Here is a 57,671-nt window from a genome sequence, read left to right on the forward strand (position 1 = left end):
AACTTTGGTATCAGCAGTCGGTGTGACGCTCGTTTCAATGTTGGCTGATTTGTTAGCTGATTTTGCTTGCTGCGTATGTGCATCGATAGCAGCAATAAAGCAACTAATGACACCGTCATTTTTCAAACGACTTTCTGCATCTGCCAATGCTTGACGAACAAAATCACCAACGGTGCCACGAATAGTCGATGCGCTTACCACTGCAGGCTCAGATACTGGTGGTTGTTGAGTTGCTTGCACTTGCTGACTACGAACCACACGTGGATCATTACTAGCCTGACCAAACTTCTCAGCAGTCACGTAGCGTTTGGCAAACAATGCTTCGTGCGTTAACGCCAGTGCTGAGTTGTTTTTATCATTTGCGCTATGACTGTCATTGGCATTGCTAAAATCGGCGTCACTGTCGGTAGTAACGTCAACAGTGTCACTATTCGCTTTTTCTGTGGATTCTGATTCTGGCTGCTTTGGTGTTATTGCTACGCTGTCCACGTCGGTATCCACAGATTTTGAATGGTCAGCTTGGTCTTTGGTAACGCTGTTAGATGTTGGTTGCTCATCTATAGCAGGTTTCTTGACAGTAGCGTTACTGTCTGTTTTCGGGGCATTATTTTGTCCCTTGTCCTCAGTGGTGCTAACGTTAACCTCATCAACATTAACATCATGAGTCGCTACAGTGCCTTCGTCGTTACCCTTCACAGCAGCTGTTTCAGGAGCAATTTTTTTGTCATTGCTCTGCTGATTATCACTTTGCTGTGTATTAGCTTCTTTTTTACAGCTTTCTTTATCAACATCATTTACTGATTTTTGCTTTTCAGTAGATTGAGACTTTGTCTGTATAGACTTACTGTCATCTAGAGACAAGTGCACGACTTCTGGTGATTTCAGCTCAACAGGTGCTTCATTGACCTGTAGCACGACTTCATTAGGATCTTGACTTCGACGCGTGTTAGAGTGATTTTTTCGGCCGTTCGCACCTGTCGTCGCTTGCTGATTGGGTTGCTTAATGTTTTCAGCTGTTAGTGTCTCGCCGCGCTCTAACTTGCCACGTGAGCCGCGTTGACTATGCGATTTACGCTTCGCACGAGTTTGCTCATCTGCCGTATTACTGTCTTTATCAGCATCATCATTGCGCTCGTTTGCATGGTGGCTACTGTCTTGACGACTGCTGTTTTGCTGATTATTGTCTTGACGATTGTTGCGGTTGCGCTCATTCGTGCGTCTGGTATCCTGTTGACGTTTGTTTTGATTGTCAGCCTGCTTGTCATCAGCGTTATTTGCCGCATTATTTGAGGTGTTGTTCTCGGTATCGCCGCTTACTTCATTGCTCGACTCTTCTGCCTGATCTTTTCTTTGACGAGGTTTAGAAGATCTAGATTTACGTGGCTTACGTCTTCTTCTATCTTCATTACTGCTATCATCATCGGTGTCGCTGTCTGAGCTACGACGTGCTTGTTGACGATTGGCATTGTTGTCGGCCGGTTGTTCGTTATTTTTCTGACTGTTCTGCTGATTTGCTGGTACGTTGTTCGATGCACCCGTTGATGTATTACTCAGAGCACTGCTATCCACTTGTCCAAATGAGCCTAAGCTTTGTGCGCCATTATTTACTAGTGCTTCAATGGCTTCTGCTGCATCACGACTACTGACGCTAGGCGTCGTTGAGGCTTGTGGTGCTTGCGCAAATAGGTTTGATAACCACGCCACTGCTTGTGGCTGGGCCGCTGTCTCAACATGTGCAGGAGCTGTAGTTGCTGCTACTGGAGCAACAGGGGCAGGGGCTGCCACACTCTGGTTGTTGTTTGCTTGTGGCGCGCGCGCCGATGAAACGTTGGTCGTATTTTTATTGTTGCGATGGTCGTTGCTGTGTTTACTATGCTCAGCTGTACTGGTCGGTTTGTTTGATTGGCTAGTAGTATCAGTATCGTTGCTCGCTACCTGACGTGGCTGGCGCGTTGGCTGTTGCTCTGGACGCTCTTTTTCAGCCGTTTGCCAGTCAACTTCATAACCCAAATCGCTATGTTCTTGGGCTGTATCCGTAATACGCTCATAACTTGAAGGCGCAAAGCCATCACGGTTAAAGTGTAGTTTAAAGTTAGGCGACTCTAAATGCGCGTGTGGCAAAATCGTGATACGCGTGCCACTGTCTTGCTCAAGATAAACTAAGGCATCACGTTTTTCGTTTAATAAGAAGGCGGCGATATCTGTTGGAACTTCTGCTTGTACTTCGCCTTGACGCTCTTTTAGCGCGATTTGTTCGATCTGACGCATAATTGATAGTGACAATGAGCGCAAGTCACGAATCATGCCGTTACCATGGCAGCGTGGGCAGATATAGCCGGTTGATTCTTCTAGCGATGGACGTAGACGCTGACGGCTCATTTCCATCAAACCAAACTTAGAAATATCACCAAATTGCACGCGTGCACGGTCATATTTGGTGGCATCAATCAGACGTTTTTCGACTTCTTTTTGATGCTTATTGTCATTCATATCAATAAAATCAATGACAATCAAACCACCCATATCACGCAAACGTAGCTGACGGGCAATTTCATCGGCTGCTTCTAGGTTGGTATGATACGCAGTTTCGGCAACGTCTGAACCTTTGGTCGACTTGGCTGAGTTGATATCGATAGAGACTAGTGCTTCAGTTTGATCAATAACGATTGAGCCGCCTGATGGCAAACGCACTTCACGTTGATACGCGGTTTCGATCTGTTTTTCGATATTAAAGCGCGAAAACATGGGCTCATAATCGGTATATTTGCGTAGCTTTTCTGCTTGTTTTGGCATAACCGCATCGATAAATCCTGCCGCTTCAATGTAAGCGTTTTCGTTATCGATCCAAATTTCAGCGATATCATCACGTAGGTAATCACGGACAGCACGGGTTACGACGCCTGCTTCTTGATGTACCAAGCGCGGTGACGGATATTTCTGGTTTTGTTCTTGAATGGCTTGCCAGATATTCAGCAAGTGGTTTAAATCATGCTGCAAGTCCTCTTGAGTTTTACCAATACCCGCGGTACGAATGATGACACTCATACCTTTTGGCAAATCAAGATTGCTTAGCATACGCTTCATGTCTTCACGAAGTTTGCCCGAGATTTGACGTGAGATACCGCCGCCACGAGGGTTGTTTGGCATCAATACCAAATAGCGACCTGCTAAAGAGACATACGTCGATAGGGCAGCGCCTTTATTGCCGCGCTCCTCTTTTTCGACTTGGACGATTAATTCATCGCCTTCTTTGATCAGTTTTTTGATATTTTCGTCACGTGGATTACCGCTTAAGTATTCAGCAGAGATTTCACGAATGGGTAAAAAACCTTGGCGCTGTGAGCCATATTCGACAAACACCGCTTCAAGCGATGGCTCGACACGGGTCACATGACCTTTATATATATTGGATTTTTTTTGTTCACGAGTACGGTTTTCAAGATCGAAATCGTAAAGATGATTGCCTTTACATAAGGCGACACGAATTTCTTCGTTTTGAGTAGCGTTGATCAAAATGCGTTTCATATTTGTATCCTATGAGTACGCATAACAACGACGAGACGGGCTTTAGAGCGCAATGGCAAGTATGGCTAATATTTAAATTAGCATGGGCAGATGTTAATCAACGATAGAACGTAAATCATGGGTTAATAAAGCACTTGGGCTTTGTCAATGGCTTGTTTTTTACCTAAAGTGTGTTAGCAAAACTAACGTAAATATAAAATTTATAGGGTGTAAGGCTATCTATTTATATCCTATTATTGATAGGTTTGGTACAAATATTAATGCGTCAGCATGCGATTCAGTTTTACTATCAGCAAGCTTTATTGGTAGTCATGCCAGCTTACTTTGTAAGAGCAGGCGACGGGCAGTGACGAGATTCAATATACTGATATTCAAAAGGCGTTGTGCTGCTGCAATCCATCCATCAAAGTCTAGCAATAATATCGCTGTTATAAATACCATTATATGAAATGGTGATATTCAGCAATTATTTGTTTAGGTAAAGCAATTGGTCACTCTTTATTTATCGTTCTTTCTGGTATAACGTCAATAATATCTTGGGTGTTTTACGGTTAGGTGTCGCGGCTCCGGTGATCAGCGGGGCGTACTTGGCAAACAGAATAAATGACCAAACTATCGGTGTGGTGCTGTATTCATATCTTTTTTATCGTTATCTGTTTGACCACCAATACGTAGGCAGCTATCGATATACTTCTCGATCCTAATGCTAAACAACCCATACTTGCTCAACTACACTTGCGTAAAGGACCGCCAGATAACCAGTCATTAAATCATGAATAATTATCAAATAAAGTCGTTGTCATGCAGGTTGTGAGTCAATGTAGTGTCATTATCGGTCAATAAACAGGCATTTAGCCAAACTTATCAACGCTGAATTTATGAACACAAAGGTATTTAGTGTCACTATTTATTCTATGGTACTGAGTAAAGTCAGTACGATACTTTCATTTTACAATTTATGGGGACATATCTATAAATATCTACAAGTGATATTTCTAAACAGATACTGCGCCCTAAAATCCGATTAAACATACAATGTTGGCAGGGTATACCGCTAATACCTTTTCACTAAAAGTTCGTAAAAATGGTAATGCACTATTTAGAACAACAACAATGATTATTGCTCCAGTCTCTGCTTAATTGTCGCTCAACATGCTAAACTATAGCAAATCTTTCTGTAAATACCTAACTAAAAATGACGAAGCCAAAAATGACTGACGACGCACCTACCCATGAAGCCCCTGCTATTTTTAATAGTAAAACACGCCCGCAAAGCGCTGATGATGAAATCAGCAACTTTGGTAAGGTAAATTATCTTGAAGTAACCCGCCATCAACACGATCAGCGCTTGGACAATTTCTTACTGAACCGTTTAAAAGGTTTGCCAAAACCGCATATCTATAAAATGATTCGCTCAGATGAGATTCGGGTCAATAATAAACGCTGCAAAGCGCATGATAGAGTACAGCGTGAAGACGTGGTACGTATCGCGCCAGTGGTACTTGCTACCCGCGAAAAACCAATTATCAGTGCCGAGTTTGCTAAAAGCTTGTTAGCGCGCGTAGTATATGAAGACGAAGGAATGCTAGTGCTGAATAAGCCTTCTGGCATCGCCGTTCACGGTGGTAGTGGTTTGGACTTTGGTGTTATCGAAGCCATGCGTGAAGTGACAGGTAAAAAATACCTAGAGCTGATACATCGCATTGATAAAGACACCTCAGGTCTATTGATGATTTCTAAAAAACGCTCAGCGCTAAAAGCGTTGCAACAGCATCTCGTCGATAAAACTATCCAAAAGCATTACTTATGTATCGCCAAAGGTCAGCCAGCATTAAATGAGCAACGCATTGATGCCTCATTGCTACGCTATACAGTTGCTAGTGGTGAACGCCGCGTCAAAGTAGATGCGCAAGATCCGCAATCTAAAGACAGCCAGACGGATATCGTCGTTCATGGTCGTTTTATGATTGCTGATCAGCCAGTTAGTTTAATTGAAGCCAAACCACTGACCGGTCGCACTCATCAAATCCGTGTGCATTTGGCTCATATTGGTCACGCTATCTTGGGTGATGATAAATATAATGTGCATGATAAATCAGGCGTCCATCGCCTGTGTCTGCATGCGTGGCGTTTAGACATTCCAGGCTATGAAACTATTACTGCACCGCTACCAGATGACATGGCAGATTGGTTGCCAGAGCAAGTTAAATTGCCTGAATAAGTCGCCAAATAAAATTTTTAAGCATTAACTTTAAACGTCACGAACGCTTATTTTTCTTAATAAGTCGCCGTGACGTTTTCGTATCTACCATTTATTATTGATATTCGTTAAGGTCTATTTATGAGCAATCAATCTGTCGCTAGTATCTCTAGCGCTTCCAAAGGAACTCAGTTATCAGCCAGTCATCGTTTAGCGGATAAGACGCTGATTATTTTTGATTGGGATGGGACGCTGATGGATTCCATTGGATTAATCGTTGAGTCAATGCATGTGGCAGGAGAGGCGCATGGTTTTCAGACGACCGATAAAGCAGTACAAGACATCATTGGGCTGAGCTTAATGAATGGCATTGAGATTTTGTATCCGCAAGCCAATGACACGCAAAAGCTTGCGATTCAGCAAAGCTACGCAGATCACTATATTGCCAATAGTCACAGTACGCCGCTTTTTGCGCCGATAGAAGGGATGTTGCAGACCCTACAAGCCCAAGGTAAAAGCCTCGCGGTTGCAACTGGTAAAAAGCGAAAGGGCTTAGACCGCGTATTAGATGCTTCAGAGAGCCACCATTATTTTGTGATGACCCGCTGTGCCGATGAGGCAGGCTCAAAACCTGACCCGCAGATGTTGACCGATATTTTGGATTATACGCAGCAGCAAATCGCCGATGCTGTTTTCATCGGTGACAGTATCTACGATATCCAAATGGCAACGAGACTGGGCATGACCAGTATTGCGGTGACTTATGGTACAGCTAGCAGTAGCGAACTTGCCGCACAGCAACCCACCTATCAGGTTGACACGCCACAAGCGTTGGCTGAGCTACTATGTGCTTAACTAAAAGCACTTAAATAAAAATCTTTTTAGATGCTAAAATTATAATAAAAAAAGGATTTATCGATAATAACGATAAACCCTTTTTACTTGGAGACGATAATGTTTATTTTCTTTATTTTTGAGCACTATCCTTCTGAGCACTATCCTTTTCAATAGCGCCTTTTTCGATGTTGTCTTTTTCAATTGCTTCTTCCAACTCAGCGCCTTCTAGTAACGCAAAAGAGGATTCAATGATTTTGTCTGCATCGAGCTGATACTCATACCAGTTGCCCATGACACCAGCCAGCTCATCAAGACCTTCTTTTCTTAGTGCTGAAAATAGCTGAATGCTACAGTTCAATCCCAGTTCTTTTAGTCTTTTACGAGTATTAAGTAACGCATTTTTAGATGCGCCATACTTTAGCTTATCTGCTTTGGTTAACAAGATATGCACCGGTAGTTCGCCATCATTTGCCCAACGTAGCATTTGCTCATCAAAGAATTTCAATGGATGACGAATATCAGTCATGAGCACCAAACCTGCAAGGCTTGAGCGCGCCACCAAGTATTCTTCTAGCTCAACCTGCCATTCTTTTTTCATCTCAAGCGGTACCGCTGCGTAGCCATAACCTGGCAAATCCACCAAACGTCTATCAGCATCACCAATACTAAAAAAGTTAATCATCTGCGTACGACCAGGCGTTTTAGATGAGCGTGCCAGTTGGCGTTGGTTGGTTAAGGCATTAATAGCAGAGGATTTACCTGCGTTTGAGCGTCCTGCAAAGGCAACTTCTAAGCCCATATCGGGTGGGCAGAGACGAAAAGTAGGCGCTGACATCATAAACTCAGTTTGCTGAATTTTTTGACGAGATTTAGTGTTGAACAATGCATGTTCGGCGGCGACATCAGTAAACGGGGTACTCATAAATGGCTCATTAATCTTTAAGAAATTGGATACGGTTATAAAATTTTAATCAACTGGTTGTCGAGAAGACAGTGCATTAGACAAAAAATCGTTACGAATTTATTCATCATAACTTTCAATGTTTATTGGTCATAAACACAGTCATTTCAAGTTATCGACTATTCTATACTATTACTTATCTTACTTATTGAAATAACTATGATTAGCATCACATAAATAACAGAATACCATTAAAATAAGCGCTCATTAGAGCAAGTTGCCGCTTTTATTCATGCGTTACCAAAGCCAAACTATATTTATCTATATTTATACGACATACATTGTTACAATGTTTAATAAGATATACTGAACGAACGATGTTTAATAGCAAGTTTGATTAAACGAGAGAAGCATCAAAAGGAGGTGTTCTATGGTTTCAATCAATGCACTTTTTAGCCAGACCTACCGAGTTTTAATAGGTAGCGGAGCGGTATTACTGCTCAGTAGTGCCATCATGACTAGCGCTAATGCTGCTGATATTGCAGCCACCTATGATAACTCATGTGCTGCCTGTCACGATAGTGGTGCGCTGAACGCCATCAAAAAAGGTGATAGTGCCAAATGGCAACAGCTTATCAAACAAAAAAGCATGCCGACACTTATCAATTCCGTTAAAAGTGGTATGACGCAGATGCCTGCTGGTGGTCTTTGTAACAGTTGTAGCGACGATGATTATCGTAAGCTGATTGAGTACATGAGTAAGTGAGACGCTGACCGATAAAGCAACACAATACGACATACTATAAAACAACTTAAAAAAGCGCTGGGTTTTTTAGCCTGTAAGCGCTTTTTGTTTTTTGTTGGCATACTTGTCTATGTGTTAGAAAAACTGATGGATGTGACGATTAAGTAGGCAAATGCTACAAAGTCTTGCTATAATAATCGAAAATAAACCCTGATGTTAGTAAGTACTTTCAGACTGCTTGTGGCCAAGACCTTAAAACATATACCTACCTAACCAATAGTAGGGTGGTTTATATGAGGTATCTTATCAGTGCAATCACTCTAAATAATGCTTACGCCGAGCTAGTAGGATTTGTATCAATGAAAAAGTTAATCGCTGCTGCCAGCTTATGCGTTGCAAGTTTCAGCGTACAAGCTGCTATTATTGTTCCTGAGTACGACGTCAATGCTGGTAAGCAAATTGCAGAAACGGTTTGTGCTGCTTGTCATGGTGTTGATGGTGTGAGTGTTGTCCCTGCGCAGCCTAATTTGGGTGGCCAAAACGTAAAATACCTTTACAAACAGTTGGTCAACTTTAAAGCAGGTTATCGCAAGAACGGTATTATGCAATCACAAGTTGCAAATTTATCGCAGCAAGATTTAGCCAACGTGGCTGGTTATTATGCTAGCCAAGCGCCTTGGGGTGTTGGATTTGGTAATCCTGCGACCAACCAAGAAGCCACTAAGCTATTCTTAGGTGGTGATAAGTCACGCGGTGTCATCGGTTGTGCAGGCTGTCATGGTCCAGATGCTGCTGGTAATACTTGGGCGGCATTTCCACGCTTAGGTGGTCAGCATGCACAGTACATCGCAACTCAGCTAAAACTTTTCCGTGCGGCTGGCCGTGTTGATGATGTTGACAGTGATGAGCAAAAACGTGTCAATGATGCTGCGAAAGAAGGCGATATGGGCATGATGCAGACAGTCGCATCGAAACTATCGGATCGTGATATTCGTATCTTGTCAGACTATATCAGTGCTGTTCACTAATTGATTGATATCAGCTACGAGTGGCTAATGCACGTTACCTCGCTGAAATTAATAAGCACTTGACCATATATCCGCCATTGTTTCATTATTAAACCCCGATTTCGGGGTTTTTTTATAACTGTTCATCCCTTATATTATAGAGACCTTATAGTCATTCCATTATAAAAGAGTCGCTGCATTAATCTCGCTTGAAGTATTGAATATATATTTGCTTCTGGTTACCTTGTGCTTCTTTTAAATTGAATTGACTATATAAAATAAAACTGCTTACAGAGGCCTATCGTTGCTCTGTATCATGATAAATTATCGTTATTCACCTTATACCAAACCCACAGAGTATGATTGGCGGTGTCAAACTTGTTTCGTCTACAATGCGTAGTACTGACCCTCGTTTTCCCAGCTATTCTCATTTTTGTGAAAGGTATTAGATCGTTTGGATTTAGATTATGATGATCCGTTATGCTTCTTATTTTATCGCGGCACTGCTACCGCTACTGCTGTTTCGTTGGTTTGCACCAACATCCATTGGTGAGATTGACTTTTGGTTACTCTGGCTATTGGCTATGGTATTGGTATCCTTGCCCGTCGTTTATGCGGAAATTGCTTTAGCCTATCGTAGTGTCGAGGCGCCATTAGCAGGGATGCAAAAGCTTACTCGCGAAGCAGATGCCAGCCCAATATGGCGTAGTTTTGGGTGGCTCGCCGCGCTGGTCTCTATTATGATTGCGGCGTTAGTGATCTCAGGCGCGAGCACAGGTATTTTGGCGGCATTGACGGAGCTTAATAGCGCTCCTGCTATACCAGATTTTGCGATCGCTGCTGGCCTGATGGTCATTGCTGTGTTACTCAGTTTATTAGGCGTTGCACCGTTACCGATTGGCCTGGGATTAATGGTGATAGGTTTGTTGCTGGGCGTGGCAAATGGCCTACCCAATATTGACTTTGCGATGACTGATATTAGCTTAAATGAATGGGCGCGTGCAGTCGCGTTAGCGTTGGTTAGTGTGGGTGCAGGCACAGGCTTATACTGGTTTGGTCAAAACTTGGTAACGAACCAAGTGGCAACAGCAGTAGATACGGACAATATCAATGCGCAAAAACCTGCTCGCAGCCGTGCAACGAGTGAGTATCGGGCAACCAAATTGGTACTCCCGATTTGGATATTGCAATTGATCGTTGGGGTTGTGGCGTTATCTATTAGTGGCATGGCATTGCCACCGATTGGACAGCTATCATATTGGATAGGGGTGTTATTTGTCGCCAGCTATTTGCTGCATTATAGTACCCAGCAATTAGCACACAAGTTTGGATTACTGGTCAGTTTGGTATTAACCTTTGTCTTGGCGCTTTTGTTAGTCGTTATCATACCAACTGTTTGGCTGGTTGGACTTTTAGTGATTATTAGCAGCATAGCAGTATTATTGCTGTCTATCTTTGCGGGTTGGCAGATGAAAATTAGTCATCTGCGTAAGTCATTAAATTTTGGTAATGAAGCGTTTTATAACTTATGGCGAATAGCGATTCGTTTGATTGTGCCACTAGCACTGTTATTGGCACTGATAGGTTGGGTGATGCAGTGGTTGAGTTAACCGCTAATGGCGTTCAATCTGATAATAATTGTGCGCCGTCATCTGAGCAGACCATGCTAATGACTGTTTATTTGGCATACGCTGAAGATGCAAAATGTCAGCATTATTTAACCCTACAAGTTAATGATGAAACAAGTTTATATGAGGCATTGAGGCAGGCAGGATGGTTGGTGAAATTTCCAGCGTTAGCACGTTGGTGTGAGCAAGTGGCAGATATTGCAACGCCAACGGCAAAGCGTTGGCATGTGGGTATCTATGCACAAAAACAGCCGCTCAGCTATCGCTTGCAGCCTTTTGATCGTATCGAAGTATATCGCAGCTTAAGCGCTGATCCCATGTCTCAGCGCAAAAATAAATCTCGAGTTTAAGCGATGTTGCGCCATCTATCATCGAAGCCAGTTGCCGTTCTTGATTATGAGGCAGGCAGGCTTTCGATACCTTCAATACGATTGACCAAACCATTATTATCAAAGTAGATAATTAAGTGCTGACTGGCATTTTTGACATCAGCAATACCTTTGCGGCTACCTTCTGTCCCTGCTTTGTAATCGTAAATATAATCCCAACGCTTAGGTTCTAAGGTGTCTCTAATAGCTGGGCTACCAAGGATATAAAGGACTTGGTTTTGATTCATACCCACTTGCAGTTTTTGCGCTTGCGCTTGAGTGATGGCAGTGCCTTGTGGCAAATCAATCTTATAAACACTCAATAATGAGCAGCCAGACATAGCGACAGTAGCGCTAAGCATACTGGTTATGACAATCTTGCGTAATACGCTTGTAGGGCTTAACGGACGAAAAGTTAATGTCTTTATCATGGTAAGATGACTCATAAGAAATGAATTAGGCGCCGCCAGAGGTTGTTAATGCGAGTCTGGCCGACAATCTTGGACAAATGATACGTCATTTACTTGCAATTTCCTACCACTTACGACATTATTTACCAAATGCTACCTGAGTCATTTTATTATTTATATTTTAAATTCATAGACTTGCGTTAGGATTATTATAGAAAATAACAGGCTTGGAAATCAGGCCAAATCAGCCAGTCTGCTGTTATTAAAATGTTTCATATACTATAAAAAATAATCGTTAACGATTATTCATCTCATATTTTTGGTTCTTTATTTACTAAGACTGTCACAGTCAGAAGGGATATTATGGCTTCTTTTACCAATCAAGATTTACGTAAAGCAGGATTAAAAGTCACTTTACCTCGCATCAAGATTTTAGAGCTACTGGAGAGTGCAGAGTTGCATCATATGAGTGCTGAGGAGGTTTATAAGGCACTGATAGAGCAAGGTGAGGATGTGGGTTTAGCGACTGTCTACCGAGTGCTGACACAGTTTGAACAAGCTGGTATCGTCGAGCGTCATAACTTCGAAAATAATTTATCGGTGTTTGAGATTACCCAAGAAGGCCATCATGACCATTTGGTTTGTGATGTTTGTGGCAAGATTATAGAGTTTCATAACGAAGTCATCGAAGAAGAGCAACTTAAAGTCGCAGAAAAGCACGGATTTAAGTTATCAGGTCATTCATTGGTGCTATACGGTATTTGTAATGACCAAGAGTGTCGGGATAGCATCAAGTAATTTTTAATTGGTGAGCATGATCTACCTTTGATATCGTTTTTATTGCGTTATCGCTATGTATAAAATAGGAAAAGCCCTCATAATAATATGAGGGCTTTCTTATAAGTTTTTATGGTAAAAACGAATAACAACGCTCAAAAGCCACGCTTAACTGATATCTAATGATAAGTTATCCGCACCTTCATCCAGATTGGCGGTGCCATTCTTACTACTGAGTTTGATTTTTAGGCGTAAATCATTAGGAGAGTCAGCATGAAGAATCGCTTCTTTATATGTGATTTCTCCTTGCTCATATAAGTCAAAAAGTGCCTGATCAAAGGTTTGCATGCCGCTATCCCGCGATCGTGTCATGACATCTTTGATTTCATGAACCTCGCCTTTACGGATATAGTCACTAATCAGCTGTGAGTTCAATAAAATCTCAATAGCCGCACGGCGTCCTTTACCATCAGGAGTTGGGATGAGCTGCTGCGCGATAATGGCTTGCAAGTTGAGCGATAAATCCATAAATAACTGATTGTGGCGACTGGTTTCAAAAAAGTGAATGATACGGTCAATCGCTTGGTTGGCGTTGTTGGCGTGTAAGGTTGCAAACACCAAATGCCCTGTCTCAGCGTACTGGATCGCGTAGCTCATGACTTCACGGTTACGAATCTCACCAATCAAAATAACATCAGGTGCTTGGCGTAACGTGTTTTTTAGCCCTGCCTCAAATGAATGGGTATCGATACCAACTTCACGCTGGGTAATAATACAACCACGATGTTTGTGGACAAACTCGATAGGATCTTCGATGGTAATGATGTGACCATGCGAGTTTTGATTACGGTGTCCGATCATAGAAGCAAGGGTCGTTGATTTACCTGTACCTGTTGCACCCACTAGCAGAATGATACCGCGTTTTTTCATTGCCAGCTCTTTTAACGCGGGCGGCAAACGCAGCTCTTCGACAGTCGGAATTTTATTCTCAATTTTCCGTAAAATCATCCCTGCCATATCACGCTGTATAAAGGCACTGACCCGAAAACGTGCTTGCTGTGCTTCATCAGCAATGGCAAATTGGCACTCGTTGGTCTCTTCAAACTCTTTTTGCTGGTTTGGTGTCATGACGCCTTTGACCAATCGCATGGTTTGCTCAGCGGTTAAAGGCGTTTTACCGACAGGCAAAATTTTGCCATTCACTTTCATGGACGGCGCTACATCAGCGGTAATAAAAAGGTCCGAGCCATTTTTATTGATCATTAACTGCAATAGTTTATCAATGTCCATATCGTACCTGCATTCGATGTAAATCGATTAAAAAAGTATTTAAAATCATGTTTCAAAAATCGCTAATAATAACCATTAGAATAAAAGTAAGGCATATCATGGCTCATGAGTGCTTGTATTATTGACTCACACATCAATCGTCAATCATTATAAGCCAGTAACGCACGATGAATAATATTACAAGAATGCCTCAGGCTGTTTGGCATAAGGACGGGCTACGTCTTTACTAATGGTGCCTTTTGCTACTAGGTTTTTGAGCGTTTGATCCAGCGTAATCATACCTTCACCTGCACCTGTTTGGATAGCAGAGTACATTTGAGCGATTTTATTCTCACGTATCAAGTTACGGATAGCGGGTGTGCCGAGCATGATTTCATGTGCTGCTACACGTCCGCCTGCTTGACGACGCAAAAGCGTTTGTGAAATAACGGCTTGTAGTGACTCTGATAGCATCGCCCGAATCATGTCTTTTTCTGCTGCGGGGAATACATCAATGACACGGTCAATGGTTTTAGCGGCTGAACTGGTGTGTAGAGTGCCGAATACTAAGTGACCAGTCTCTGCTGCTGTCAATGCCAAGCGAATGGTCTCAAGGTCACGTAGCTCACCGACCAAAATCACATCGGGATCCTCACGTAGCGCAGAGCGCAAGGCAGGCTCGAAACCCAAGGTATCGCGGTGCACCTCACGTTGGTTAATCAGGCTTTTCTTGGAGTCGTGGACAAATTCGATCGGATCTTCAATGGTTAAAATATGCTCTTTACGGCTCTCGTTAATATAGTCAATCATGGCAGCCAGCGTTGTGGACTTACCAGAACCTGTCGGACCCGTGACCAATACCACGCCACGTTTAAAGTCTGACACGCGCTTGAATACATCACCCATACCGAGGTCTTCCATTGTCAAAACTTTGGACGGAATGGTACGAAAGACAGCGCCTGCCCCACGGTTTTGATTGAATGCGTTTACCCGAAAACGTGCTAGATTGGGAATCTCAAAAGAGAAATCCGTCTCATAAAATTCTTCAAAGTCAGCGCGCTGCTTATCGTTCATGATGTCATAAATAAGCTGATGCACAACTTGATGAGTCATCTCTGGCATATTAATACGGGTCATTTCACCATCAACACGTATCATTGCTGGCATACCGGCTGAAATATGTAAATCTGATGCTTTATGCTTAACCGTAAAGCGCAGCAAGTCTTCGATGCTTAAATTATTTTTTTCAGCCATAATCGGATATTCCTATCAATCAATAAGGGTAGGACAAAAGAGCAAAAAAGGGGAGTGATTATCAATCGATAAACGATCTGATTAAAGTCGGTCACGTTAATAAAGGAATAGCGATGGTCTTTACCATTACTATTATATTCAGTAGCATATGTTAAACCATGTAACAATATAATAACAAGACTACCGACAATTAACCATCTACTACACCAATAAAATGTAAAATTAGTCATTATGAGTGTCGATTTATAGATTGATGCTTGTTGAGTTTTTTATATTAAAAGATATTTATAAAAAGTTTAACCATGATTAATAAAAGTTAATTATATAAGTCATTAAAAATAGAAGTCATTAAAAGTGACTGATTAAAAAATGGATTAAATTATTCTCGTGAGTAATATATGAAAGAAATAGAAAATAACATTGATAGCCAAAATCTTATTGCGAGCTGGCAGCAAGTGAGCAAGCAAATGACTCAAGCGTGTGAGCATGCGGCACGACAAGTAGATAGTGTGACGTTGCTGGCAGTTTCTAAGACCAAACCAGCTGATATGATTGCTACTTTGGCTAAGAAAGGACAGCAGCACTTTGGTGAAAATTATCTGCAAGAAGCCATCGAAAAAATCGATACGCTAAAACGACAGCCAGAAACTAAAGGCATTATTTGGCATTATATTGGTAGTATCCAGCGCAATAAGACCCGCGATATTGCTGAGCATTTCGATTGGGTACAAACGGTTGAGCGTGACATTATTGCTCAGCGTCTAAACGATCAGCGCCCAGCTGAGCTGCCCGCACTGAATGTATTGATTCAGTTGAATATCGATAACGAAGAAAGCAAATCAGGCTGCCTGCCAGCACAGCTGCCTGATTTGATAACTGCTATCAAGGGGTATGACAGGTTACAGCTGCGTGGTTTGATGATTATTCCTGCTAAGGAAGGTACGGACGCTTTTACCCGTACCAAGCAGTTATTTGATGAGATTAAAGAGACTTATGCAGAGCTAAATGCTTGGGATACACTAAGCATGGGCATGAGCGGTGATATGACAGAGGCGATAGCCAGTGGTTCGACAATGGTGCGCGTTGGTAGCGCCATATTTGGCGCACGAGCTTAAATTTTTATTTATCAGACAGTCTCATCCATTCTGGTCACCAGCATCTGAGTGATTTTGAGATTGTCCGTTGCGATAATCTCAAATCGATAATTGGCATACTCGATAGTATCGGTTTTCTTTGGAATCTTGCGTAGCATGTACATCATAAAGCCACTAATGGTTTCATAGTTCTGACTGCGTGGTAGATTAACGATATCTAAAGCGCGTACGACGTCTTCGATAGGAGTCATGCCATCGATTAGCCACGAGTTGTCAGTACGTTGAACAATGGGTTGCTCCTCCAAGGTGACAAGCTCGCCCATGACGATACTCATCACATCTTTAAGCGTGATGACACCCACTACCAATCCATACTCATTCACGATGACGGCAAAGTCAGCGCCTGTAGATTTAAACATCTCTAATACTTCAAACAAGGACAAGGTATCAGGAACGAAGAGTGCAGGTTTTAGTAGGGCTTTGTCTGTTAAGCTGACCTCTTGCTGGTTAAGAACCAATGCCAAAAAGCTGCGCGACTCTACATAACCAATAATGTGCTCTAGATCATCTTCCTGACAGACCAAAAACTTGTTATGTGGTTGTTCAATCATCACTTCAACGACTTTTTCAGTGCTCGTTTTGGTATCGAAATAAACAATGTTTTCACGTGGATTCATCACCGACGTTACGGTGCGCTCTTGCATGTCAAAGATATTTTCTATCAGATGATGTTCTTGTTTTTTGAGCACACCAGCTTCAGCACCTGCATCCATGACGGCATAAATATCTTCTGGCGTCATATCGTCTTGCCGTATGGTTGAAATACCCAGTAATTCAAAGATGACATTTGCTGCACCATCAAATATCCAAATCACGGGTTTGAATATAAAAATTAATAGCATCATTGGTCGTACGAGACGTACAGCGATAGCTTCAGTGTTTGACATCGCCAATCGTCTGGGCATCAAATCAGCGAGCAGAGAAAACAAACTGGTGATCAGCACAAATGATATGACGGATGACACTGCTTCATTCTTCACCAAAAGCTCTAGATAAGGGCTAATAGCTGACTCACCTACCGCACCAGCTGAGATAGCGACGGCATTCAAAACCACTTGTACGACAGTAATAAAACTGCCAGGGTGCTCTTGCATTTTAAGGACGTCAGATGCGCGGACATCCCCTTCTTTTGCCATGATTTGTAGCTTAATTTTGCGACCAGCAGCGATGGCTATTTCGGCAGCGGATACAAAGGCACTGAGTGCAAGCAATAAAAGAAGAAAGATACTAGCGGTTAGCAAACTCATGACATACTCGGTAAAAAAATATAGGGATTAAAATAATTGAAGTTAAAGAAGAGGTTAGAAGTACAAAAAGAAAGCGTTATTTATAACAGCTTGGCATTAAAAATCGGTTTATAGAAACTAAAAAAGCTGGGTAAGCACCCAGCTAATCGTCAAGAAATTTGATTTTTTATAAAAGTATTAAATTAGCCATGTTGCTCGCGTTCTACATAATAAAAGTAGGGCAAGCAATAATGGTTAATCTAATTTAGCCTTTTACTGACCATTTATTCACTAATGGATAACGACGTTCACGTCCAAAGGCTTTATGGCTAATTTTGGTACCGATTGGCGCTTGTAAACGCTTATATTCGCTATTGTCTACCATCTGGATGACTTTTGCGACCAGTTCAGCGTCAAACCCTTTATTAATGATGTCTTGATAGCCCATGTCTTCATCGATGTATGACATTAAGATGCCATCTAATACATCATAGTCAGGCAAGCTGTCTTGGTCTTTTTGGTCTGGGCGTAACTCAGCAGATGGCGGGCGAGTGATGACACGCTCAGGGATGACTGGGGTGTCTTCCAAGCGGTTGCGATAACTGGCCAATTTATAAACCTGTGACTTATAAACGTCTTTTAACACATCAAAGCCGCCTGCCATATCACCATATAATGTTGAATAGCCAACCGCCAACTCAGACTTATTACCGGTGGTGATGACCAAGTGCCCAAACTTATTGGACAGCGCCATCAGTACCACACCGCGCGCACGCGCTTGGATATTTTCTTCAGTGGTGTCTGCTGGCGATTTGTTAAATAGTGGCGCTAAGGTATGACGGATGCCTTCAACCGCATCAAAAATAGGACAAACCGTATAAGAAACATTTAAGCGGCGAGCCTGTGCTTGAGCATCTTCTAGACTAATCTGAGAAGTATATTCATAAGGCATCATCACCGCATATACCTTGTCAGCACCCAAAGCATCAACAGCGATACATAGTGTTAAGGCAGAATCAATACCACCTGATAGCCCAAGGATAATACCAGTGAATCCTGAATGGTTGACATAATCACGCAGGCCAACGACCAGTGCTTGATACATCTCTGACTCACGGCTCAGTGTTAATGGCGCTTTAGTTTGACTATTAAACTTGGCAGTTTTGACGTCTAAAGTGGCAAGAAGTAACTGATTCATAAAACGTGGTGCTTCGTGCGCAACGCTACCATCAGCTTGCACCGCCATAGAACCACCGTCAAATACCAAGTCGTCTTGACCGCCAACGGCGTTGACATAGACGATAGGCAAATTATTCTCACGGCTACGCTTGGCCAGCATCGTTTTACGATTGTCTTGTTTTTCGATCTCAAAAGGTGAGGCGTTCAAGCTAATAATCAGATCAGCACCTTGCTTTTTAAGCTCGGCAATAGGGCCTTTTTCCCACAAGTCTTCACAGATGAGCAGACCGATTGTGATGCCTTTATAGTCAAATAAAACTTGGTTACGACCTTTATCAAAATAACGACGCTCATCAAATACGCCATAATTTGGCAAGATTTGCTTATGATAAAAGCCTTTTTGATGACCATTATGCAAGATAGCAGCAGAGTTGAAAGTACCATGATGGTCGACATGTGGATAACCGACAATCATCACGATGTCATCGATATCACTTAAAGTAGACAAGGCGCTTTTGATGCGACCAGATAAGCTTGGGCGTAGTAATAAATCTTGCGGTGGGTAACCTAATAAAGCAAGTTCTGGGAAAATAATGACATCCGCACCTTGCTCGCGAGCTTGCAATGCGAGTGCACGCATTTTTTCAGCATTGGCAGTGATATCACCAACCAAAAAATGCGACTGAGCCAATGCAAAAGTAACGGTTTCTTGGGTTTTATTGGTCTTACTGGCCTCAGTTGAGGGAGTTATATTGGGATTATCATTGTCTTTTGACATTGTTATTGTTCCTATCGATATATGGTTTAAAATTTGTTGGGTCATTGTTGATTTAAAATAAAATCAAAGTAAATCCGAAATTCACTCAAAATAGCACTCTGTCATATCGAATTCTAATAGTGAACGGATATGATGAGCTTGCTTACGCACAGCATCCAACATTGTAACGCCCCTCTACAGGTTTGATCTTATGATAGTCTATAGAAGGACGATAAAAGAGGGCTGTAGCGTATCGTCTGAAAAATGTTATATATGTAGAATGATCCAAATAAATAAGAACAAACGAATTTAATGCTATTAAAAAGCTTAAAATAATTGCTTTAGTATAGCATCAATTATCGTTGCAAATAGAACGCGCCAGTGAATTACCTTTCAATAGGTCAGTTTACAGTATGAATGTAAAATATCCTTTTAGTGCCTTGTTTTTACATGTTAAATCTATGTGTCAACTTCTATCTATTAATGTCATCATCTAGTAAGCTTGCACAGAGAAAGTTGTAAGTAAAGATTACAACATATCGTTATATCATTATCGTATTTTGCGGCATAATAAGCCGTGATAATCGCTTGATATTTATCTTGCGTTAGTCAAAACTATCGTCCGTAAGTATGTTACGGTATGCTACGATTTGATGCTCTCAAAGCAGGTTTACTGGTACGGATTGTTTACACCCCTCGCTAATGAATACCGCTAATGGACAGGGTCTTTTTATGGGCACCGTCTGTGAGTTGATATTCATCACACATTTATAAACTTGCCAGCAAGGTCGCGATAGATCTTTGCTGTCTGCTCTTGGTTTATACGCTATGATTGAAAATTGGACAAAAGAATTTATTATTCAGCGCTTATTGGCTATTACTTTATTGGTGGTGCTGTTCGTACTGTGTTTTCAAGTGGTACAATTTTTTATTGTACCCGCATTATGGGCGGCGATTTTAGCGTATGTTACCTTTCCTATTTATAACTTTTTTTACGAAAAAGTAAAGCTGAGTCCTAATTTTAGCGCTGCTATTATGACGGTGAGTATCTCCTTAATGATAGGTGTGCCACTGGTTATCGGTGTTTTTATTCTACAGCAAGAAGCCTTGAGCCTAATCAGTAACTTGATTTATCGTATAAAAGTGGGCTATTTAGATGTGCCTGATTCTATCAAAGATATGCCTATCATCGGTCAGCAAGTGAAAGATGTGCTGTGGAGAATCAATAAAAACCCAGAAGGGACGTTAGAGGCGTTTCGTATTTGGGTACAGTCACATTTATATTATGGCAAAGTAGCATTTGATGTGGTGTTTAGCGGTCTTGCCAAGTTAGGTATGGCGCTGATGACGTTGTTTTTCTTTTATCGTGATGGTACCAGTTTGGTGCGTCAAATTCGCCAAGCACTGCGTAATATCATTGGTAATCGCATCGATGGCTATATTGATTCTGTGGGTACGACCACGCGTGCGGTGGTTTATGGCATTGGTTTGACGGCATTGGCACAAGCACTGCTCGCAGGTGTGGGTTACTACTTCGCTGGTGCACCAAGCCCTATCTTACTCACTATCGTAACCTTTATTATCGCCCTGATTCCGTTTGGCACGCCATTTGTCTGGGGCGGTGTATCCATTTGGTTGTTAAGCCAAGGTCATACTGTAGAAGGGATTGGCTTGGCACTATGGGGCACTTTGGTCATCAGCTGGGTTGACAATCTCATCCGTCCTATTGTGATTAGTGGCGCGACCAAAATCCCTTTTATTATTATTTTTATTGGTGTATTAGGTGGTCTAACGGCTTTTGGCTTTGTTGGTTTGTTTATCGGTCCTGTGGTGCTAGCCATCGGATTGGCGGTATGGCGAGAATGGATATCGCAGCATAAAAATGAGATATTTGCCCCGCAGGATTTGGTGTTGTCTGACAACCAAACGTTGCCACCAGTCAATGAATCAGAGTAGAGGCACGTAGAGGCACATAGTCATGTTAAATAAGGATACTGCAAACGTTATGCAAAATAGAGCGAACTCTATTGACAGCATTACTATCGTGGCCGATAGCAATATCTCAAGCTTGGATGCGTTTTTTAATGCTTCGATGCTTGGGCAGATGCCTGAGCAGACGGTCAATATAATCACCGTCGCTGGACGTGATATCAATGCGCAGTTGCTCGCAGACGTTCAGCCTGATGTGCTGTTGATACGCTCGGTGACACCAGTAGGCGAGGCATTGCTAGCCAATAATAACAGCGTAAAATTTGTCGGTTCGGCGACTATCGGTACCGATCATGTCGATCAAGATTATTTGGCGGCGCGAAATATCACTTTCGCCAATGCGGCTGGATGTAGTAAACATTCTGTCGCGCAGTACGTCTTGACGGCGATTTTGACGTTGCGTCCGCAATATTGGCAGCAATCCACGCAGCCATTAACATTGGGCATCATCGGACTTGGTAATATTGGTAGTACGCTCGCTCAGTATGCCAATGAATTAGGCTGGCAGGTCCTAGGCTATGATCCATTACTGCCTACCTCGAATACGAATAATGCCAGCCTTGAGCAAGTGCTTAGCCAAAGCGATGTAGTGAGCTTACATGTGCCTTTAACCGATAAAGATACTACAAACCCTAAGGGCAGTGATTATCCAACAAAGCATCTGATTGACGCAACTACGCTGGCAGTGATGCCTGCGTATACCTTGTTGATTAATAGTGCGCGCGGACCAGTCATTAATGCGCGTGATTTAGAAGCAGATATTGAGCGCACAGATCGCCAAGTAGTGCTTGATGTGTTTGAATTTGAGCCAGAGATTTCTGAGAGTTTATTGTCCAAACTGGCTATCGCCACCCCTCATATCGCAGGCTATACGGTCGAAGGTAAGCTGCGTGGTACGCAAATCATCTATGATGCGCTCTGTGAAAAATTGGCAGTCTTGCCTGTATTGTCGATGCATCAGTTGCTACCGCTCAATACTTATCTCTGGTCTGAGCTAAAAGCACATCCAAACAGATTACAGAAATTTTACGACATCATGCACGATGATGCTGCACTAAGAAGCAAGCTGGCTGACGGTCAAATAAAGGGCGCTGACTTTGATCAGTTGCGCCGAGATTATCACTTACGCCGCGAATGGCAGTGGTAAAAGTTAGGCAGCCTTCAACCCTAAAGTAGCATCTGAGAACTTATTCTTATCCTTTAATTGCAGTAAATAATAATGACCCAAATAAGTAACTCTTCTTCAAAACCCAGCTATGCGCCGACCATGACATTGTCAATGGCTCAGCAGCGTGCGCAATTGATGAGCACCATTCGTCAGTTTTTCGCCACGCATCAAGTGCTTGAAGTGCAAACACCGCTACTATCGCAGGCTGGCAATACCGATACTTTCTTACAATCAGTCGCCGCACAAGTGACTTACCAAGATAAACATTGTACTTATTATCTGCATACTTCACCTGAGTTTGCCATGAAGCGTTTACTTGCCAGCTGGCAAGTGCCTATATATCAAATTTGCTCCGTATTTCGAGATAACGAAATAGGCGTACGCCATAATATCGAATTTACCATGCTTGAGTGGTATCAGCCGAATTATAGTCTGGATGATATGGCGGCTGAATTAGGTGAATTATTAGCGGCGCTTTATGGACATTCAGTGGTAATGAGTCATTACCGCTATGTTGATGCGTTTATGGATTTTGTCGGCATACATCCGCTAACAGCTAGCCTTGATGCCCTGCAAGCAGTAGCAGAAGATAAGGGTTTGACAGGTTTTGATTTTAATAGCGACTTGGCTAACACAGAAGATGGCGAAGCAGATATTCGTCAAAGCTGGCTGGATTTGCTGTTTAGTCATGCGGTCGAGCCAAACTTGGGTCACGACTTACCGACCTTGATTATAGAATATCCACCTGCCACGGCGGCACTGGCAAAAACAGCGGTTGATAAAGAAGGCAATACAGTCGCTAAACGTTTCGAGCTGTATATCAATGGCATTGAGATTGCCAACGCTTATGATGAGCTAGCAGATGGACAAGCGTTAAGAGAACGGTTTGAGCAAGACAATCAACTGCGTAAGCGTCATAACCTGCCACAAATGCCAATCGATGAGCATTTATTAGCAGCATCTGATGCTTTAATTCCCTGTAGCGGTATCGCCGTTGGTATCGATAGATTACTCATGGTGATCACAGGCGCGAATAGTTTAGAAGATGTGATTTCTTTTCCAAGCGGTTTGGCCTAGTCGATTATTGATAGACTTAATATAGTTGCCACTTATTTGACTAGCCTATTAGGAAAAAGCGAGTAACCCATTAGGCTCACTCGCTTTTTTCGTTTTAATCGCTGTAAAGTTGCTTCTTATAATTTTGCAATCGCTTCATCAATCGCAGTCTCACCGTTATGCATACTAAACACTTTCTTGATGGTATTATTGGCATTTAAGACGGCTGCCAAAGTAGTCGCCACATCGGCAATTGAGTTTTCACTAGCATTATCATCGTTGACAGTGATTGTACCAGTTGCTTCGCGCTCTTTTAGTGCTCCTGCTTGAACGATGGTGTAGTCAAGGCTACTGTTATTAATCAACCACTGATCCGCATAGTGTTTGCAAATATAGTATTCTTTTAGGTCAGCAATACCAGCATTGTCCCATTTACTGGTGTCTAACGAAAAGACGGTGCTAAGCATAATATAGCGCTTAATGCCTTTTTCCTCTGCGGCTTGCATGGTTTTGACCGCCCCATGTAAATCCACTTCTAAGACGTCTTTACCGCCAGACCCTGCAACGAAATAGACAGCGTCAATGTCTTGATCAATTTGCTTTTGTATGGCCTCTTTTTCGGCAGTGATATCTAAATCGAGTTGGCTATAATTGTCATCGGTAAACAGTTTTTCTTCTTGGCGTGTCGTGCCAATAACTTGATGGTTATCCGCTAATAGCTGCTTGACCAAATCCGTTCCCACTCGACCACTTGCCCCAATTACTAAAATTTTCATTGTCATTCCTATTCTTATATACGTTATCGTTGTTGTAAAAACTGAATATAGCGTATCAAGAAAAAGCGGCATACTTCGTTATGAAGCGTGCCGATTGCATAGTGTTTGGTTATGGCGTGTATACAGTTTGCAAAGTGGATAAGATCAAAAAACAAAAGACAAAGCGTGTGAAAACTAGCGTACCAACTTGTTTAATCCATCAGCAAAGGCTTTTTTGTCACGATCGCCATAAGGTTTTTGACCACTCATTTCTTGTAGCTCGAGCACGCCAGTACCGCGCATGGTATCCATAAAATCACGCATATTGAGCTTTTGCTTGATATTATTTTTGTCATAGACCATGCCGCGAGAGGTCAAGACCATACCACCTTTGTCCAAAATGTCATTAGCCAAAGGAATGTCGCTGGTAATAGCCAGATCGCCTGGCTGTATTTGCTCAACGATATAATCATCGGCTTTATCAAACCCTGATGGCACCACTGTCATAACAAGCAGTGGTGACTTACGCAGTTTGATCGGCTGATTGGCGACGAATATTGCCATGGTTTGTGTGCGTTCAGCGGTTTTGATAATCAAATCTTTGGCAATCAATGGCACCGAATCGGCATCTACCCAAATCTGCATTATTTCTTAACCTTTTCTGTTTTTGCCTTAGCGTCGATAACTTTAGTTGTTTGGCTGTCATCGATATGGACTTCTATACTCTCTAAAATATTGTCATTGTTATTGTCAGTAGTGGTTAGACTATCTGCCGCTTTTGGCTGGCTATCAATCGCAGATGGTTTTTTCTCAAGTCCCATTTTATTGGGTAGCGTAGCGACGAGCTTGGCTAAAGCAGGCTCTAAGTCGGCAACATCATTGGGCATCAAGGTAATATGCGCAATTTTGCGGTCATCGCGTTCTGCTTTGTGGTAGCTATGATAGTGTACGCCATCGATATTTAGTACGTCGCTGATATCTGGATATTGTCCCAAGACATTGAGCATAATCGCTGGATGCACGTTGTCGGTATCACCTAATGGCAGATTGACGATGGCGCGAATGTGGTTTTCAAATTGGCTAGTGACAGCGCCTTCAATGCTCCAATGCCCAGAGTTATGTACGCGCGGCGCAATTTCATTAGCGAGTAGCGTGTCATGACCACGCGCATCTTTGGTCACAAAGAGCTCAAGTGCCATCACACCAACATAGTCTAAATGGTTCATTATCTTGGTGATGGCATCGGTTGCTTGTTTGAATAAATGACTGGTGCCAACGGCAGGCGCTTGGGTCTTGGCTAAAATACCATTATGATGATGGTTTTCGACCAAATCGTAGCAACGAACCTGACCATTTTGTGCGCGTGCGGCGATAATAGAAAGCTCGCGGCTAAAGTTAATAAAACCTTCTGCAATCAAAGGTGCTGGCGTTGGCGTTAGTGAGCCCTTACCCGTAACTGCATCTTTGAGATCTTGCCATGCTGCCTTGATATCACTGTCTTGTCTAATCACAAACTGACCTTTACCATCATAACCGCCGCGGCTGGTTTTTAGGACGATAGGCAGTCCTAATTCATGACAGGCTTGCTGCAAATCCGCTTCAGAATTGACAGCCATAAAGGGTACAGTGGCGATCTCAAGTGCATTGAACATCTGCTTTTCTTTCAAGCGGTCTTGAGCGATATCAAGCGCAATCAATGGCGGAAACATGCCTTGTTTGCTACCAGACTTCGACAAGGCAGTAAGCTGTTCTACAGTCGCCGTCGGTGTGTTTTCAAACTCTAAAGTGAAAACGTCTGCTGCGGCGATGAAGTCTTCCAATTGATCACTATGAAAGACGCGGCCGTATAGGCTAGCAGGGCAGTCAGCGCTGTCTTCTAAAAACACACATTGGTAGCCAAGTGGCATCGCTGCTTCGGCAAGCATCATACCAAGCTGACCACCGCCTAAAATACCGATGGTACGAATGGTTTGGGTAACAGGGTAAGCGTTCGCTGTAGTCATGGCAGGCTCTTTGAGTTAAAAATGAATAATATTTTGGGTGTATTAAAAGGCAAAAAGTCATCTATTAAAATAGGAAAAGGTGCATTACATGCACCTTGTATTAAGTAAAACCCATCTAAAAATAAATATCAAGTAAATAGCCGCTATATCTCAATAATGGGATTCAAGAACCGCTATCAAAGATAGGTAATTAGGTATTGATAATGCCGGGCGTTGGGCTGGCAAGGATGGTATCAGTTTGCGTTTGGCGCAGATTGTCCAGCTTAGCCGCAATGGTCTCATCATTCAATGCTAACACTTGAATCGCAAGCAGGGCAGCGTTGTAAGCGCCTGCTGAGCCAATCGCTAATGTGCCAACTGCGACGCCTTTAGGCATCTGTACGATAGACAAGAGGCTATCCCAACCGCTGAGCATAGAAGACTTTACAGGAACACCAAACACAGGTAACGGCGTTTGACTGGCACACATGCCAGGCAGATGAGCAGCACCGCCAGCGCCAGCGATAATAACTTGTAGACCGTTATCTTTTGCACTTTTTGCATAGTCAAACAATCTATCAGGGGTACGGTGTGCTGAAACCACTTCACAATCAAAAGCGATATCAAAGTCTGCGAGCAATTGCGCTGCCGCACTCATGGTTGCCCAATCAGATTGTGATCCCATAATAATGCCAACTTTCGGTTGACCAGCAGGGGAGGCGATAGGACTGTTTTGATCCATCGTGTTAACAGTAGCTGTTGTGGTGCTCATGCTTTGATATCCTCAAAAAGACCATCATACAAAAGTTTTGTTGCTCTCGTAAAGCCAAGTTTGATTTTTAATAAGAAAGCGGGGGCAATAGTACCAATTTTATGGATTGGGGTTTGCAGATTTATCATGGTGATATTGGACAAAGTTACTGGCTCTTAGTGGCAGTGGTTGCTCAGTATTGAGCTGATAACAAGTCAGATATCCGCTGTCTACCGCCGCTGAATAATCAGTACAGGCAACTTGTGAACTCAGTGGCTCAGGCGTGCCAGTTAACCAATAATGACCGACAAATACCGCTTTATTCGTTTTCAGAGCGAAATCAATATTTTCAGCCAACACCTCTTTTGGAATCTGAGCCAATGCTGATGCAGGCGCACGCGCCACCTCGTAAAGACGGCGCTTATTCAGTCCGTCAAGCCACCAGCATACTCGCACGCGCTTGCGCTCAGTGCCTTCTTTATCGACCATGACCATGCCGTCGGGTAATGCTGTTTCTACACCTTTTAATACCCGCTCTAGCGCGTCAAATGGCGCCGTGTTTTCTTTGGCAGTGGCGACTAGCCCGTGCGGCGTTAAACAGTTATCGTCAGTCAATAATGGCTGCAATACCGCCATACTATCGACATCCCAGCAGGCATGAACAAAACAAGCGTCGTTTGTTTCAATCCATAAAGGCAGCTCATATAACCGATTAAGCCAATATTGATGACGCTCTGAGCCAAAAGCTATTTCGGCTAAAAATGCGGCATGTTGGCGCGTATGTATGTCATTGTGCGAGCGCAGATATTGGCTGGAGTTATCAGGGTCAAGTGTGGCAAAGGCGAGGGCATTATATTCATGATTACCCATTATCGCATCTGCCACGTTAGCATCTAACATGGCAAAAACAATCTCTAAGGTAGCCAATTGCTGTGGTCCTCGGTCAATCAAGTCACCGATAAATAACGCCCGATGCCCTGCTGGCGGTACAAAGTACGTGCCGTTATGAACGTAACCTAGCTGCTCTAATAAGCCAATTAACTTGTCTGCGTAGCCGTGAATATCACCGATAACATCTATCATAATAATTATCAAATTCTTAAATAGTTTGTTGAGTATAAGTTTGTGCAAAACATAACGCGACGTTAATCATCGCTTAATTACTTAAACTGTCATCATAACCCAAGTGCTCATTTCAATTTTTACCACTGAGCTTCATTACTGAATTTTATTACTAAGCTTTATTACTAAACTTAGAGCCCAGGTGATAATAGCGCATTGATAAAATGCGGTAGGACTTGCGGTTCTAAAATAATCGTGGCAATAACCCCAAACGCGCCGCCCCACATATGCGCCATATGATTGATATTAGAGCCGCCCCGTTTGTCTGCATAGATACTATAAGCGATATAAGCGACGGCGAATAATATCGCAGGTATAGGAATAATCGCGAATAGGTAGATTTTCTCCCACGGTGCCAGCAAAATAAAAGCAAACAACACGGCTGATACACCGCCTGATGCGCCAAGGCTTAAATAGCTCGCATTGTTTTTATTCTTAAGATAGCTTGGAATCATCGCAATGATAATGGCCAATACGTAAAAGACCACAAAACCATAACCAAATAAGAACGGCTGATACAGTCCTTCAATAGCACGACCAAAAAAGTATAAAGTAAACATATTAAAGAGCAGGTGCATGCTATCGGCATGAATAAAGCCATGCGTGACAAAACGGTCCCACTGCCCATTATTTACCGCTGGCGGATAAAAAATAAGTCGATTAAATACTGTTTTGTTTTGCCATGCCACTAAGCTGACAATAACCGTGATAATAATAATAAGGGTCGTATGATTGAACAAAGGAAAATCCTTAGGCTGCGCCTGATATGTGACAAGGTGATGAATAACAATGTTCAAAGCCTACGCATTATGGCTGAGTGCAAACTAAATAGGACTGACAAGCAATTATTAAGCATGAGCTATTTATAATAAAGTAATACTAACAGTAGTTATGACAATGCAAAAACTTATTATGTGACAAAATAGTGCATTTATATGCTTTTATAGTGAATAATATAGCAGGCTGTCAGGCAAATTGAGTAATGCTTCGTATCTTGACGGTAATGGTGGGTTAAATGAGAGCGGTATCCAAGCATACAGACGCTAACGACAAGTAAAATAAACGTTTCATGCGTTGGTAAATTTAAAATAAAGGCCGAAAGAGGCAGTAATCTATGAGTATTATCGACCAATTAGAAAAGACCATAACGCCAGCTGTCATAGGTGAGCGTAACAGTCATGATAGTGTGGCTTACATCAGCTTACTGGAGCAGTTTTATGCCATCTTGGCATCACGTCTCGCCTTGCCGCAAGTGTATTCACAATTTATCCGCGCCGAGCAAGGGATGGTTGATAGAGTCACAGAAAGTCCACTGTTGGATCAACTGTGGCAAGATAAAAGTGTACAACAGATTATGATCCGAGAGCTGTCTGCTACCCATCATATTGATGAGTCTGCTACGTTACAGCTGCTAATCAATGCCGCGCCACTGGCTTATCGTGAGCTGACAGTATTGGCAAACGGCCAGTTTTTGCCAGCGTTTTTGCAGGGAGAGCAGGCAGCATTGCGTCAGTATTTACCGATGTGGTCAGCACCTATTATTACTGCTCCTCAAAACGTCAATAGCGCATCAGAAGCACACCCACACATCGTCGCAGATATTGATGGCGTACCAGTGCGTGACACCTCTTTGGATGGACGAAAAAATTCTCATATAGATACCAGTACGATCGCCGCAGCGACAGCCGCTTATAGGCAAAATGCTGATACAGCAGATAAAATAGATATTGGAAATACTGATGTAGAAAGTATGAGGATAGGTGATACCGATGGTCATTTTAGCGCTCATGCTGGCGCCATTCATGCCAATCCATCCGCGCATCATTTGGCAGAAAATAGCAGTATGAAGCAAGAAAAAGTGCGTACTCGCAATCAACGTAATGATTTAGTGGTACGGGTGGGGTTATTAATATTAGCCATTGCCGCGATAGGGCTTGCTGCTTGGGCAATATTGATCAGACCGAACAACGCGCCGCCTGTAGAAGCCGCTGCGACAGTGCCTGTTGTGGTAGCACCAACGCCTGCACCAGTAGCGCCAACGATGACTCCCATTGAGCTAATCGTTGGCGTAGATAACAGCGGTAGTCTGTATGCCTGTAGCGCTACCATTGGCGATGCAGCGCTGCAAAGCACCTTGCAACAAGCGCTCAATACCAGCTTTGGTGAGCAAGCGAGTATTTGTGAATTGACAGTACAGGCTGGAGTTGCCAGTAGTAGTGCCAATTTACCAGAGGAAGTACTGCCCAATGTCTTGACGATGATTAGGTCTACGCCATTTGCACGCCTACATTTGCAGAATGATCGTCTTATGTTAGAAGCGCCAGATAGTATGCTATTGCAACGACTGGTTACGGATATGCGTACTTTGATACCTGCCATGGTCATCGATAGTACTGCACCATTACCATTGCCTGAAAGTAACGATGCTGATGCAATGAATAATACGAATAACCAGTTTGAGAATGAGGGAGCTGCCAATAATCAGTATGCTAATGACTATAACAACAGTGGGTCTGGAGAGTTCCAAGCAGCAGATGATGATACAGGCGATCGTATCGTACCTAATCCTGTACCCAACAATTATAGTAACAATGCCAACAATATTTCCAGCAACATTCCTAACAATACACCGATGAATAACAGACCGTCAGGTTCTATTTCAGAATCGGAAGTAGATGATATGGCAAGCACACTCATCATCGCTGAACCTGCGCAGGTAAGGAATAAATGATTGGATAATAGAGGTGTTTAACGATTGTTTAATCATTTATCCATTGAAACAAGTTATCAAGTAAGGATGGTGGTATAAGTGACTTATACCGCCATTTTTTCTGTTGATACCCAGTCAGAATTATTTAAAAAACCATAAAGTATCTGAAAAAAGGATATATTTTCTCTATTTATACATAAGTTTTACTGATTCTTTTATGGCTTCTCACTGGGTTAATGATTGGTTATTTTCCATGTTTTTGGTTACGTGTGACACTTGAAATATTACCTAACGTATCATTTGTACAACAACCTGTTGATTGTTAACACTGACTTAATACTTTTATAATGATGAAAATTGAACAGGGTCAAGATGGTTTTAGCTGTCATGGTTCTTATTTCAAATCATTATTTTATCTGGCATTTTTTGAATACTTTAATTATATAAATCGATACTAATATAGGCATTAATAGGAGAATTGTATTATGGATATTATCAGTCATTTGACGCGTACAGTCAGCCCAGCCGTGCTGGAAGATGATCATAGTCCCGCTAAAAAGGGGCTGCTTGAACAGTTCTATGCTATTTTTGCGGCTCGCTTAGCGGATAACGATACTTATAATCGTTTTGCAAATGAGAATATCACTCGTGACGACCAAGGTTTTTATGACCGTGTATGGAGCGATGATTCGCAACGTGATCAAATCGCTCGTGAGCTGGCAGGCAAGCATAATGTTGATGCAACGTCTTCGCGTGGACTGATAGCGATGGCAGCGCCACTGGCTTTTCACGAAATCAAAAGCTTGGCAGGTACTACACCAGTGCCGCAGTTCTTAAATGATAATCTCGACAGTTACCAGCGTTATATCCCTGCTTGGGCAAGCGCCGTTCTGCCAGTCGGTATGTTGGCAGCGACGCCTGCTGCTGGCGCGCGTATCTCTGATACGGTGAGCACCGCTCCATTACAACGCGAAGAAGAGCAGCAAGGCAGCTTTATGAAAGCATTGCTCCCCATTATTGGCTTGATTATTTTAGGCGCATTGGCTTGGGCTTTACTTCGTGGTTGTCAAGAGAACCCTGAGCCTGTCGCTACACCGGTGGCTACTGCCCAACAAGCAGCGCAGGGAGAGGGTCAGTTGGCAGTGGCAGGTGATATTGAGCCTGCATCATTGCGCATTGCGACTGGTGAAAATAGTGAGCTGTATGCTTGCCGTATGAATGTGGGCGACGAGACCTTGCAGACCAATGTAATGAATGCGTTAACCAGTGCATTTGGTGAAGAAGCCAATAAATGCCGTGCTGATGTCGATGACAATTTTGCAGTAGATATGCCAGCAGCGGCTCAGCTAGCTACTATCTTGCCTATCGTCAAAAATGTACCAAATGCTAGCATGATCATTAAAGGCGATGTGATCACTGTCAATGCGCCTGATGCAGCGGCATTAGATAAGCTAGTGGCTGACTTGCAAGCGGCTGTTCCTGCGATGACCATACAAGCCGAAGGGCCGTTAGATTTGCAGGGTGAGATTGATAATAGTTTGGCAGCTGCGGATGTTGCTATGACCAATCTTGGTAAAAACCCAGATCCACGTGATGTGGCTCGTGCATTGAGTATTCAGGTGATCAACTTTGAAGTGGATGAAGCGGTCATTCCTGATGTCAATAAAGAGCTGCTTGACCGCGCTGCTAAGATTATCAACGAAGTACCGAATATGAAGCTGACGATTATCGGTCATACTGACAGTCAGGCATCGGATTCCTACAATGTAGAATTGTCTCGTGATCGCGCTGAGGCAGTGAAAGAGTATTTGGTATCTCAAGGTGTTGATGCTAGTAAATTGATGACGAAAGGCATGGGTGAATCAGAGCCTATCGCTGATAACTCAACTGAGCAGGGTCGCTTCCGTAATCGCCGTATTGAGTTTATAGTCAATGACGAGATGGCCAGTGCAAACGATGGTATGATTATTAGTAATAACGCGCTTGACCCAGACTTAAACCCTTTGGATAGCAATAACGATGACTTATTGCCTGATGGTGATGATGCCACTCAAGGTACGGCAGTCGATCCTGCCAATTAATGTACAACAGCTTGATTGAGTCATTACTAATTTAAAAAAACCGCATCTTATAAAAGGTGCGGTTTTTTATTTTGTTAAAGCTGTTATCTATAGGTGGCTTATGATATGTATATAATAATAAGCGATTATTTATAAGCGGTCGGATCTTTTGATTCAGTAGCGCTGTGAGTCGCTTGTGCCTCAGATTGAGGATTAAAAAAGGTTTGAGTCACGTTTTTCTTTGCCTGTTGCCAATAGTCGAATTGTTGACAAGTTGATTCCAGATCACCTTGCCATGTTGGTATCTGTCCGCACATTGTTTTAATACGGTTTTGATTGGGATAAGGCAGCTCTTGTGCGGTCTCTGCGGCTTCATGGGCGGCGACGCGATCATTACAAACCAGCGCAATATCACAACCCGCTTCAATCGCGGCTTTCACACGTGCGCTGACATCGCCCGCAGCTTGAGCACCTGCCATACATAGATCATCAGAGAATAAGACCCCATCAAACTTTAGCTGATCCCGTATGATGTCCTTGAGCCAAATTTTAGAAAAACCTGCTGGCTTATCATCGACTTGCGAAAAAATAACATGGGCAGGCATTAAGGCATCAAGCCACGGTAGGGTTTGGGCAAAAGGCTGCATATCGCTATGCATAATCTCATCCAAGCTACGCGTATCGATGGCCTCAGCCACATGGGAGTCAGGGGCAATCGCGCCATGACCGGGGAAATGCTTACCTGTGGTTGCCATGCCAGCGGCTTTCATACCGCGCATAAACTGAGTCGCCAGCGCAATGATCGCTTGCGGCTCTTGATGGAAGCTACGATCCCCAATGACTTGACTGATGCCATCTCTGTCAAGTACTGGGGCAAAACTGAGATCAATGCCCACGGCCAATACTTCTTTTGCCATTAGATAGCCACAATCGTAAGCACAGCTTAGCGCATGGCTAGGCTCTTGATTAAATAATTCCCCAAGCTTGCCCATGGCGGGTAGTGGGGTAAAGCCATTGCGCAGGCGTGCGACTCGTCCACCTTCTTGGTCGACGCCGATTAATATGTCCGGGTTGTGATAACGTATGTCGTCACACAACGCCCGTACTTGTGCGGCATCTGCAACGTTTCGGGCAAATAGAATCACCCCGCCCACCTGTGCCTGTTTGATTAAGCTGACATCTTCTGCTGTCAGTGCGGTACTATCGATATCAATCATTAAGACGCCGTACATTGCGTAATCCTTATGGTGTTATATATTGTTATATGATCGGTTCAGCTTCAAATAAATAAATGATGATAATTGGCAGTGTGCCACTATTATCAAAACTGCTTTATTATGACAGTTATTATTAGATGAGCATAATGTGGCAGATGAATAGACTCAAATCAATTCGCGAGTGGGCATTGAATCGTCAATAAATGACCCAAATAATGATGAACAATAAATGTCATAGAAAGTTTGGTATGTGCAGGCGTAGCGTGTAAGATTGCTTATACAGTTTGAGACAGTTGGATAGCTATGTGCATGATAATATTGAGTGATTTTTAACAATATATTAGCAAACAGCAATGGCATTTAGTGACCATAACTATTCAGAAAATAGCATTTTAGAAAGTATCGTTTTAGATTTTAGAAACTATCATTGAATACATATTCGATTGATAATGGTAGATAAATATTTCGTGACTTAAAGATAAAGCATTTATAGGCGGCGATTGATTCAGTCACTTTTGATTTTCATAAAACAAATAATATTATTAACGTAAAATAACTAGGTATATATGATGAAAAAACAACCAGCACAGTGGTTACTCAGTGCAGCGTCAGTGGGCATCGCCGGTATTATTCTCACCCAGAGCTACGGGACGGCAATGGCCGACACCAATACTGAAGGCTTTGTACAAACCCCTGAACAAAAAGTCACCACTCGCCAAGTAGCCGCATTGCTGGATCGTAGCCACTATTTGAATCAGCCGCTAGATAGCAAAACGGGCAGCGAAATCTTGTCTATGTATATCGATAGCCTTGACCCAAACCATACGTTGTTTTTGCAGTCTGATGTGGATGAGTTTAAGAAAAAATACGCCGATGAATTCGGTGCTCGCCTCAAGCGTGGCGACTTATCTGCAGGAGTAGAGGTCTTTGAACGCTATCGCAAACGCTCAAATGAGTATTTTGCGATGGCGAGCAAGATGCTAAAAACCGATATTGATTTGACGAGTGATGATACGATTGTACTTGACCGTGAAAAACTCAATCATTTTAAAACCAAAAAAGAGCAGCGTGATTATTGGACGCGTCAGCTTAAGTTTCAGCTGATGAGTATTACCTTGGGTCAAGAAGATGAAAAAGCCAAAGAAAAAGTATTTCTGAGCAATCCAGATATTACTCGTGGGCAAGACTTGGTGCGCAACGACCAACGTACACCAAGCGAGATTTTACAAAATCGTTTATCGCGACAGCAAGAGCAGTTTAAGCGTCTCACAAACGATGAAATCATGGAAACCATCTTAAATACGGCGATGTTGACTTACGATCCGCACAGTAATTATTACGCACCGATTCAGGCCAACGAATTACAAATCCAATCTAGCCTGCAATTAGAAGGCATTGGCGTCTCTATTCGCCCTGATCGTAAAAACCCAGATTATACCCGCATCGTGACCTTGGTTGATGGTGGTCCGGCAGCCAAATCTGGTCAGATTAAACCCAATGATTTGATTATCGGTATTGCCAAAGATGGCGAGAACATGACAGACGTGGTTGGCTGGTCAACGCGTGAGATTGTAAGCTTGATTCGCGGTAAACGTGGCACGTCAGTGACCATTAAAGTGCGTCAGCCAAATACGCCTGATGCCAGTGCCCGTAACGTGACGGTGGTTCGTGACATTATTCAACAAGAAGAGTCAGGGGTTACCCAGCGCGTGGTAGAAGTACAGCGCCCTAATATTGATAAAACGCCAAAACGCATCGGCGTCCTTGAGATACCGAGCTTTTATCTGAATTATCAGGCACGCCGTAACGGTGAGGATTATCGCAGCGTCAGCATCGATACCGAAAAAGCATTGAAAGCGTTGAATAAAGAAAATATTGATGGCCTCGTGGTTGACTTGCGCAATAATCCAGGTGGTTCATTGGATGAAGTAGCAAAAATGCTTGGCTTCTTTATCAAGAGCGGACCGATGGTGCAAATCCGTGACAATCGCGGCAACATTCAGGTCTACCGTGACGATGATGGCGGTGAGCAACTTTATGATGGCAAAGTGGTCGTTATTACCAACCTAGCGTCTGCCTCAGCCAGTGAGATATTTGCCGCGGCTATCCAAGATTACGGTCGTGGGCTAGTGGTTGGCAGTACGACAACGGGTAAAGGTTCAGCGCAGATTCAACTCGATAATTTGGCATTGGGTTCAGCCACTTTAACGCAGCGCAAATTCTATCGCATCACTGGTGGTAGTACGCAGAATAAAGGTGTGGTACCTGATGTAGAGTTGGTCAATATCTACGATGATGCCACTTTTGGTGAACGTGCGCAGAAAAAAGCGTTACCTTGGGATACCATCAAAACGGCGCCTTACAAGCCTGAAGGTAAGTTCACTGATACGACGCTGGCGACACTTAACCAGCAGTCTAAAATTCGTCAAGAGCAAAACCCACAGTTTGTTTATCTCTCAGCGCTAAACAACATTCGCGATATGGAAGACGAGAAAAAACCAATTCCACTTGATATTAATAGCCGCCGAGCTAAGATGCAGTTGATTGAAAAGCGTTCACTAGAGGCTGAAAATAAACGTCTTATTGCAACGGGTGAGCGCCCTTATGCCAATTGGAACACCTATCAAGCAGCAATGGATGCAAAATTTGAAGAGCGCAGCCGCATGAAAGCCAAGGAGCGCCCAGAGTTACCTGAAGACGAAGCGTTCATCAATGAAGCGGCCTATATTATGCTAAGCGCTGAACCCAAAGCATTGTTAAGCCCTGAAGAGAAGCTATAAACGGTCAGTATTGTCAGCTAAAAAGGCTGTGATTAAAATCCATGTAAGCATATGCTTACATGGATTGACGTTTATACCTCTTACTAACCATGAGGCAATCTGCGATTATAACTGTACGGCACGATTGAACGAAGCGGTTCATTGATACTAGGGATTGGTATCTCAAAGGTCGCATCAGGGATAGGTGGTTTGCTGATTAAGGATGATAAGGCTGGATGCCTGTCAGTTATAGGATACTCCGGGATTAGGTATCATATAACGATAACATGGATGGTTAGTGATAAAAGCCGCATAACGCTTGTCGTTATGCGGCTTTGTTACGTCTGCTATATATTAATTGAGAAACACGACTAACTAGCTAATAGATGCTAATAGGTAACTCAGTAGCATTGAATAGTTTGTAAGCCTGTCAGGTTGCTTAATGGAAGCCTAAGAGGCTCATATTTTAAAAAGGTGATTGTGATAAATAATAGCCGTAAAAAAAGGCCAGTAACCTTATCAGCCACTGACCCTTTTTGACCAAATGGCAGTCTTAATAAAGACTACCATTTAACATTTTACTATACTCTAGAAGAGATTAGTGCTCAACGCCACCAGCGCCATGGACATGACCATGGTTTAGTTCGTCTTCAGTTGCTGCACGTACTTCTTGGATTTCAACATCAAACGTCAAACGCTTGCCAGCCAATGGATGGTTTGCATCAACGGTAACTTCTTTGTCATTTACTTCAGTAACGGTAACTAGCATTACTTGGCCGCCAGCTTCTGACTGAAACTGCATACCCGGCTGGATATCTTCAACGCCTTGGAAGTTATCACGTGGTACATGTTGTACCGCTTGCTCTTGATATTCGCCGTAGCCATCAGCAGGTTCAACAACAGCATTGACTTGTTCGCCAGCAGATTTACCTTCTAGCTGTTGCTCAAGGCCTGGAATGATGTTGCTGTGGCCATGCAAGTACGCAAGTGGTTGACCTTCTGGTGATTGGTCAAGAATGTTGCCTTCGTCGTCTTTTAGTGTGTAATTGAATTTGACGGCAGTGTCTTTTGCAATAATAGTCATAAGTTATCCTAAATATATCTATGTAAAAAATTAAATACGGTTGCAATAAACCTAAAAAATCCAATCAGCAAGCCAAATAGCCACGTCATTAGTCAATTATCATCAGTTTATTAAAGTAACTTTAGCAGTTAGCATCTTTAATTGAGATGGCTCATATAACTTTCAAGGTAAAAACAATAAAAAATGCTATTTTATACTGATAAATGGCATTTTTTATGAAAATAAACACAGTTTTTTGTGGTTTGAAGACCGTAAATGGATATTCGGGGTTTGCCAGTTGCGTTTTTGGACAATGGCTTTTACCATAATGATATAAATAAGGATAAAAAGACAATGACTTCATTTGCCAATAATTCACGCAATCAGCTATCGGATGCCAATACAATCAGCGATCACCATAAAGCTAAAGCTGATATCAATTATCGACTCAATTTCGAGCGGTTTTCTGAGCACTTGGTTGATGTGTCGCTCAATTTTACGGCAGTAAATGATGCGCCTCAACTTTGGCTGCCAGCGTGGATACCAGGCAGTTATCTGATGCGTGAGTTTGCGCGCAACATTACCGCGGTGCATTATCAGGTGTTAGACAGTCAGGTGCTAGATAGTAAAGCATTAGACAGCCAAATCATGGATGATGATAATCATCCTAAGGTTTATCGCGCGCACAAAATAGATAAAAACACGTGGCAATTACCAAAAGCTAAGGCAGGGCAAGCCATCAGTGTCCACTATGAAGTGTACTGCTATGATTTATCGGTACGTACTGCCTATGTCGATCAGCACCGTTTGTATGGGAATTTCACCTCAATTGCATTGGCTGTAGAGGGGCAGGAGCATCGAGCGGTACAAGCTAGCTTAGTAGTGCCAGCAGCATTTTTAGCAGGTAAAGATGAGAGTCGGCTACTATTGGCATGTGGGTTAGAGTCTACGCATCTACGTCTTGATGGGCAGCATAGCTATGGACTACAAGCAGATAGTTATCACGACCTTATTGATTACCCGTTTGAGATTGCAGAACAGGATAAGTTTGACTTTATTATTCAAGACAGTACGCATCAGACGCTACATCATCGTTTTTATCTCTCAGGTAAGCATAGCGCCAATATGGGTAGGCTACAGCAGGATGTCACTCAGATCTGTCAGTGCTATTTAGATTGGTTGGGTGATGCGCCATTTAATGATTATACGTTTATGACCTTTGCCAGTGGTCAGGATTATGGTGGACTTGAGCATATCAATTCGACCAGTCTCATTACGCCGCGCCGAGACTTACCAACTCTTGATGAGCCAAAAATACCAAGCACCGATTATCAGCGATTTTTGGGCTTATGCAGCCATGAGTATTTTCATTCGTGGTGGGTCAAAACGGTACGCCCAGATGTTATGTTGGATGTCGATTTGCGCCGCGAGGCATTTACACCACTGCTATGGGTATTTGAGGGATTTACTTCGTATATCGATGACTTTATGTTGCAAGCGTCGGGCGTGATTGATAAGCCAAGCTATCTCAAGCTACTGGCTGAGCAAATTAATCGTTACTATCAAACCGCGGGTCGCGCGTATCAAAGCGTTGCAGAGTCGAGCTTTGATGCGTGGATTAAGCTATACCGTAACGATGAAAATACAGGCAATGCTGGTATCAGTTATTACAACAAAGGCGCACTGGTGGCGTTATGCTTGGATTTGACACTGCTCCAAAAGAGCAATGGTCGCTATCGTCTGTTTGATGTGGTCAAGGCTTTTTATACTCAAGCAAAGCAAAACGACAATAAACGTATTGGCATCAGTAGTGCTGATATGGGTACAGTCATTGGGCAGTTCATGCCCATAGAGGATTGGGAAGACTTTGAGTATCGTTATGTCAATGGTGTTGAAGAGTTGCCAATTGAAGCGCTGCTGGCGGCAAACGGCATTAGCATGCATAGCAATAGCAAAGAGACGGCTGACAAGCATGTGCCTTGGGGCATGCGCTGTACTGAAACACCTGCTGGACTCAAGGTTAATCGCGTGACACGTGCTAGTGTCGCTGCTAGTGCAGGTATTTCAGCGAACGATGTTATTGTGGCGCTTGATGGTATCAAAGCTGACAGTAAACAATTGGCGTTGCTAAGTAATGTAGAGCGCGATATTGAGTGTCATCTTTTTCGCCGTGATGAGTTGATACGTGTTAATGTGCTGCCTAAGGCGGCTGATGAAGCCATTGACAAAGCATCTCCGCATAAAGTGAGCTTGCACTTAACAAAAGCAAATCAATCGTCAGGAGTCAGTGATAATTCTTCTCCAGTCGATGCAGGCTGGCAAGCATGGCTTAACGCTATAGAGCGTTATCAAAGTTAAATACATTGCTAAATATATTAATGTGAATGTATTTGTTCTCACTATGCTGTTCAATAATTTATTAAAAATGAAAGCCCCTGCCAAATAATATTATTTGGCAGGGGCTTTGTGTAATGACTGGCAGTCTTTTAAGGTTTATTAAAAATTAACAGGTAAGCCAGCGTTTAATAATTCAGCACTTAAGAATCAGATTGCTGATGATTATCCGCTTCACTTGTGCCCTGTGTCTCTTTAACCTTGTGATCGGTATTAGCATCTGCAATCCATTGTTGCATACGCGCAATCTCCATCTGCTGACCATCGATGATATCTTGTGCCAATTGACGCATCTCGTCGTCAGTGCCATATGTCAGCTGAATGTTTGCCATCTCTACCGCGCCAATATGATGCGGCAGCATACCACGTGCAAATGCCATGTCAGGCACAGGATCGGCGATACCCAATACCATCTCGCCATTTAAGACATCCATGCTTCTGGCATAGGCTTGCTGCATCGCTTCAGTATTGGGTTTAGGTTTGGCTGTATCAGGGTGGCTAGCAAGCCATTTATTCAAAATATCGATTTCAACTTGCTGAGCGGCAATAATCTCTTGTGCCAATTGACGCATCTCTTCGTCAGTACCATATTTCAGCTGAATTTTTGCCAGCTCCAACGCGCCGCGATGGTGCCCGATCATGCTTTTGGCAAAGGCGGTATCAGGATCGTTATAACTCATACCAATCATCATCTCATCGTGCATTCTCGTCATCGACTTGGTGTAGTCTCTGAGTATGTCGGTCATTTGGCTCTCATCCGCGATGTTTTCGCCACCTACTAGTTCGTTGTCAGCGTCAGCGTCATTTGGAGCATCAACGATATCAGTCACAGGTGGGGTCGTTGCATTAGGATCTGTGTCATCGTTGTCTTTTGTCGGCTGACAGGCGCTCAGTATAAGCGCCGTGGAGACGCTAGTGGCCAACAAGATCAAACGACGAGAAACAAACATAACATATCCCTATAATAAAAAATCAAATGATAAGTGGATGAGACTTATGATACCTAAATAATGGTGTTCTGAAGCTTAGCAGATAAACCTTGCTCGTTCGAGACGCGATGTTTAGCAAGTCGTAATTGGTTTTAATTGCTACCAAAGCCAATGACTAAAACGTATTCTGATCTAAAAAACTGATAGAAATGAGGACACGCCCAAATAAGCAGATGCCAGTCACGAGCAATCAGCAATGAGATACCAGTAGATTGGTAGTAATAATTAATCAAGAATGCCTAATTGCTGACAGCGTTCGCTAGTGAGATGAATGCGCACAAACTCACCAACGGCTAAATCACCCAATTCGAATCCTGCCACTGACCAGCGTATCAAACGCAGGCAAGGCAGTCCAACCTGCGCTGTCATGCGTCTGACTTGGCGATTCTTACCTTCATAAATCGTCAGCATGAGCCATGAAGTCGGTACATTCTTACGCTCACGAATAGGCGGCTCACGTTGCCATAAATCAATGGGTAAGTTTGCCTCTTCTACCATGAGAGCCGTCGCCGGTAGTGTCTTGCCATCTTTTAAATGTACGCCAGAGGCAAGCTCATTCAACTGTGCTGGCGTTGCTGTGCCTTCAACTTGCACCAAGTAAGTTTTGCCTTGCTTATGACGGTTTTTTGCAAAATTAGCAGCAGAAGGTGGCTGGGTAATGGCTTTATTGACTCGACCATCACTCGTTAAAATCAGCAAACCCTCTGAGGTGGCATCAAGCCTACCAGCAATCCGTAAAGACTTATCGGTAAAATACTGTGATAGGGTGGTGTGATCATTGTTGCTGTCATCACGAAATTGACTTTGCACCCCATAAGGTTTGTTGAATAAAATCAGACTAGAGGTTGACATGGTTTGGGATTTCCTAAATTTGAATCATTATTTTGTGCGTATTTTGAGATTAGAGCGTGTCCTCAATTCACCATTTTTAAAATGAGGACACACCCTAATAAAACGTTATTTTTTTAAATCAACGCTATAAGCTGCAAATTTGTTGATTTTATATAAAGTATCTTTGTTATTTTGCGCGTTATTATAACAGTCTGTGTGGATGCTATTTTACTAAAGGGATTTTTACAGTATCGTTAATTCAATAAATCGTTAAGTCAATAAATGATTATTCACTGTATCGCTATTTTACTTATTCATTTTTTAAATCATTTATCAGCATATCGCAACTTACCTATTGCTCAGAGTTTTTAGTTTGGCTCACCCGCGTTTAAAGCGGTATAAATAATCATAATAGAGTGGCTAGCATAACAGAGTGCTAAGGATGCTTGCGATATCTAACATACAACCAAGGAGTTTTATCCATGTCTTATGAGAAGGTTATCGTCCCAAGAGACGGCGAAAAAATTACCGTAAATGCTGATCTTTCGCTAAATGTACCCAATCATCCTATCATCCCGTTCGTTGAAGGCGATGGCATCGGGGTCGATATCACGCCTGTCATGATAAAAGTCGTTAATGCGGCAGTGGAAAAAGCTTATCATGGCAAACAGTCCATCATTTGGATGGAGGCTTATCTCGGCGAAAAAGCCGCTAAAATATACGATGGTGACTATCTGCCAAGCGAGACGCTAGAGATTTTAAAAGACTATGTTATCAGTATCAAAGGCCCATTGACCACGCCAGTTGGCGGTGGTTTTCGCTCATTGAACGTAGCGGTACGTCAAGAGCTTGACCTCTATGTGTGTCAGCGCCCAGTTCGTTGGTTTGAAGGTGTACCAAGTCCTGTTCAACATCCTGAGCTGACAGATATGGTCATTTTCCGTGAAAACTCAGAAGATATCTATGCAGGTATCGAATGGAAAGCGGGCAGTGAGGATGCTAAGAAAATCATCAAATTCTTAAAAGAAGAGATGGGCGTTACGAAGATCCGCTTCGATGATGATTGCGGTATCGGTATCAAGCCAGTATCCAAAGAAGGCTCGCAGCGTCTGGTGCGTAAAGCCATTCAACATGCTATCGATAATGATTTGCCCAGTGTGACTTTAGTGCACAAAGGCAATATTATGAAGTATACCGAAGGGGCATTTAAGGAATGGGGCTATGAGCTGGCCGCAGAACGCTTTGATGCAGAATTATTAGATGGTGGTCCTTGGATGACAATGAAAAATCCAAAAACAGGCAATGATATTATTATCAAGGATGTTATTGCTGATGCCTTTTTGCAGCAAATCTTGATGCGTCCTGTGGATTATTCAGTCGTTGCGACGCTAAACCTAAATGGAGATTATATCTCTGATGCCCTAGCAGCCGAGGTGGGCGGTATTGGTATCGCACCGGGCGCTAACAAAGGCGGCGCAATTGCAGTTTATGAGGCAACTCATGGCACAGCACCTAAATATGCGGGTCAGAATAAAGTAAATCCTGGCTCATTGATTTTATCAGCTGAGATGATGTTAAGAGACATGGGCTGGATAGAAGCCGCTGATCTCATTATTAGTGGTATCCAAGGTGCTATTGCTAACAAAACAGTCACTTATGACTTTGAGCGCCTCATGCCAGATGCTATCTTGCTCAGTACTTCTGAGTTTGGTAAAGCGGTTATCAAGCACATGGATGTTTAAAAAGTATATAGAGCTGAGTCAGCAGTTATCAGAATTTTATAGTATTGATAAAAGTATCAATATTCACAAAAGTATCGCTGAACATATCAATGTCCAAAAGCCACCTAAAGTTATGTAGGTGGCTTTTTTATTGGCAGTTTTTTGCTGTTTATAAGTGATATTTTAAAAGTAACGTTTTAAACGTACTGTCTTATGTTCAAGCATAAAAAACACCGCTTAAGTCTGAGACCTAAGCGGTGTTTTTATTTTACCTAACTGGGTTCAAAACTCTTTATAAGTAAAGAAAATTAAGCCCAATTATCTGCTGTATTAGCACATGACTCAATTACAATGAGGCGATTGCTGCATTGAATAGCGTGCTTGGACGCATCGCTTGTTCAGCCAATGCTTCGTCTGCCAAGTAGTAACCTTTTAAGTCGACAGGCTTGCCTTGAGCTTCATTCAGCTCTTTGACGATAGCCGCTTCGTTGCTCTCAAGTTTTTCTGCCAGTGGTGCAAATTTTGCTTTAAGATCAGCATCTTTATCTTGTGCCGCAAGCTCTTGTGCCCAGTACATCGCCAGATAAAAATGACTGCCACGGTTATCGATTTCACCTGTTTTACGTGAAGGACCTTTGTTGTTTAACAACAGTTTTTCTGTTGCCGTATCTAGCGTATCCGCCAAGATTTGCGCTTTAGCATTGTTATCGTGACTGGCCAAATGCTCCAAAGAGACGGTCAAGGCTAAGAACTCACCCAATGAATCCCAACGTAAATGGTTTTCTTCTAGTAGCTGTTGAACGTGCTTAGGTGCAGAACCACCAGCGCCCGTTTCAAACAAACCGCCGCCTTTCATTAATGGTACGACTGACAGCATTTTTGCACTTGTTCCTAATTCTAAAATCGGGAACAAGTCAGTCAAGTAATCACGTAAAATATTACCGGTCGCAGAGATAGTATCCAGACCACGGGCAACGCGCTCTAGCGTATAACGCATCGCACGAACCTGTGACATGATTTCAATATGCAGGCCTGTCGTATCATGATCTTTTAAGTAAGTTTGAACTTTTTTGATCAACTCGTTCTCATGTGGGCGATAAGGGTCTAGCCAAAAGATAACTGGTGTATCTGATTCACGGGCACGGCGTACCGCAAGTTTCACCCAATCTTGGATAGGCTCATCTTTAACCTGACACATGCGCCAAATGTCACCGTTTTCAACCTGCTGCTCAAGCAATACCTCATCAGTATCTTCATCGACAATACGAGCCAATCCTGAACCACTCGCCTCAAAAGTCTTGTCATGCGAGCCATACTCTTCGGCTTTTTGCGCCATCAAACCAACGTTAGGAACCGTACCCATCGTCGTTGGATCAAAATTGCCATGCCATTTACAGAAGTTAATCATTTCTTGATAGATACGAGCAAAGGTAGATTCAGGCATAACCGCTTTACAGTCATACATTTTGCCATCAGCGCCCCACATTTTACCGCCTGAGCGAATCATCGCTGGCATAGACGCATCAACAATCACATCACTTGGTGAATGGAAGTTGGTGATACCTTTTGATGAATCAACCATCGCTAGGCGTGGACGATGCACTTGGCAAGCATGTAAATCGCGTTCGATTTCTTCACGCTTACTGGCAGGTAGCTCAGCGATTTTTTCGTACAAACTTGCCATGCCGTTGTTGACGTTGATACCTAGCTCGTCAAAGAAAGCGCCATGCTTATTAAAGGCATCTTTATAATAAGTTTTGACCGCATGACCAAACACGATAGGATGCGATACTTTCATCATAGTGGCTTTTACGTGCAGTGAAAACAAGATACCAGCTTCACGGCAATCTTCCATTTCACGCTCATAAAACTCAAGTAATGATTTTTTGCTCATAAACATCAAGTCGATGACTTCTTTGTCCAGCAAGGCAATGCCTGTTTTGAAGACATGAATAGTGCCATCTTCAGCGACACGCTCCATACGTACGCTACGTGCTTTATCCAAAGTGATAGATTGCTCACCAGCATAGAAATCGCCACTGTGCATGTGCGATACGTGGGTCTGTGACCATTGCTTCCATTCACCCATAGAGTGTGGATGCTTGCGTGCATAGTTTTTAACCGCTTTTGGTGCACGGCGATCTGAGTTGCCTTCACGCAATACTGGGTTGACAGAACTGCCCAAGCTTTTGCCGTAACGCTTACGGATCTCTTCTTCTTCTTCTGTCTTAGGATCATCTGGAAAATCAGGGATAGCGTAGCCTTTGCTTTGCAACTCTTTGATACAAGCTTTTAGCTGTCCAACAGAAGCACTGATATTAGGCAGTTTAATGATATTGGTGTCTGGATCTTGAGTCAGACGACCCAGCTCAGCCAGATTATCAGGAACGCGCTGCTCTTCCGTTAAGTACTCTGGAAACTCAGCCAACACACGGGCAGCAACAGAGATATCGCTGGTTTCAACTTCGATACCTGCTGTTTGAGTAAAGGCTTTTACAATTGGCAAAAATGATAAGGTTGCTAGCGCTGGTGCTTCGTCAGTTTTTGTATAAATAATTTTAGACATTAGTTGGGCATTCCTTTTAGTTGTAATTAATAATAAGGCTCAAATATAAGTTAATAATTCCATGCAGCTCTGATGTAATAATGGATCATGCAACGATACTAAATAATGTGTCGCGAGCTTTTTGTAGCCAGTTTCTTGGAGACCATCGAGTCTGCTTAGAATTTTTCTTCGTTAAGCGGCAGTTTGACTGTCTTGTCTGAACGACCTGCTCATATGAATGACTTAAAAATAGAGTGCGGACGCTACATCATAGTTAACTGATTATAAATCTGATACGATGTCAATATCGCATAATGAACTAAGTGTAGTGTTTTCGGTTGTTTCTAATATGTCTTAATTACATTAAGCTGTTAAGAGCCTTATTCTACCAGTCATCGATAAAAATTTCATCCTTTCTATACAAACACTGCCTGCTAATATTCATCATAAAACGATGAATAATACAATCATTATTCAAAAAACTGCCAGTCATATCATAGATATGAATCGTGACTAAGTGATTCTTACTCTTCTGTCAGACATGAGCTGACAAACCAAATCATCTATGTTTTTAGAGATGATTTTACTGGGGTAGCTTTTATTATTGAGAACGCATTGTTATCTGTTTTATCCATAATATCTGACAATTATGAGAGCATAATTGTGACAGAGTTTGAGTAGAATTTTGCTAGGCTAGTCATATACGAAACAAGGTATAAAAAACTACGCCCATATAAAAATAAATAGTGAGTATTATGAGTTTACAATATGCATTACTCAATGACACCAGCTGGCAGAGTCAAGCAGACTGGCAAACCCCCGATACCCCTTTTATGTCGTTTGCTTTTTGGCAGGCGCTAGCTGACACTGGCGCGATTGGTGAGCAGGCAGGCTGGTTGCCGATATTTGTGTTGGTACATCGTGTCGCAAATAGTCAAAGCGACAGCTCGATAGACCACGCTGATCATAATGAAAACCATAGCGAAAACCATTCTGCGATTAACGAAGCTGCGCAAACAGTCACGCATCCTGTGGCGGTGTTGCCAGTATTCCTAAAAGGTCATCATCGTGGCGAGTTTGTGTTTGACCATTCATGGGCAGAAGCTTATGCGCGTTATGGGGTGGATTATTATCCAAGGCTGGTCACCAGCGTGCCCTATACACCGATTACGGGTCAGCGGCTTTGGTTGGCAAAAGGTGAGACGTTAACCACCGATATCATAAAGACAGCTATCGCAGGCGTCGATGATATTGCTCAGCAAGTAGGTGCCTCAAGCTGGCACGGATTATTCATTACGCCTGAATTGGCTACAATTGCCACGGCATCTATGCCTACTGATATTGATGTAGCGCATTTGCTAGCCGCTCAAGATAATGGTTTAGAATCAACCGCAATTGACATGCCCATACTGGAACGTCAAGGCTGCCAGTTCTTATGGCAAAATAAAGACTTGCTACAAGACTGCCAACCGTTTGCTGATTTTGAAGCATTCTTAGCGACGCTAAAAGCCAAAAAACGCAAAACCATCCGTGCTGAGCGTCGTAAGGTCGCCGAGCAAGGCATCATCTGCCAACGTAAATGCGGTGCCGCTATTACTGACGAGGACTGGAAAGCCTTTTATCATTGTTATGTGATGACCTATGCAGTACGTGGACAACAGCCTTATCTGACGATAGATTTTTTTATGGCACTGGCAGCGACTATGTCTGAGCACTTAATGCTCGCACAAGCGTTAGATGCCTCTGGAGAAATTATCGCCAGTAGCTTATTTTTATACGATGATCGCCATAGCGAAAATGCCACTCTTTATGGTCGCTATTGGGGAGCACTGGGTGAGTACGATAGCTTACACTTTGAGCTGTGTTATTATCAAGGTATTGAATTTGCCGTCGAGCAAGGGCTTAAGTATTTTGATCCGGGTACGCAAGGGGAGCATAAGCTGGTTCGTGGTTTTATTCCAACGACGACACACTCTATCCACCGTATTTATGACCCATGTTTTGTGCCAGCTATCGCCAATTTTTGCGCCCAAGACCGTGAGCATATGGCGCAGTATCGTCAGCAAGCGTTTGAGGCATTGCCCTTTAATGCGGATAATATGCCAGCCTTTGATACCAATCAATAGGCTTTGCTTAATACGCCTAACGCTCGCTTTCTTTTTTATTATTATGTCACTATTAGCCGTTAACTATGTCCAGTACTCCTTTTATTTGTCTTACCCATTTGTCTCCTCCTAGTGAGCTACTCTCGTGGCTCAATGTCGCAGGCTCTCTCACGGCGGTGTTGGAAGTGAAAGCAGGGCAGCCCTTGCGCGTGGAGCGTAGCTTTGAGGGCTACCGATTGCTGTCATTGGCACAAAAAAAACAATTGAATGTCACAGGTGCCATGCTAAATCGTCCCATGCTAGCATGGGTGCGTGAAGCGCAACTATATGGCAATGACGCACGCCCGTGGGTGGCCGCGCAAAGTATCTTTCCGTTACCCAGTCTCAAAGGTCACGCCCGCCGTCTACAGCAGCTCAAAGGCACACCCATCGGTTATGTGTTATTTAAACGCAGTCGAACCTTACCCAATCAGCGTTTTATCCAGCAGACAAGTGAAGGTTGGCAACGGCAAACACGTTATGATTGGTATGGTCGCCAGCTGCTGATCAGCGAAACTTTTTTGCCAGCATTTGTCACTACTGACAGTTAAATATCCGTTAAGTAGCCAGTCAATAGATAAATATCGCTAATAATCTGCTGACCAACAACAGGCTAGGAGCAATATGATAGCGGTAAACCATTTATTTTATTGGCTATTTATCTGAGTTATATCACCATTTAATTCACTCAGCTTACAGTGAGGTTTTTTTGCGCTCACCGCACAAATTTTCATGTTACACTTAATGTTTAGCGATGATTTTGATGCCAACGCGTATCGAGTTTATTGCCGAATTGGACAAGTTAATGACAGGCCTATTGCCTCTGCTTACTCCTACTTATCTTTGCTAATAGACTCAATTCACAATAATGGTCATACCATAAAACTGAGCGTAAAAGTACCGCTGGTACTTTGAGCGACGTTGACACAGTAATTGTTTTATTGTGGGCAGCCTATAAGCTTCTTTTCAACGACATTTTTCAATGACAGTCACTACCTAGGACATCACTATGTTTAAAGATATTTCTATCAAAGATTTTGATCCAGTACTTGCTGAAGCGATGGCTGCAGAAAGCGTTCGTCAAGAAAACCATATCGAATTGATTGCGTCTGAAAACTACTGCTCGCAAGCAGTGATGGAAGCGCAAGGTACAGATCTAACCAACAAATACGCTGAAGGCTATCCTGGTAAGCGTTACTATGGTGGTTGTGAGCATGTAGACGTTGTAGAGCAATTGGCGATTGATCGTGCAAAAGAGTTGTTCGGTGCTGAGTACGTCAACGTCCAGCCACATTCTGGTAGCCAAGCAAACTCTGCCGTATTTTTAGCGTTACTTGAAGCAAATGACACCGTACTAGGCATGAGCTTAGACGCAGGTGGTCACTTGACTCACGGCGCACACATTAACTTTTCAGGTCTGAACTACAATGCTGTACAGTACGGCTTGGTCGAAGGCACTGGTCTTATCGATTATGACCAAGTTGAAAGTTTGGCAAAAGAGCATAAGCCTAAAATGATTATTGCTGGTTTTTCAGCGTATTCACAGGTAGTCGATTGGGCACGTTTCCGTGAAATCGCTGATGAAGTTGGCGCTTATTTGCTAGTAGATATGGCGCACGTTGCTGGTCTAGTTGCTGGTGGTGTTTATCCAAACCCAGTACCGTTCGCTGATGTGGTTACAACGACTACGCACAAAACCCTACGTGGCCCACGTTCAGGTATGATTTTGGCACGTGATGAAGTACTTGCTAAAAAGCTCAATTCTGCCGTATTCCCAGGTAACCAAGGTGGCCCGTTGATGCATGTCATCGCGGCAAAAGCGGTTTGCTTTAAAGAAGCGTTAGAAGATAACTTTTCTACTTATCAGCAGCAAGTGGTTAAAAACGCTAAAGCGATGGCAAAAGTGGTTCAAGACCGCGGCTATGAAATCATATCTGGCGGTACGGAAAACCATCTCATGCTGATCAGCCTCGTTAAGCAAGAAATGACGGGTAAAGAAGCGGACAAATGGCTTGGCGATGCGCATATTACTGTGAATAAAAACGCCGTACCAAATGATCCAAAATCGCCGTTCGTGACGTCTGGTATCCGTATCGGCACGCCAGCAATCACTACTCGCGGCTTCAACGAAGCGCAAGCGGGTGATTTGGCAGGTTGGATTTGTGATGTACTAGATAGCCGCGGTGATGAAGCGGTCGCTACTGAAGTACGCGGTAAAGTAGAAGCGATCTGCAAAGAGTTACCAGTTTACGAAAAAAATCAGTAAGTCTTAAGCTTTGAGTTTGAAGCTTAAAATAAAAAACCGCTTAGCTGAATGGCTAGGCGGTTTTTTTATGGTCAGCTCACTTCTGTTTTGAGATAAAATATACTGCCTTCTTTTTTAACAAGTATGACGCCTTTATTAAAAGGCTTTATAGCGTCTTGGTTCTGCGGAATAATAGCGATGTCATTATCGAAATATCCTAATTGTGCGTCTTGTTTCACACTGGTGATATCTATATCTCCTTCAAAATACCATAGACTATCTTTTGAAAATTTGGTTTTGTTATCTACTACAGCTAAGATATTGTCTTGCTCATCTTCTAATTTAAAGGTCGTTGCACCTTTTAGAGCTTCATCCAAAAAATTAATATACGTTAAATCTAAAAAATTAAGGTCATTGAACTGTACTGGCACAATCTCTTTACCTAGTTTATCTACCAAGCCTACTTTAGTCTTTTTGGTGACGTGAGCTATACCATTGGTAAAAGGCTCAACCTTATCGTATTTAAAGGGAACAACGGTTTTATTTTTGGTATCAATAAAGCCCCATAATCCGTCTTTTTGAGCGGGTGCTAAACCTGCTTCAAACGTATCAATTTTGTCGTATTCTAACGGTATGACCACTTGGCCAATTTGATTGATTAGCCCCATCATACCGTCTATATCAACTGCTAATAAGTCTTTATCAAAATGCCAAGTATAATCATACTGTAGAGGGATAATTATAGCTCCTGTCGTATCTACAAACCCTGATTGACCATTTTTAGTGACAGGGGCGAGACCTTTATTAAAATCCAAAACATTCTCATATTGCAAGGGGATAACTGCGTTACCTAACTTGTCAATGAAACCATATTTATCATCCTTTTTAACCCACGCTAGACCATCAATAAATACACCAGCCTCATCGTATTTTGGTGGTGAGATGACTTTGCCTGACGCATCTAAAAAACCAGATTTACCTGCTTGAGAGATATGTATAATACCGTCGGCAGTGTGCGAGATATTGTCGAATTCCACAGCCACAATGACATTACCTGTGCTATCGATAACCCCTTTTTTATTTTCTTTTGTGACGATAACTAACCCTTGACTAAAGTCTTCGACAGAATCATATTCTGTAGGTATGACCTCATGACCCGCTCTATTAATAAAGCCAAACTTATCATTCTTCTCAACGCGGGCTAGCCCTTCATCGAAAACTTCAATAGCACTGTACTGTATAGGAGTGATTTTATTTCCGCTTTGGTCGATGAGACTCCATTTGCCTTCTTTTTCTACCCGTGCGATACCCTGCTTAAAAGAGTGAGCGCTATTAAACTGCTCTGGAATGACAAAATCTCCTTTTTTATCAATAAATCCATAATGATCATCTGAGGATGGATAGTGTTCAGCCATGGTTACACTGGCTAAGCCCTCACTAAAAGAGGTTGCATTGCCATATTGTGGAGGGATAATTTCATCGGCCTGTTTATTGATAAATCCATATTTCCCAGCCTTTTCGACGACGGCTAACCCTTCAGAAAAAGAGTTTACATAGTCATACTGGATAGGGATAACAACCTCTCCAGCTCTATTAATAAAACCCCATTTATCATCTTTTTGAACTCTTGCCATGCCTTCAGAAAAAGACCCAGCATTACTATATTGTAGTGGGATGACTTCCTCTCCAGTTTTATTGATAAACCCACTGTTATTGTTTTTCTCAACCATTGCTAAGCCTTCAGAAAAAGACTCAACATTTTCATATTGTAATGAAGCAATAGTGTTGCCCTTTTCATTGATAAAGCCCCATTTATCTAGCATAACGATATTTGCCAATGGGCGAGATGTCGCGACAGCGGCCAACCCTTCATTAAAAGATTTAGCCTTATCATATTGCAGTGGTACAATGATTTGTCCTGAAGCGTCAACATAACCATATTTGTCGTAATTATATGGGCTTTTAAAAGTAGTACGCATTACTCGTGCTAATCCTTCACTTAAGCAATCAATACTCTCGTAGTTTGCGATAGGTGGCTTTTTACATACCTCGGTCAATGAGTCATTTGCCCAAGCAATTTGTGCAAATAACGTTGTCGCTAGAGCGAGGCTGACCTTCAGTTTTGAGAAAATCGGATTAAAGAACATAAATATCTACAATAGTCATCATTAGTTCAATAGTAGGTAGACAACTAAGTTAAGTCCAGACAAATATTCTCATCCGTTACTGTACTTGGTTTATGCTAAAAATCAGTGAGTCTTAAGCTTTAAATGAAAAACCGCTTAGCGTTTGCTAGGCGGTTTTTATGTGTCGTAGAAAATAGTAGCTAATCCTTCTTTAACGCATGACTGTCTTCTAATATGCCCATAAATCTCTCATATAACCAAGGCTCAGCATCATCGATGGCTTGGTTATATATTTTAGAGCCGATCAAGTCCACCATAAAATCGAATAAGAACTTGGCAGGCAAATTACCGATATCCAAATCAAACTCTTCGCTCATATAATCTCTCAAATTATCTAACAGCGCTTCTTCCTCTTCCTTTGATAACTTAATAATTTTGTCTTTACTCATATCATTCTCTCAATACTAGGTAATGATCTAGCTTAGTTCAATCATACCTTTATAGGAAGGTTGGATAACCAATAAAAAAGCTGGGTTACGATAGCGTAGCCCAGCCTTATTCAGGTTAATTCGACTTTATTGCTTATAAAATTACATAAACGGCAGTTTAGTAAATATCTGCAAGATCGTCGCGTTGACGATATCGACAAAGAATGCACCAACCATTGGCACAATCAAAAACGCCTTAGGCGAAGGCAGATAGCGATCCGTGACCGCCTGCATATTGGCAATCGCCGTTGGCGTCGCACCCATACCGAAACCACAATGTCCAGCTGACAAGACCGCTGCATCATAGTCTTTACCCATCACCTTAAAGGTTATGAAATAGACATAAACAACCATAATGACCGTCTGTACCAATAAGATAATCAACACAGGGCCTGCCAAATCAGTCAGCTGCCATAGCTTCAATGACAGCAGCGCCATGGCTAAGAACAGACTCAAAGAAGCGTTACCAAATACGTCGATAGAGCGATCAAACATATCAAAATTAAAGATAGTGGTTAAGACATTACGAATAATCACACCACCTGCCAACGCCCAAACGAAGGTAGGTAGCTCAAACCACGTGCCTTGGGCAACAAGCGTCATGACATCGGCGAAGGCCAACGCTGCGGCAAACAATGCCAATGTTTCAATAGTAGAAGAGGCGGTGATAAAGCGCATGCTATCAGGTCTTTCGAAAATTTCTTTATTACTACTCGCCGAATCTTCATCATGTTTGGTGCTATAAAGCGACTGCGCACCAGCGACTTTTTCGATGTCACTAGGATTGGGATTGGCGGGTGTTGGTTTTAACCCCAGCTTTTGAATCAGGCGACGGGCAACAGGACCACCAATGATACCGCCAGCGACTAAGCCATAGGTAGCAACGGCGATACCAAGCGTCGTTGCACCGACCACACCGTAATCTTGCTCCAAGGTGATACCCCAAGCACCTGCCGTGCCGTGACCACCAGTCAGGGCGATAGAACCTGTCACTAATCCAAGTAGTGGATCAAGTCCCAACGCGCTTGCCATGGCCACACCAACGACATCTTGCAAGACGATAAAAACGGACACAACGATGGTAAAAATCAACAATGGCGTACCACCAGCTTTGAGTCTACTAAAATCAGCACTCAAACCAATAGAGGCAAAAAACATCAGCATGGTAGCCGTCTGTAATCCTTGATGAAAGTTAAAACTATATCCCCAAATGATATTTAGAATATAGACCACTATTGCTGCGACCAAACCACCAGCAACAGGCTCTGGAATGTTAAAATCTTCTAAGAATTTAATTTTCTTGACCAAAAAGCGCCCAAGCAGCAGCACTAGAGTGGCTAGTATCAGCGTGTAATAGCCGTTTAGGGTAATTTCCATATATTAATCCTTTCTATAAAAATAAATTAACCTGAATTCGGGATAAATATGGTTTTATCTCGAATTCAGGTTTGTGTGGTGATTGGCGACTAGGCATCATCCACGGACGGCATAATAACCCATAATTGCGGCTTGCCAAAATCTCTGTAGGCATCTTCAATGATGCTTTTGAAAACATTAAAATCTTCGTTGTTTATTTTTTTCACCGCTGTTAGATCCATCATCAGGTGAGTCACTTCGCTGTCCGTTAAACAGTCCCATGCGCTATCCCAGTTATGTGAAAAATAGCTGGGAAAATCACAGGCATTGGCTAAGTTTGTTAATAATGTGGTTTTATTGAGTATCTCGTCTACCGGTATGTTAACAGTCTGAGCGGGCATGCTAGCATTTAGTGCTGTAGTTTTTTGGTTAATATCTTGGTCAAAACTCAGATTAATATAGTGGATGGCTTTACTCATATTATTTTACGTCCAGTCTGCGAAAGCTGTCATAGTGATCAACGGTTAAGTAATACACGGTCGGTGGATGACCACCTGTGACGATACGCCGTGCACCGCGATGTGACACGCCAGGGGTCGGCACGGTATATTCGCGGTAGTAGCCTTGCGACTGCGCGGGCAATCTGCCCTCACGATTATAAAATGTCGTGCCATCTTTATGAGGATAAGGAAAAGGCCCGCCTCGTTGAATAAGGGCAATGGTATTGTCTATCTGAGCATCGCCCGTGACGCCGCTTGTCTTTACTGGCTGGGTCTCGGATGAGGTTTGTGATACCGCTGTTGGGGCAATACTATCGGTCAAAAACCCAGACGACAAATCACCAAAAAAGTAAACAGCGACGGCAATAAGAGCAATCAAACTAAATAGGGTAGATCCTAAGCTTCTCTTGTTTTGGTTGCCACGATGATGATGACGATTGTCACGGGTAGTGTGTCGCGGGTTTTTGTTATTATCAATAGAGTTGTTTCGGCTGTTAGTATTTGAATAGTGATTGGTTATATTTGAGTCTGGAGTGGCTAAAATACGCAATTCGTTGGAAGTGACTTCAGTGGCTCGTAGTTGGTTTTTATCATTACGCTCACTATTAAAATAGACGCTTTGACCAACGGTTATCGGCTGTGATAATCGCACTTTACTCACATGAAAAAACACGTCTTCACTTTGATTGTCTACATCGATAAAGCCATAGCCTTTATCTGAATTCCAGTGCTTGATTTTACCACTCTGCATAAGCCCACTTTCCTATCGCTTGTTTCATTATCGTGCCGCATGACTTCTACCATACATATGGTTTTGATGCCGCATATATGACATATTTGACACTACTAAAAAACGCCAGCAATGGAGCTGGCGTTTTTTTGTGGATTATACGTTAAATGAGAGAGTGGATGATAGGCTAAGCGATAAGACGTTAGACGCGAGTCTCACCATGACCATACACGATCCATTTTTGTGAGGTGAGACCTTCAAGTCCTACTGGACCACGAGCGTGGATTTTATCGGTCGAGATGCCAATCTCGGCACCCAATCCATACTCAAAGCCATCGGCAAAACGGCTAGAGGCGTTAATCATAACGCTCGCCGAGTCGACTTCACGGATGAAACGTTGCGACTTGGTATAGTTGTCGGTAATGATGACGTCGGTATGATGGCTGCCATGAGTATTGATATGTTCAATGGCTTCGTCAATACCTGACAAGACTTTTACCGCTAAGATAGGCGCTAAATATTCGGTATCCCAATCCTCAGCAGTGGCCGCAGACAAATGTCCAGCAAGCTTAGCATTGTCATTTAAGATGGCTTGCGACTTGTCATCAAGGCGCAATTGCATCGCATCGTCAGCGGCGATGATGGCTTCGGCAATCTTTGGCAATAGCGCACCCGCGACTGATTCGTCGATCAATAGCGTCTCCATAGTATTACACGTACCGTAGCGATGGGTTTTTGCATTGACGCTGACTTTGATGGCGATTTCGGCATCTGCATCGCTATCGATAAAGGTATGGCAGTTGCCATCTAAATGCTTGATGACAGGAACACGAGCATCACGGCTGATACGTTCAATCAATCCTTTGCCACCGCGTGGGACAATGACATCGACATAATCTGTCATGGTGATCAGCTCGCCGACAGCAGCACGAGCTGTCGTTTGTAATACTTGCACACTGTGCTCAGACAGCCCGACTTTTTGTAGTCCTTCCAAGATACACTTGGCAATCGCTTGGTTGGATTCAAACGCTTCAGAGCCGCCGCGCAAGATAATAGCGTTGCCTGATTTTAGCGCCAATGAAGCCGCTTCTAAGGTCACATTAGGGCGCGACTCATAAATCATACCGACGACGCCGAGCGGCACCCGCATTTTACCCAAATGAATCCCTGATGGCTGATAGGTCATGTCAGTGACTTCGCCGATAGGGTCTGGTAATGAGGCGACGTCTTTTAACCCTTGGAGCATACCGTCAAAGCGGGCATCATTTAGCGCTAAGCGATCCAGTAAGGCTGCCTCTAAATCGTTGCTTTGTCCATTATCCATATCGATTTTATTGGCGGCCAAAATATCTGATTTGGCCTCTTTTAATACATCATGAATCGCCATTAATGCTGAGTTTTTGTCACCAGTGTTTGCCGCAGCCAGTAAACGAGAAGCTGCTCGTGCTTGTTTGCCAACAGCTTGCATATAGGCAGTAACGTCTGTGGTATTCGATTGACTCATAAATTATTTTCCTTATGGTTATAAATGTTTTAAGCAAATGAAAGCGCCCAAAAAGGCGAAAATGTGGCAAAAAGATGATTTTGATACCTGTCAGGTATTATGCTATTTAACATAGAGGAGATTGAGGCGATAGTAAAGATGATTTTGTGAACAGTGCCTGCTTTACATAGCGTTTATGAGCATGGTCGTCGCCTCATTTTACTGACTTTACCATTACTGAGTCCTTGCC

General features: G+C 42.8%; 43 protein-coding genes (1 of these 43 only partly in view). 19 read left to right on the plus strand and 24 right to left on the minus strand.

What is annotated here, in order from left to right; all coding sequences use genetic code 11:
- On the minus strand, positions 1-3,525 hold the 5' portion of the coding sequence (locus JFC08_RS02485; protein ID WP_198329592.1) for an Rne/Rng family ribonuclease. 783 nt of this gene lie to the left of the window's left edge; the window shows 3,525 of its 4,308 coding nt (coding positions 1-3,525); the start codon lies at positions 3,523-3,525; the stop codon falls past the left edge of the window.
- Positions 3,526-4,735: 1,210 nt separating this feature from the next.
- Between JFC08_RS02485 and JFC08_RS02490 the strand changes: the two genes are divergently transcribed.
- Positions 4,736-5,746, plus strand: coding sequence for an RluA family pseudouridine synthase (locus tag JFC08_RS02490; RefSeq protein ID WP_060490360.1), 1,011 nt, complete (start codon positions 4,736-4,738; stop codon positions 5,744-5,746).
- A 120-nt stretch (positions 5,747-5,866) separates the two neighbouring features.
- Positions 5,867-6,580: an HAD family hydrolase gene (locus JFC08_RS02495; RefSeq protein ID WP_198329593.1), complete on the plus strand. Its 714-nt coding sequence runs from the start codon at positions 5,867-5,869 to the stop codon at positions 6,578-6,580.
- Between the two features lie 112 nt (positions 6,581-6,692).
- Here the strand turns inward: JFC08_RS02495 and yihA are convergent, their stop codons facing one another.
- Complete coding sequence (gene yihA / locus JFC08_RS02500; RefSeq protein WP_198329594.1) at positions 6,693-7,484, minus strand: ribosome biogenesis GTP-binding protein YihA/YsxC; 792 nt, start codon at positions 7,482-7,484, stop codon at positions 6,693-6,695.
- A 409-nt stretch (positions 7,485-7,893) separates the two neighbouring features.
- Between yihA and JFC08_RS02505 the strand changes: the two genes are divergently transcribed.
- The 4 genes from JFC08_RS02505 to JFC08_RS02520 all read left to right on the plus strand — a co-directional run bounded on the left by JFC08_RS02505 (position 7,894) and on the right by JFC08_RS02520 (position 11,193).
- On the plus strand, positions 7,894-8,229 hold the full coding sequence (locus JFC08_RS02505) for a c-type cytochrome (RefSeq protein WP_198329595.1): 336 nt from the start codon (positions 7,894-7,896) through the stop codon (positions 8,227-8,229).
- 338 nt (positions 8,230-8,567) lie between these two features.
- Positions 8,568-9,236, plus strand: coding sequence for a c-type cytochrome (locus JFC08_RS02510; RefSeq protein WP_045443487.1), 669 nt, complete (start codon positions 8,568-8,570; stop codon positions 9,234-9,236).
- A gap of 446 nt (positions 9,237-9,682) precedes the next feature.
- The gene (locus tag JFC08_RS02515) at positions 9,683-10,825 is read left to right on the plus strand and encodes a hypothetical protein (protein WP_198329596.1); all 1,143 of its coding nucleotides are present in this window, start codon (positions 9,683-9,685) and stop codon (positions 10,823-10,825) included.
- Positions 10,813-11,193 (plus strand): RnfH family protein, encoded by a 381-nt coding sequence (locus JFC08_RS02520; RefSeq protein WP_045455380.1) that lies wholly within the window; start codon positions 10,813-10,815, stop codon positions 11,191-11,193. Before JFC08_RS02515 ends, JFC08_RS02520 begins: the two co-directional genes overlap by 13 nt.
- Before the next feature lie 44 nt (positions 11,194-11,237).
- On the opposite strand, the gene JFC08_RS02525 is transcribed toward JFC08_RS02520, so the two are convergent.
- Positions 11,238-11,657, minus strand: a complete 420-nt coding sequence (locus tag JFC08_RS02525; protein ID WP_045443819.1) for an outer membrane protein assembly factor BamE — start codon at positions 11,655-11,657, stop codon at positions 11,238-11,240.
- Between the two features lie 327 nt (positions 11,658-11,984).
- On the opposite strand from JFC08_RS02525, the gene fur reads away from it, so the two are divergent.
- On the plus strand, positions 11,985-12,419 hold the full coding sequence (fur, locus tag JFC08_RS02530) for a ferric iron uptake transcriptional regulator (protein ID WP_045443492.1): 435 nt from the start codon (positions 11,985-11,987) through the stop codon (positions 12,417-12,419).
- A 147-nt stretch (positions 12,420-12,566) separates the two neighbouring features.
- On the opposite strand, the gene JFC08_RS02535 is transcribed toward fur, so the two are convergent.
- Together JFC08_RS02535 and JFC08_RS02540 are read right to left on the minus strand one after the other, a co-directional pair.
- Positions 12,567-13,688, minus strand: coding sequence for a PilT/PilU family type 4a pilus ATPase (locus JFC08_RS02535; RefSeq protein ID WP_055123483.1), 1,122 nt, complete (start codon positions 13,686-13,688; stop codon positions 12,567-12,569).
- Positions 13,689-13,865: 177 nt separating this feature from the next.
- Entirely contained in the window at positions 13,866-14,921 is a 1,056-nt protein-coding gene (locus tag JFC08_RS02540) for a type IV pilus twitching motility protein PilT (RefSeq protein ID WP_045443495.1), read from the minus strand.
- Between the two features lie 398 nt (positions 14,922-15,319).
- Here JFC08_RS02540 and JFC08_RS02545 point away from each other — a divergent pair, with 398 nt between their 5' ends.
- A complete protein-coding gene (locus tag JFC08_RS02545) occupies positions 15,320-16,036 on the plus strand; it encodes a YggS family pyridoxal phosphate-dependent enzyme (protein WP_198329597.1) in 717 nt (238 codons plus the stop codon).
- 11 nt (positions 16,037-16,047) lie between these two features.
- Here the strand turns inward: JFC08_RS02545 and paeA are convergent, their stop codons facing one another.
- Both paeA and JFC08_RS02555 read right to left on the minus strand, forming a co-directional pair.
- On the minus strand, positions 16,048-17,322 hold the full coding sequence (gene paeA / locus JFC08_RS02550) for a polyamine export protein PaeA (protein ID WP_198329598.1): 1,275 nt from the start codon (positions 17,320-17,322) through the stop codon (positions 16,048-16,050).
- 244 nt (positions 17,323-17,566) lie between these two features.
- Entirely contained in the window at positions 17,567-19,258 is a 1,692-nt protein-coding gene (locus JFC08_RS02555) for an NAD+ synthase (RefSeq protein ID WP_045455343.1), read from the minus strand.
- A gap of 807 nt (positions 19,259-20,065) precedes the next feature.
- Between JFC08_RS02555 and JFC08_RS02560 the strand changes: the two genes are divergently transcribed.
- From JFC08_RS02560 to epmA, 3 genes are all read left to right on the plus strand, one after another.
- On the plus strand, positions 20,066-21,193 hold the full coding sequence (locus tag JFC08_RS02560; protein ID WP_045455346.1) for an AI-2E family transporter: 1,128 nt from the start codon (positions 20,066-20,068) through the stop codon (positions 21,191-21,193).
- Positions 21,194-21,263: 70 nt separating this feature from the next.
- Entirely contained in the window at positions 21,264-22,373 is a 1,110-nt protein-coding gene (locus tag JFC08_RS02565; RefSeq protein ID WP_198329696.1) for a 4-phosphoerythronate dehydrogenase, read from the plus strand.
- 72 nt (positions 22,374-22,445) lie between these two features.
- Positions 22,446-23,471 (plus strand): EF-P lysine aminoacylase EpmA, encoded by a 1,026-nt coding sequence (gene epmA, locus JFC08_RS02570; RefSeq protein ID WP_198329599.1) that lies wholly within the window; start codon positions 22,446-22,448, stop codon positions 23,469-23,471.
- Between the two features lie 116 nt (positions 23,472-23,587).
- On the opposite strand, the gene JFC08_RS02575 is transcribed toward epmA, so the two are convergent.
- The 6 genes from JFC08_RS02575 to JFC08_RS02600 all read right to left on the minus strand — a co-directional run bounded on the left by JFC08_RS02575 (position 23,588) and on the right by JFC08_RS02600 (position 28,800).
- Positions 23,588-24,226, minus strand: a complete 639-nt coding sequence (locus JFC08_RS02575; RefSeq protein WP_198329600.1) for an NAD(P)H-binding protein — start codon at positions 24,224-24,226, stop codon at positions 23,588-23,590.
- 174 nt (positions 24,227-24,400) lie between these two features.
- Positions 24,401-24,850, minus strand: coding sequence for a YaiI/YqxD family protein (locus JFC08_RS02580; RefSeq protein WP_087813938.1), 450 nt, complete (start codon positions 24,848-24,850; stop codon positions 24,401-24,403).
- Complete coding sequence (locus JFC08_RS02585; RefSeq protein WP_198329601.1) at positions 24,850-26,208, minus strand: 5-(carboxyamino)imidazole ribonucleotide synthase; 1,359 nt, start codon at positions 26,206-26,208, stop codon at positions 24,850-24,852. Before JFC08_RS02585 ends, JFC08_RS02580 begins: the two co-directional genes overlap by 1 nt.
- A 190-nt stretch (positions 26,209-26,398) precedes the next feature.
- On the minus strand, positions 26,399-26,959 hold the full coding sequence (gene purE / locus JFC08_RS02590) for a 5-(carboxyamino)imidazole ribonucleotide mutase (protein WP_198329602.1): 561 nt from the start codon (positions 26,957-26,959) through the stop codon (positions 26,399-26,401).
- A 99-nt stretch (positions 26,960-27,058) separates the two neighbouring features.
- Positions 27,059-28,024 (minus strand): metallophosphoesterase, encoded by a 966-nt coding sequence (locus tag JFC08_RS02595; protein WP_198329697.1) that lies wholly within the window; start codon positions 28,022-28,024, stop codon positions 27,059-27,061.
- A gap of 167 nt (positions 28,025-28,191) precedes the next feature.
- Positions 28,192-28,800, minus strand: a complete 609-nt coding sequence (locus tag JFC08_RS02600; RefSeq protein ID WP_198329603.1) for a rhomboid family intramembrane serine protease — start codon at positions 28,798-28,800, stop codon at positions 28,192-28,194.
- A 374-nt stretch (positions 28,801-29,174) separates the two neighbouring features.
- Here JFC08_RS02600 and JFC08_RS02605 point away from each other — a divergent pair, with 374 nt between their 5' ends.
- Together JFC08_RS02605 and JFC08_RS02610 are read left to right on the plus strand one after the other, a co-directional pair.
- Positions 29,175-30,791, plus strand: a complete 1,617-nt coding sequence (locus tag JFC08_RS02605) for a hypothetical protein (protein WP_198329604.1) — start codon at positions 29,175-29,177, stop codon at positions 30,789-30,791.
- A 464-nt stretch (positions 30,792-31,255) separates the two neighbouring features.
- Positions 31,256-32,851 carry an OmpA family protein gene (locus JFC08_RS02610; RefSeq protein ID WP_198329605.1) on the plus strand — a complete coding sequence of 532 codons (1,596 nt, stop codon included), beginning with the start codon at positions 31,256-31,258 and terminating at the stop codon, positions 32,849-32,851.
- A 125-nt stretch (positions 32,852-32,976) separates the two neighbouring features.
- Here JFC08_RS02610 and nagZ read toward each other — a convergent pair whose 3' ends face one another.
- Positions 32,977-34,062, minus strand: a complete 1,086-nt coding sequence (nagZ, locus tag JFC08_RS02615) for a beta-N-acetylhexosaminidase (RefSeq protein ID WP_198329606.1) — start codon at positions 34,060-34,062, stop codon at positions 32,977-32,979.
- 554 nt (positions 34,063-34,616) lie between these two features.
- On the opposite strand from nagZ, the gene JFC08_RS02620 reads away from it, so the two are divergent.
- A complete protein-coding gene (locus JFC08_RS02620; RefSeq protein WP_045443512.1) occupies positions 34,617-36,827 on the plus strand; it encodes a carboxy terminal-processing peptidase in 2,211 nt (736 codons plus the stop codon).
- Positions 36,828-37,404: 577 nt separating this feature from the next.
- Here the strand turns inward: JFC08_RS02620 and JFC08_RS02625 are convergent.
- Positions 37,405-37,890, minus strand: a complete 486-nt coding sequence (locus tag JFC08_RS02625; RefSeq protein ID WP_045443514.1) for an FKBP-type peptidyl-prolyl cis-trans isomerase — start codon at positions 37,888-37,890, stop codon at positions 37,405-37,407.
- A gap of 333 nt (positions 37,891-38,223) precedes the next feature.
- On the opposite strand from JFC08_RS02625, the gene JFC08_RS02630 reads away from it, so the two are divergent.
- Positions 38,224-40,227: a M61 family metallopeptidase gene (locus JFC08_RS02630; RefSeq protein WP_198329607.1), complete on the plus strand. Its 2,004-nt coding sequence runs from the start codon at positions 38,224-38,226 to the stop codon at positions 40,225-40,227.
- Between the two features lie 179 nt (positions 40,228-40,406).
- Here JFC08_RS02630 and copM read toward each other — a convergent pair whose 3' ends face one another.
- Positions 40,407-41,213 (minus strand): CopM family metallochaperone, encoded by an 807-nt coding sequence (gene copM, locus JFC08_RS02635; RefSeq protein ID WP_198329608.1) that lies wholly within the window; start codon positions 41,211-41,213, stop codon positions 40,407-40,409.
- A 264-nt stretch (positions 41,214-41,477) separates the two neighbouring features.
- Positions 41,478-42,104 carry a pseudouridine synthase gene (locus JFC08_RS02640; protein ID WP_055123471.1) on the minus strand — a complete coding sequence of 209 codons (627 nt, stop codon included), beginning with the start codon at positions 42,102-42,104 and terminating at the stop codon, positions 41,478-41,480.
- Positions 42,105-42,565: 461 nt separating this feature from the next.
- Between JFC08_RS02640 and icd the strand changes: the two genes are divergently transcribed.
- A complete protein-coding gene (gene icd / locus JFC08_RS02645) occupies positions 42,566-43,825 on the plus strand; it encodes an NADP-dependent isocitrate dehydrogenase (protein WP_198329609.1) in 1,260 nt (419 codons plus the stop codon).
- Positions 43,826-44,150: 325 nt separating this feature from the next.
- On the opposite strand, the gene JFC08_RS02650 is transcribed toward icd, so the two are convergent.
- On the minus strand, positions 44,151-46,370 hold the full coding sequence (locus JFC08_RS02650) for an NADP-dependent isocitrate dehydrogenase (protein WP_109592386.1): 2,220 nt from the start codon (positions 46,368-46,370) through the stop codon (positions 44,151-44,153).
- Positions 46,371-47,104: 734 nt separating this feature from the next.
- Here JFC08_RS02650 and JFC08_RS02655 point away from each other — a divergent pair.
- From JFC08_RS02655 to glyA, 3 genes are all read left to right on the plus strand, one after another.
- Positions 47,105-48,475 (plus strand): GNAT family N-acetyltransferase, encoded by a 1,371-nt coding sequence (locus tag JFC08_RS02655; RefSeq protein WP_198329610.1) that lies wholly within the window; start codon positions 47,105-47,107, stop codon positions 48,473-48,475.
- Positions 48,476-48,540: 65 nt separating this feature from the next.
- The gene (locus tag JFC08_RS02660) at positions 48,541-49,044 is read left to right on the plus strand and encodes a chorismate--pyruvate lyase family protein (protein ID WP_198329611.1); all 504 of its coding nucleotides are present in this window, start codon (positions 48,541-48,543) and stop codon (positions 49,042-49,044) included.
- 458 nt (positions 49,045-49,502) lie between these two features.
- Positions 49,503-50,759, plus strand: a complete 1,257-nt coding sequence (glyA, locus tag JFC08_RS02665) for a serine hydroxymethyltransferase (protein ID WP_055123466.1) — start codon at positions 49,503-49,505, stop codon at positions 50,757-50,759.
- Between the two features lie 71 nt (positions 50,760-50,830).
- Here the strand turns inward: glyA and JFC08_RS02670 are convergent, their stop codons facing one another.
- From JFC08_RS02670 to JFC08_RS02695, 6 genes are all read right to left on the minus strand, one after another.
- Positions 50,831-52,885, minus strand: coding sequence for a WG repeat-containing protein (locus JFC08_RS02670; RefSeq protein WP_198329612.1), 2,055 nt, complete (start codon positions 52,883-52,885; stop codon positions 50,831-50,833).
- 179 nt (positions 52,886-53,064) lie between these two features.
- Complete coding sequence (locus tag JFC08_RS02675) at positions 53,065-53,313, minus strand: DUF2164 domain-containing protein (RefSeq protein ID WP_198329613.1); 249 nt, start codon at positions 53,311-53,313, stop codon at positions 53,065-53,067.
- A 141-nt stretch (positions 53,314-53,454) separates the two neighbouring features.
- A complete protein-coding gene (gltS, locus tag JFC08_RS02680; RefSeq protein ID WP_045453577.1) occupies positions 53,455-54,729 on the minus strand; it encodes a sodium/glutamate symporter in 1,275 nt (424 codons plus the stop codon).
- 89 nt (positions 54,730-54,818) lie between these two features.
- Positions 54,819-55,187 carry a barstar family protein gene (locus JFC08_RS02685; RefSeq protein ID WP_198329614.1) on the minus strand — a complete coding sequence of 123 codons (369 nt, stop codon included), beginning with the start codon at positions 55,185-55,187 and terminating at the stop codon, positions 54,819-54,821.
- Between the two features lies 1 nt (position 55,188).
- Positions 55,189-55,959, minus strand: coding sequence for a ribonuclease domain-containing protein (locus JFC08_RS13855; RefSeq protein ID WP_198329615.1), 771 nt, complete (start codon positions 55,957-55,959; stop codon positions 55,189-55,191).
- A gap of 181 nt (positions 55,960-56,140) precedes the next feature.
- On the minus strand, positions 56,141-57,442 hold the full coding sequence (locus JFC08_RS02695) for a glutamate-5-semialdehyde dehydrogenase (RefSeq protein ID WP_198329616.1): 1,302 nt from the start codon (positions 57,440-57,442) through the stop codon (positions 56,141-56,143).
- Between the last annotated feature and the right edge of the window lie 229 nt (positions 57,443-57,671).

Source organism: Psychrobacter cibarius, from assembly GCF_016107535.1.
Lineage (GTDB): Bacteria > Pseudomonadota > Gammaproteobacteria > Pseudomonadales > Moraxellaceae > Psychrobacter > Psychrobacter cibarius.

Bases quoted from the DNA above. Each gene is read 5' to 3' on its own strand.
- JFC08_RS02490 (WP_060490360.1), top strand. From the start codon at position 4,736: ATGACTGACGACGCACCTACCCATGAAGCCCCTGCTATTTTTAATAGT.
- JFC08_RS02495 (WP_198329593.1), top strand. From the start codon at position 5,867: ATGAGCAATCAATCTGTCGCTAGTATCTCTAGCGCTTCCAAAGGAACT.
- yihA (WP_198329594.1), bottom strand. From the start codon at position 7,484: ATGAGTACCCCGTTTACTGATGTCGCCGCCGAACATGCATTGTTCAAC.
- JFC08_RS02505 (WP_198329595.1), top strand. From the start codon at position 7,894: ATGGTTTCAATCAATGCACTTTTTAGCCAGACCTACCGAGTTTTAATA.
- JFC08_RS02510 (WP_045443487.1), top strand. From the start codon at position 8,568: ATGAAAAAGTTAATCGCTGCTGCCAGCTTATGCGTTGCAAGTTTCAGC.
- JFC08_RS02515 (WP_198329596.1), top strand. From the start codon at position 9,683: ATGATGATCCGTTATGCTTCTTATTTTATCGCGGCACTGCTACCGCTA.
- JFC08_RS02525 (WP_045443819.1), bottom strand. From the start codon at position 11,657: ATGAGTCATCTTACCATGATAAAGACATTAACTTTTCGTCCGTTAAGC.
- fur (WP_045443492.1), top strand. From the start codon at position 11,985: ATGGCTTCTTTTACCAATCAAGATTTACGTAAAGCAGGATTAAAAGTC.
- JFC08_RS02535 (WP_055123483.1), bottom strand. From the start codon at position 13,688: ATGGACATTGATAAACTATTGCAGTTAATGATCAATAAAAATGGCTCG.
- JFC08_RS02540 (WP_045443495.1), bottom strand. From the start codon at position 14,921: ATGGCTGAAAAAAATAATTTAAGCATCGAAGACTTGCTGCGCTTTACG.
- JFC08_RS02545 (WP_198329597.1), top strand. From the start codon at position 15,320: ATGAAAGAAATAGAAAATAACATTGATAGCCAAAATCTTATTGCGAGC.
- paeA (WP_198329598.1), bottom strand. From the start codon at position 17,322: ATGAGTTTGCTAACCGCTAGTATCTTTCTTCTTTTATTGCTTGCACTC.
- JFC08_RS02555 (WP_045455343.1), bottom strand. From the start codon at position 19,258: ATGTCAAAAGACAATGATAATCCCAATATAACTCCCTCAACTGAGGCC.
- JFC08_RS02560 (WP_045455346.1), top strand. From the start codon at position 20,066: ATGATTGAAAATTGGACAAAAGAATTTATTATTCAGCGCTTATTGGCT.
- epmA (WP_198329599.1), top strand. From the start codon at position 22,446: ATGACCCAAATAAGTAACTCTTCTTCAAAACCCAGCTATGCGCCGACC.
- JFC08_RS02575 (WP_198329600.1), bottom strand. From the start codon at position 24,226: ATGAAAATTTTAGTAATTGGGGCAAGTGGTCGAGTGGGAACGGATTTG.
- JFC08_RS02580 (WP_087813938.1), bottom strand. From the start codon at position 24,850: ATGCAGATTTGGGTAGATGCCGATTCGGTGCCATTGATTGCCAAAGAT.
- JFC08_RS02585 (WP_198329601.1), bottom strand. From the start codon at position 26,208: ATGACTACAGCGAACGCTTACCCTGTTACCCAAACCATTCGTACCATC.
- purE (WP_198329602.1), bottom strand. From the start codon at position 26,959: ATGAGCACCACAACAGCTACTGTTAACACGATGGATCAAAACAGTCCT.
- JFC08_RS02605 (WP_198329604.1), top strand. From the start codon at position 29,175: ATGAGTATTATCGACCAATTAGAAAAGACCATAACGCCAGCTGTCATA.
- JFC08_RS02610 (WP_198329605.1), top strand. From the start codon at position 31,256: ATGGATATTATCAGTCATTTGACGCGTACAGTCAGCCCAGCCGTGCTG.
- nagZ (WP_198329606.1), bottom strand. From the start codon at position 34,062: ATGTACGGCGTCTTAATGATTGATATCGATAGTACCGCACTGACAGCA.
- JFC08_RS02620 (WP_045443512.1), top strand. From the start codon at position 34,617: ATGAAAAAACAACCAGCACAGTGGTTACTCAGTGCAGCGTCAGTGGGC.
- JFC08_RS02625 (WP_045443514.1), bottom strand. From the start codon at position 37,890: ATGACTATTATTGCAAAAGACACTGCCGTCAAATTCAATTACACACTA.
- JFC08_RS02630 (WP_198329607.1), top strand. From the start codon at position 38,224: ATGACTTCATTTGCCAATAATTCACGCAATCAGCTATCGGATGCCAAT.
- copM (WP_198329608.1), bottom strand. From the start codon at position 41,213: ATGTTTGTTTCTCGTCGTTTGATCTTGTTGGCCACTAGCGTCTCCACG.
- JFC08_RS02640 (WP_055123471.1), bottom strand. From the start codon at position 42,104: ATGTCAACCTCTAGTCTGATTTTATTCAACAAACCTTATGGGGTGCAA.
- icd (WP_198329609.1), top strand. From the start codon at position 42,566: ATGTCTTATGAGAAGGTTATCGTCCCAAGAGACGGCGAAAAAATTACC.
- JFC08_RS02650 (WP_109592386.1), bottom strand. From the start codon at position 46,370: ATGTCTAAAATTATTTATACAAAAACTGACGAAGCACCAGCGCTAGCA.
- JFC08_RS02655 (WP_198329610.1), top strand. From the start codon at position 47,105: ATGAGTTTACAATATGCATTACTCAATGACACCAGCTGGCAGAGTCAA.
- JFC08_RS02660 (WP_198329611.1), top strand. From the start codon at position 48,541: ATGTCCAGTACTCCTTTTATTTGTCTTACCCATTTGTCTCCTCCTAGT.
- glyA (WP_055123466.1), top strand. From the start codon at position 49,503: ATGTTTAAAGATATTTCTATCAAAGATTTTGATCCAGTACTTGCTGAA.
- JFC08_RS02670 (WP_198329612.1), bottom strand. From the start codon at position 52,885: ATGTTCTTTAATCCGATTTTCTCAAAACTGAAGGTCAGCCTCGCTCTA.
- JFC08_RS02675 (WP_198329613.1), bottom strand. From the start codon at position 53,313: ATGAGTAAAGACAAAATTATTAAGTTATCAAAGGAAGAGGAAGAAGCG.
- gltS (WP_045453577.1), bottom strand. From the start codon at position 54,729: ATGGAAATTACCCTAAACGGCTATTACACGCTGATACTAGCCACTCTA.
- JFC08_RS02685 (WP_198329614.1), bottom strand. From the start codon at position 55,187: ATGAGTAAAGCCATCCACTATATTAATCTGAGTTTTGACCAAGATATT.
- JFC08_RS13855 (WP_198329615.1), bottom strand. From the start codon at position 55,959: ATGCAGAGTGGTAAAATCAAGCACTGGAATTCAGATAAAGGCTATGGC.
- JFC08_RS02695 (WP_198329616.1), bottom strand. From the start codon at position 57,442: ATGAGTCAATCGAATACCACAGACGTTACTGCCTATATGCAAGCTGTT.